Annotated in this window: 47 protein-coding genes and 1 tRNA gene (2 of these 48 running past the window's edge); 27 read left to right on the top strand and 21 right to left on the bottom strand. The window is 65.2% G+C overall.

Annotated features, from left to right (window positions below):
• On the bottom strand, positions 1-302 hold the beginning of the coding sequence (locus tag SMA01S_RS08530) for a PQQ-dependent dehydrogenase, methanol/ethanol family (RefSeq protein WP_066820351.1). The gene continues 1,879 nt to the left of window position 1, outside the view; only the first 302 of its 2,181 coding nucleotides appear in the window; it begins with the start codon at positions 300-302; its stop codon lies beyond the left edge, outside the window.
• Between the two features lie 110 nt (positions 303-412).
• Here SMA01S_RS08530 and SMA01S_RS08535 point away from each other — a divergent pair, with 110 nt between their 5' ends.
• Positions 413-1,576 (top strand): sterol desaturase family protein, encoded by a 1,164-nt coding sequence (locus SMA01S_RS08535; protein WP_066820353.1) that lies wholly within the window; start codon positions 413-415, stop codon positions 1,574-1,576.
• A 3-nt stretch (positions 1,577-1,579) separates the two neighbouring features.
• On the top strand, positions 1,580-1,927 hold the full coding sequence (locus SMA01S_RS08540; RefSeq protein WP_066820355.1) for a DUF2200 domain-containing protein: 348 nt from the start codon (positions 1,580-1,582) through the stop codon (positions 1,925-1,927).
• A gap of 16 nt (positions 1,928-1,943) precedes the next feature.
• Here SMA01S_RS08540 and map read toward each other — a convergent pair whose 3' ends face one another.
• On the bottom strand, positions 1,944-2,771 hold the full coding sequence (gene map, locus SMA01S_RS08545; protein WP_066820357.1) for a type I methionyl aminopeptidase: 828 nt from the start codon (positions 2,769-2,771) through the stop codon (positions 1,944-1,946).
• 52 nt (positions 2,772-2,823) lie between these two features.
• Between map and SMA01S_RS08550 the strand changes: the two genes are divergently transcribed.
• The 3 genes from SMA01S_RS08550 (at position 2,824) to SMA01S_RS08560 (ending at position 4,500) form a co-directional block, all read left to right on the top strand.
• Positions 2,824-3,591: a competence/damage-inducible protein A gene (locus tag SMA01S_RS08550; RefSeq protein WP_174543099.1), complete on the top strand. Its 768-nt coding sequence runs from the start codon at positions 2,824-2,826 to the stop codon at positions 3,589-3,591.
• Between the two features lie 146 nt (positions 3,592-3,737).
• Complete coding sequence (locus tag SMA01S_RS08555) at positions 3,738-4,106, top strand: CYTH domain-containing protein (RefSeq protein ID WP_245649206.1); 369 nt, start codon at positions 3,738-3,740, stop codon at positions 4,104-4,106.
• A 16-nt stretch (positions 4,107-4,122) separates the two neighbouring features.
• Positions 4,123-4,500, top strand: a complete 378-nt coding sequence (locus SMA01S_RS08560; RefSeq protein ID WP_066820361.1) for a hypothetical protein — start codon at positions 4,123-4,125, stop codon at positions 4,498-4,500.
• Between the two features lie 80 nt (positions 4,501-4,580).
• On the opposite strand, the gene SMA01S_RS08565 is transcribed toward SMA01S_RS08560, so the two are convergent.
• From SMA01S_RS08565 to SMA01S_RS08575, 3 genes are all read right to left on the bottom strand, one after another.
• Positions 4,581-5,465, bottom strand: coding sequence for a class I SAM-dependent methyltransferase (locus tag SMA01S_RS08565; protein ID WP_157093872.1), 885 nt, complete (start codon positions 5,463-5,465; stop codon positions 4,581-4,583).
• Between the two features lie 296 nt (positions 5,466-5,761).
• Complete coding sequence (locus SMA01S_RS08570; protein ID WP_066820370.1) at positions 5,762-7,156, bottom strand: HlyD family type I secretion periplasmic adaptor subunit; 1,395 nt, start codon at positions 7,154-7,156, stop codon at positions 5,762-5,764.
• Positions 7,153-9,306 (bottom strand): type I secretion system permease/ATPase, encoded by a 2,154-nt coding sequence (locus SMA01S_RS08575; RefSeq protein WP_281179173.1) that lies wholly within the window; start codon positions 9,304-9,306, stop codon positions 7,153-7,155. Before SMA01S_RS08575 ends, SMA01S_RS08570 begins: the two co-directional genes overlap by 4 nt.
• A 389-nt stretch (positions 9,307-9,695) precedes the next feature.
• Between SMA01S_RS08575 and SMA01S_RS25265 the strand changes: the two genes are divergently transcribed.
• Entirely contained in the window at positions 9,696-14,561 is a 4,866-nt protein-coding gene (locus SMA01S_RS25265) for a beta strand repeat-containing protein (protein WP_066820372.1), read from the top strand.
• Between the two features lie 98 nt (positions 14,562-14,659).
• On the opposite strand, the gene SMA01S_RS08585 is transcribed toward SMA01S_RS25265, so the two are convergent.
• Positions 14,660-16,843, bottom strand: a complete 2,184-nt coding sequence (locus SMA01S_RS08585; protein ID WP_066820374.1) for a calcium-binding protein — start codon at positions 16,841-16,843, stop codon at positions 14,660-14,662.
• 476 nt (positions 16,844-17,319) lie between these two features.
• On the opposite strand from SMA01S_RS08585, the gene SMA01S_RS08590 reads away from it, so the two are divergent.
• The 8 genes from SMA01S_RS08590 to SMA01S_RS08625 all read left to right on the top strand — a co-directional run bounded on the left by SMA01S_RS08590 (position 17,320) and on the right by SMA01S_RS08625 (position 28,669).
• Positions 17,320-18,558: a DUF3089 domain-containing protein gene (locus SMA01S_RS08590; protein ID WP_084250195.1), complete on the top strand. Its 1,239-nt coding sequence runs from the start codon at positions 17,320-17,322 to the stop codon at positions 18,556-18,558.
• A 116-nt stretch (positions 18,559-18,674) separates the two neighbouring features.
• A complete protein-coding gene (locus SMA01S_RS08595; RefSeq protein ID WP_066820378.1) occupies positions 18,675-20,246 on the top strand; it encodes an AMP-binding protein in 1,572 nt (523 codons plus the stop codon).
• A gap of 45 nt (positions 20,247-20,291) precedes the next feature.
• The gene (locus tag SMA01S_RS08600) at positions 20,292-21,920 is read left to right on the top strand and encodes a hypothetical protein (protein WP_066820380.1); all 1,629 of its coding nucleotides are present in this window, start codon (positions 20,292-20,294) and stop codon (positions 21,918-21,920) included.
• Positions 21,921-21,982: 62 nt separating this feature from the next.
• Positions 21,983-22,882, top strand: coding sequence for an SDR family NAD(P)-dependent oxidoreductase (locus tag SMA01S_RS08605; RefSeq protein WP_218016860.1), 900 nt, complete (start codon positions 21,983-21,985; stop codon positions 22,880-22,882).
• A 239-nt stretch (positions 22,883-23,121) separates the two neighbouring features.
• Complete coding sequence (locus tag SMA01S_RS08610; protein WP_066820471.1) at positions 23,122-23,772, top strand: TetR/AcrR family transcriptional regulator; 651 nt, start codon at positions 23,122-23,124, stop codon at positions 23,770-23,772.
• Positions 23,773-24,115: 343 nt separating this feature from the next.
• Positions 24,116-26,938, top strand: coding sequence for a TonB-dependent receptor domain-containing protein (locus tag SMA01S_RS08615; protein ID WP_084250196.1), 2,823 nt, complete (start codon positions 24,116-24,118; stop codon positions 26,936-26,938).
• 184 nt (positions 26,939-27,122) lie between these two features.
• Positions 27,123-28,448: a glycoside hydrolase family 1 protein gene (locus tag SMA01S_RS08620; RefSeq protein ID WP_066820390.1), complete on the top strand. Its 1,326-nt coding sequence runs from the start codon at positions 27,123-27,125 to the stop codon at positions 28,446-28,448.
• The gene (locus tag SMA01S_RS08625) at positions 28,433-28,669 is read left to right on the top strand and encodes a hypothetical protein (RefSeq protein WP_066820395.1); all 237 of its coding nucleotides are present in this window, start codon (positions 28,433-28,435) and stop codon (positions 28,667-28,669) included. The genes SMA01S_RS08620 and SMA01S_RS08625 overlap by 16 nt, the downstream gene beginning before the upstream one ends.
• An 88-nt stretch (positions 28,670-28,757) precedes the next feature.
• Here the strand turns inward: SMA01S_RS08625 and SMA01S_RS08630 are convergent, their stop codons facing one another.
• The 6 genes from SMA01S_RS08630 to SMA01S_RS08655 form a co-directional block, all read right to left on the bottom strand.
• The gene (locus tag SMA01S_RS08630) at positions 28,758-29,228 is read right to left on the bottom strand and encodes a hypothetical protein (RefSeq protein ID WP_066820397.1); all 471 of its coding nucleotides are present in this window, start codon (positions 29,226-29,228) and stop codon (positions 28,758-28,760) included.
• Positions 29,225-30,463: a molybdopterin-dependent oxidoreductase gene (locus SMA01S_RS08635; RefSeq protein WP_066820399.1), complete on the bottom strand. Its 1,239-nt coding sequence runs from the start codon at positions 30,461-30,463 to the stop codon at positions 29,225-29,227. The genes SMA01S_RS08630 and SMA01S_RS08635 overlap by 4 nt, the downstream gene beginning before the upstream one ends.
• A 92-nt stretch (positions 30,464-30,555) precedes the next feature.
• A complete protein-coding gene (locus SMA01S_RS08640) occupies positions 30,556-31,638 on the bottom strand; it encodes a YeiH family protein (protein WP_084250197.1) in 1,083 nt (360 codons plus the stop codon).
• 207 nt (positions 31,639-31,845) lie between these two features.
• Complete coding sequence (locus tag SMA01S_RS08645; RefSeq protein ID WP_066820403.1) at positions 31,846-32,736, bottom strand: LysR substrate-binding domain-containing protein; 891 nt, start codon at positions 32,734-32,736, stop codon at positions 31,846-31,848.
• 138 nt (positions 32,737-32,874) lie between these two features.
• Complete coding sequence (locus tag SMA01S_RS08650) at positions 32,875-33,648, bottom strand: anti-sigma factor family protein (RefSeq protein WP_066820404.1); 774 nt, start codon at positions 33,646-33,648, stop codon at positions 32,875-32,877.
• On the bottom strand, positions 33,645-34,157 hold the full coding sequence (locus tag SMA01S_RS08655) for a sigma-70 family RNA polymerase sigma factor (RefSeq protein ID WP_066820472.1): 513 nt from the start codon (positions 34,155-34,157) through the stop codon (positions 33,645-33,647). The genes SMA01S_RS08650 and SMA01S_RS08655 overlap by 4 nt, the downstream gene beginning before the upstream one ends.
• Positions 34,158-34,415: 258 nt before the next feature.
• Here SMA01S_RS08655 and SMA01S_RS08660 point away from each other — a divergent pair, with 258 nt between their 5' ends.
• A complete protein-coding gene (locus tag SMA01S_RS08660; RefSeq protein ID WP_245649207.1) occupies positions 34,416-34,784 on the top strand; it encodes a DUF305 domain-containing protein in 369 nt (122 codons plus the stop codon).
• A 1-nt stretch (position 34,785) separates the two neighbouring features.
• A complete protein-coding gene (locus SMA01S_RS08665; RefSeq protein WP_066820406.1) occupies positions 34,786-36,234 on the top strand; it encodes a YncE family protein in 1,449 nt (482 codons plus the stop codon).
• A gap of 188 nt (positions 36,235-36,422) precedes the next feature.
• On the opposite strand, the gene SMA01S_RS08670 is transcribed toward SMA01S_RS08665, so the two are convergent.
• From SMA01S_RS08670 to SMA01S_RS08680, 3 genes are all read right to left on the bottom strand, one after another.
• Positions 36,423-37,802: a carbohydrate porin gene (locus tag SMA01S_RS08670; RefSeq protein WP_066820408.1), complete on the bottom strand. Its 1,380-nt coding sequence runs from the start codon at positions 37,800-37,802 to the stop codon at positions 36,423-36,425.
• A gap of 420 nt (positions 37,803-38,222) precedes the next feature.
• Positions 38,223-38,296 (bottom strand) — tRNA-Gly (locus SMA01S_RS08675).
• Between the two features lie 92 nt (positions 38,297-38,388).
• Entirely contained in the window at positions 38,389-40,164 is a 1,776-nt protein-coding gene (locus SMA01S_RS08680; protein WP_066820410.1) for an ABC-F family ATP-binding cassette domain-containing protein, read from the bottom strand.
• 101 nt (positions 40,165-40,265) lie between these two features.
• On the opposite strand from SMA01S_RS08680, the gene SMA01S_RS08685 reads away from it, so the two are divergent.
• The 3 genes from SMA01S_RS08685 to SMA01S_RS08695 all read left to right on the top strand — a co-directional run bounded on the left by SMA01S_RS08685 (position 40,266) and on the right by SMA01S_RS08695 (position 42,942).
• Positions 40,266-40,562 (top strand): hypothetical protein, encoded by a 297-nt coding sequence (locus SMA01S_RS08685; protein ID WP_245649208.1) that lies wholly within the window; start codon positions 40,266-40,268, stop codon positions 40,560-40,562.
• A gap of 40 nt (positions 40,563-40,602) precedes the next feature.
• On the top strand, positions 40,603-41,283 hold the full coding sequence (locus SMA01S_RS08690; RefSeq protein WP_066590860.1) for a response regulator transcription factor: 681 nt from the start codon (positions 40,603-40,605) through the stop codon (positions 41,281-41,283).
• Positions 41,284-41,571: 288 nt separating this feature from the next.
• Positions 41,572-42,942, top strand: coding sequence for a sensor histidine kinase (locus SMA01S_RS08695; protein ID WP_245649211.1), 1,371 nt, complete (start codon positions 41,572-41,574; stop codon positions 42,940-42,942).
• Here SMA01S_RS08695 and SMA01S_RS08700 read toward each other — a convergent pair.
• Complete coding sequence (locus tag SMA01S_RS08700; RefSeq protein WP_066820414.1) at positions 42,939-43,937, bottom strand: LLM class flavin-dependent oxidoreductase; 999 nt, start codon at positions 43,935-43,937, stop codon at positions 42,939-42,941. The two genes, SMA01S_RS08695 and SMA01S_RS08700, sit on opposite strands and share 4 nt — an antisense overlap.
• A gap of 78 nt (positions 43,938-44,015) precedes the next feature.
• On the opposite strand from SMA01S_RS08700, the gene SMA01S_RS08705 reads away from it, so the two are divergent.
• The 7 genes from SMA01S_RS08705 (at position 44,016) to SMA01S_RS08735 (ending at position 50,544) form a co-directional block, all read left to right on the top strand.
• Positions 44,016-44,681, top strand: a complete 666-nt coding sequence (locus SMA01S_RS08705; RefSeq protein WP_066820478.1) for a pyrimidine 5'-nucleotidase — start codon at positions 44,016-44,018, stop codon at positions 44,679-44,681.
• Positions 44,678-45,499 (top strand): 2,3,4,5-tetrahydropyridine-2,6-dicarboxylate N-succinyltransferase, encoded by an 822-nt coding sequence (gene dapD, locus SMA01S_RS08710; RefSeq protein WP_066820416.1) that lies wholly within the window; start codon positions 44,678-44,680, stop codon positions 45,497-45,499. The genes SMA01S_RS08705 and dapD overlap by 4 nt, the downstream gene beginning before the upstream one ends.
• Positions 45,499-46,299: a glutaminyl-peptide cyclotransferase gene (locus SMA01S_RS08715; protein ID WP_084250199.1), complete on the top strand. Its 801-nt coding sequence runs from the start codon at positions 45,499-45,501 to the stop codon at positions 46,297-46,299. The genes dapD and SMA01S_RS08715 overlap by 1 nt, the downstream gene beginning before the upstream one ends.
• 59 nt (positions 46,300-46,358) lie before the next feature.
• Complete coding sequence (glpX, locus tag SMA01S_RS08720; protein ID WP_066820418.1) at positions 46,359-47,327, top strand: class II fructose-bisphosphatase; 969 nt, start codon at positions 46,359-46,361, stop codon at positions 47,325-47,327.
• Positions 47,328-47,469: 142 nt separating this feature from the next.
• Positions 47,470-48,213, top strand: a complete 744-nt coding sequence (locus SMA01S_RS08725) for a CPBP family intramembrane glutamic endopeptidase (RefSeq protein ID WP_066820420.1) — start codon at positions 47,470-47,472, stop codon at positions 48,211-48,213.
• Positions 48,210-48,626, top strand: coding sequence for a hypothetical protein (locus tag SMA01S_RS08730; RefSeq protein WP_066820423.1), 417 nt, complete (start codon positions 48,210-48,212; stop codon positions 48,624-48,626). The genes SMA01S_RS08725 and SMA01S_RS08730 overlap by 4 nt, the downstream gene beginning before the upstream one ends.
• Before the next feature lie 46 nt (positions 48,627-48,672).
• A complete protein-coding gene (locus SMA01S_RS08735; protein WP_066820482.1) occupies positions 48,673-50,544 on the top strand; it encodes a CocE/NonD family hydrolase in 1,872 nt (623 codons plus the stop codon).
• Between the two features lie 159 nt (positions 50,545-50,703).
• On the opposite strand, the gene SMA01S_RS08740 is transcribed toward SMA01S_RS08735, so the two are convergent.
• The 5 genes from SMA01S_RS08740 to SMA01S_RS08760 form a co-directional block, all read right to left on the bottom strand.
• The gene (locus tag SMA01S_RS08740; RefSeq protein WP_066591881.1) at positions 50,704-51,465 is read right to left on the bottom strand and encodes an ABC transporter permease; all 762 of its coding nucleotides are present in this window, start codon (positions 51,463-51,465) and stop codon (positions 50,704-50,706) included.
• On the bottom strand, positions 51,462-52,394 hold the full coding sequence (locus SMA01S_RS08745) for an ABC transporter ATP-binding protein (protein WP_066820425.1): 933 nt from the start codon (positions 52,392-52,394) through the stop codon (positions 51,462-51,464). The genes SMA01S_RS08740 and SMA01S_RS08745 overlap by 4 nt, the downstream gene beginning before the upstream one ends.
• Before the next feature lie 65 nt (positions 52,395-52,459).
• Positions 52,460-53,194, bottom strand: a complete 735-nt coding sequence (locus SMA01S_RS08750; RefSeq protein WP_066820427.1) for a DsbA family protein — start codon at positions 53,192-53,194, stop codon at positions 52,460-52,462.
• Positions 53,191-54,534, bottom strand: a complete 1,344-nt coding sequence (locus tag SMA01S_RS08755) for a M48 family metalloprotease (RefSeq protein ID WP_066820429.1) — start codon at positions 54,532-54,534, stop codon at positions 53,191-53,193. The genes SMA01S_RS08750 and SMA01S_RS08755 overlap by 4 nt, the downstream gene beginning before the upstream one ends.
• A 99-nt stretch (positions 54,535-54,633) precedes the next feature.
• Positions 54,634-57,354 (bottom strand): Rne/Rng family ribonuclease, encoded by a 2,721-nt coding sequence (locus SMA01S_RS08760; protein WP_245649209.1) that lies wholly within the window; start codon positions 57,352-57,354, stop codon positions 54,634-54,636.
• A gap of 112 nt (positions 57,355-57,466) precedes the next feature.
• Between SMA01S_RS08760 and SMA01S_RS08765 the strand changes: the two genes are divergently transcribed.
• Positions 57,467-57,671 carry the 5' portion of a hypothetical protein gene (locus tag SMA01S_RS08765; RefSeq protein WP_066820430.1) on the top strand. The gene runs 83 nt beyond the window's last position, so the window shows 205 of its 288 coding nt (coding positions 1-205); its start codon is at positions 57,467-57,469; the stop codon falls past the right edge of the window.

A 57,671-nucleotide genomic window follows, 5' to 3' on the forward strand; every position in this document is an offset into this window, starting at 1 on the left:
TAGATCGTCCCATCGATCACCACCGGAGTGGATTCCTGACCGCGCGCGTCGGGCAGGTCGGCATACCAGGACAGGCCGAGCGATCCGACATTGCCGGCGTTGATCTGGGTCAGCGGGCTGTAGCGCTGCTCGTTGTAATTGAATCCGGTCATCGCCCAGTCGGCGCCGTTGCCGCCGCTGGTCAGATAGGCGGAGTCGATCTTCGCGGCGCCCACCGCGCCCGACGGCGCCGGCGAATTGTCGCTCGACGATCCGCATCCGGCCAGCACGGCCGCTCCCAGCAACGCGATCCAGCTCCGCATGTCGTTACCCCTCCACCATACTCTTTCTTCGAAGAGTCGCTGGCAGTCGATAGCGCGGCGGGGGGCTGCGTGGTAGAGGGTGCTTAACCGTATCGGGATAGGGGATACCGATGGCCAATCCACTCGACCATTTGCGCGACGAGCTCGAAGCGCCCGTCGCGATCCGCAATTTCGGCAGCGGCTGGTATTCGGGCTTCTTCGCCCTCGTCCTGGCGATCGCCGGCTTCGGCCTTGTCGTTGCGTTGCGCTGGCCGGGCTGGTTCGCGACGCCTGAGCTGCAGGCGGTCGAGAAGACCCTGTGGTTCCGGCCTGTCGTCCATGCCGTGCTGATCTCCAGCTATGCGCTGGCGCTGCTCAGCCTGATGCTGCGGACGAAGAAGGCGATCGGCTTTACCGCGCTCGCGATCGGCATTGCCGCGGCGTTGCTCGGCGGCGCCAATGTCTCGCCGCGCGAGACGCACGATTGGGGCATATTCTTCGGGGTCGACTTCTTCGTCGTGAACCTGATCGCCGCAGGGCTGATGTTCGCGCCGATCGAGCGGTTCTGGCCGCACAATAGGGACCAGCGCCTGTTCCGCACCGAGTGGCGCGAGGACCTGTTCTATTATCTGCTGAGCTCGATGCTCGTGCAGGTCTTCACCTATCTCGCGCTGGCCCCGTCGAGCATCATCAACGCCAACACCGTGTCGCTCGCCGGCATCCGCGCGGCGATCGGCGGGCAGCCCTGGGTCCTGCAGTTTGTCGAAGCGATGCTGCTGACCGACTTCGTGCAATATTGGTTTCACCGCGCTTTCCACCGCGTGCCGTTCCTGTGGGGATTCCACGCGGTCCATCATTCGGCCAAGGCGATGGACTGGCTGGCCGGCGCGCGGATGCATTTCGTCGAGATCATCCTGCTGCGCAGCGTGACCTCGTTGCCCTTGCTGACCTTCGGTTTTCTGCCCTCGGTGATGCAGGCCTATGTCGCCTTGGTGTACATCTATTCGGGGCTGGTCCACGCCAATCTGAAGGGCGATTTCGACCGCTTCGGCCATTTCATGGTGACGCCGCGTTTCCACCATTGGCACCACGGCCTCGAAGCCGAAGCGGTCGACGTCAATTTCGCGATCCACTTTCCGCTCTGGGACAAATTGTTCGGGACGTTCCATCTGCCGGCGGGCCGCTGGCCGCAGGGCTATGGCATCCCGGAGAAGATGCCGCAGGGGTATCTCAAGCAGCTCGCTTACCCGTTCGTGCGCAGCCAGAGAGCAATCGACGCGGCGAAAGCGGAATAGGCAATGCCGCATCGCATTTATGCGACGAGCGTCGCGAGCGTGTACGTCCACTACATCGCCAAGGCCGAGCGGAAGGGGCGAACGCAAGCCGAAGTCGACGAGATCATATGCTGGTTGACCGGCTATACCCGCGAAGGATTGGCCAAAGAGCTGGCGCGTAATACGAGTTTCGAGGATTTCTTCGCCCGCGCGCCCGGCCTCAATCCTGCACGATCTGCGATCACCGGTACGATCTGCGGCGTGCGCATCGAGAATATCGATGAGCCGCTGATGCGCGAAATCCGCTACCTGGACAAACTGGTCGATGAGCTCGCGAACGGCCGGCCTATGGAAAAAATCCTGCGCCAGTAAAGCGCTAGATCATCCATCAGTAAGGCGGCCGGTCGTACCCCTTGGGGCTGGCGGTGAAGATCTCGCAGCCGGTCTCGGTGATACCGATCGAATGTTCGAACTGCGCCGACAGCGAGCGATCGCGGGTCACCGCGGTCCAGCCGTCGTCGAGCAATTTCACGTCGGGCTTGCCGATGTTGATCATCGGCTCGATCGTGAAGATCATGCCCGGCTTGAGCTCGGGGCCGGTACCGGGGCGACCGACATGAACGACCTCGGGCGCATCGTGGAACAGCTTGCCGACGCCGTGCCCACAGAAATCGCGCACCACGCCAAAGCGATGGCGCTCGGCATGCGTCTGGATGGCGTGCGCGACATCGCCCATCGTGTTGCCCGGTCTGGCCTGCTCGATCCCGAGCATCAGACATTCATAGGTCACGTCGACCAGCCGCTTCGCCTTGATCGGCACATTGTCGCCAACCAGGTACATCCGGCTGGTGTCGCCGTGCCATCCGTCGAGCAATGGGGTCACGTCGATATTGACGATGTCGCCGTCCTTGAGCTGGCGGTCCGACGGGATGCCGTGGCAGACGACATGGTTGATCGAGATGCAGCTCGAATGCGTATAGCCGCGATAGCCGAGCGTCGCGGGCGCGGCGCCGCCGGCGATCATGAAATTGCGGATCAAATCGTCGAGCTCGGCGGTGGTCACGCCCGGCACGACGTGCGGCACCAGCATGTCGAGCGTCTCGGCGGCAAGGCGCCCGGCACGATGCATGCCGTCGAACGCGTCGCGGCCATAGAGCTTGATCGCGCCATTGCGCGCGAGGTTCATGTCGCTGGTGACAGTCACATATTCGGTCATGGCGAACGATATAACGATGACGCGCCGATTTTGCGAGGCTATCGCTGATCCCATGACCGGCCAAGCGAATGAGAGGATCTGGACCGCGGCGCTTGTCGTGATCGGCGACGAAATCCTGTCGGGGCGCACCCAGGACAAGAATGTCGCGCAGATCGCCGCCTGGCTCAATGTCCAGGGTATCCGGCTGGCCGAGGTTCGGGTGGTCGGCGACGTCACCGCGGCGATCGTCGAGGCGGTAAACCAGCTGCGTGCGCGCAACGACTATCTCTTCACCACCGGCGGGATCGGCCCGACGCATGACGACATCACCGTCGATGCGATCGCCGAGGCACTGGGTGTGGGCGTTACCTATCACCCCAAGGCGCTCGCCACGCTCGAACGCTATTATGAAAGCCGCGGCGGCCTGACCGAAGCGCGCAAACGGATGGCGCGCGTGCCCGAGGGCGCCGAGCTGATCGAGAATCGCGTATCGGGCGCCCCCGGCATTCGTATCGGCAATGTCTTCATCATGGCGGGCGTGCCGCACATTACCGCGGGCATGCTCGACGCGCTGACCGGCACGCTCGAAGGCGGGCGTCCGGTGATCAGCCGCACGATCGGCTGCTGGGTGGCCGAAAGCGAAGTGGCCGATATCCTACGCGAGGCGGAAAAGGCGCATGAAGGCGTTGCGATCGGCAGCTATCCGTTCTTTCGCGACGGCCGCGTCGGTGCGAACTTCGTGGTGCGGAGCCCCGATCAGGCATTGGTCGACACTACCATCGCCGACTTGACGGCGCGGCTGGAGGCGGCGGGCCGAGAGGTCGTCGCGGACGGCATCTGACCGCGCGACACATCCCGAAATATAGCGTCGTCGAACGCGAGCGGCGCTTCCTCGTCGACCCCGCGCTGGCGCCCGCGCTCGATGCGGCGGCGGCGCGGCTGATCGAAGATCGCTATCTGCCCGGCACCGGCTTGCGGTTGCGCCGCGTGACGGCGCCCGATGGATCGGTGGTATGCAAGCTCGGCAAGAAATATCTCGGTACAGGCCTGTCGTCGCGCCCGATGACCAACATCTATCTCGACGCGGCTGAATATGGCGCGCTGGCGGCGCTGCCGGCGGCCGTGCTGGTCAAACGGCGGCACGACGTTGGCGGCGGGTTCGCGATCGACGTGTTCGAGGGCGCGCTGGCCGGACTGATCCTGGCGGAGATATCTGCGGACGACGATGCTGAGCTTGCCGCGATCGTCATGCCGTCCTGGTGCACCGCCGAGGTTACCGAGGACGTCGCTTATGCCGGCGGCACGCTCGCGATAGAGGGATGGCACGCGACGGCCGCCCATGTGTTGTCACGATAGCAGAAGGAGACGAGCGATGAAGGTCGGTGCGATGATGCTGGTGCCCGCGATCTTGCTTGCCGGCTGTAGCGGCGGAGGTGTCGGCGGCAACGCCGCGGCGCCGGCCGCCCCGGCAACACCCGACCCGGTCGAGGTCAAATTCCGCGCGCTCAATACGGTGCAGCAGCGCGTCGCCTTGTTCCGCGCGATCTACGACGCCGATTACACGTGCAAGAAGATCGTCTCGATCGTCGAAAAGCCACGTAACGAGGGTCGGCCGGTATGGCTGGTGACCTGCGACGACCAGGGCGAGTATGTGATCACGCTGGTCCCGGGCGGCACCTTTACCGTCAGCGGCGTGCCGCAACCCAAGGGCAGTTTCCGACGCGCGACCCCGAGTCCGTCGCCCCAATAGTGGCGACGACGCAACCGCGGCTAGGCCCGAAGACCGAGCGGGCTCTCTCACGCGCCGGAATGGGGTACCCGAGCACAGGTTTACCGGATCGCGTTTTTCGTGCTCAGCGCGGCGAATAAATGTCCCGTCGGCAATTGGCCCGTGCGGAGCGTCCGTTCTGGCGCGATCCGGGCGAGGAAATAGCGCCAGCTTTCCGGGCTCCAGAAGTTGATATGGCCCGCATAGGATTCGAATTCCGAATGATATTCCTTGGCGGGAAGGTGGTCCTCCCGCCCATCGGGCACCGTCAATATGAGCGTGCCGGTGGCTGACACGATATCGAGCAAGCGCCTGACGACCGTTTCGGGATCCACCGTGTGTTCAAGCACTTCCATCAGGAACACCGCGTCGTAGCTCGATGACTCGGGAAGGTCCGACAGCGCGCTGAAGAACAGTTCGGCATCGGGACAGGCCCGTTTGGCCATCGCCAGCTTTACGTCACTGACATCGCATCCGAAGAGCGAGGAATCCGGATATCGTGCCCGCATGAGGCGCAACAGGCACCCCGCATGGCATCCTATGTCCAACACTCGCTTGCCGGCAATGTCGACCTCTTCCGCATCGCATCGATCAAGCAGAAGGCGGGCCATCGCAAGGCGGCTTGCGTCGAAATAATGCTCGAGAAATGCCGGCGTCGGCCATTCTCCGGTCAGCGCATTGTGCTGCACCACCGGAAGGATCTTCTGGAGCAAGTCCGCGGCGTTGCGCGCATCGGCCGAGGTTGGTCGATACTGCGCGCCAGGATCGGTCCTTACGATCCTGTAGCCGCAACGCGCAAATGCGGACTGAACCAAGGTTTTACCCAGGGACATCGGAGCATGGGCCATCTGTCCTCCGTCGCGCGAACGCGCCAGTTGTCTAAGTACGAACTCGAGTGCGTCTCGTATGCCGCCGCAGGCAGCCTCTCTTCGGACTCCGATTGTCACCCATCTCAGTCTCAACACGATCGAGTCTCGGCTCGGCCGGTTGCGCCCCAAAACGGCTGATGCGCACCTACATGAGCGACAACCTGCCGCCTCTCCCGAGGGCAACCGGAAAGCGGTCGTCCGTTCACCAGCCCGGATCGATGCCGGAAAACGCTGAGGCCACCCTCGGCCATACCGCGACGGGGGATGGTACCTCGAATCGGCCGCCCCAACTGAGATTGAGGATCGGAGCGGGTGAAGGGAAGCGAACCCTCGTCGTAAGCTTGGATTTGCAACTGGCGTGTATGTAAAAGGCGTTAGCGCTCCCGCGCGGCCGTCGTGCTGATCTCGTCGATCGGGCTCAGCAGATAGGAGGCGAGCGAGCGGCGGCCGGTGCGGATGTCGGCGGTGACCGCCATGCCGGGGGTGAGGGCGACCGTTGCGCCATCCCGCTGGATCGTCGCACGGTCCAGCGTCACCCGCGCGGTGTAGATCAGTCCGCGTTTCTCGTCCTGTATCGCGTCCGAGCTGATCTGCTCGAGCCTGCCCTGCACTGCGCCATAGCGCGTGAAAGGAAAGGCCTCGATCTTGAGCGCGACCGGTTGGCCGGCAGCGACGAAGCCGACGTCCTTGTTGGCGATTGCCACTTCGGCGACCAGCGCCCCGCGCGCGGGCACGATCACCATGATCGGCTTGGCCGCCTCGACTACGCCGCCGACAGTGTGGACGGCCAGTTGCGTGACCGTGCCGTCGACCGGGCTGACCAGGCGCTGGAGGCTGCTGCGTTTGGTGGCTTTGGTGAGCTCCTCCTTGCGCAGTCTCGCGTCGCTCTCGGCCTTGGCGAGATCGGTGAGGACGCGGGCGCGCGCCTCGGCGGTGGATTGGCTCGAATTGCCGCCGGCCACCGCGATCTGCGCCTCCGCCTTGCGTGCCGTGGCGAGGGCGGCGTCGCGGTCGCGCGCGGCGGAGAGGCGCTGGCGGCGCATCTCGATCACGCGGAGCTTCGAGACATAGCCCTTTTCGAGCAGCTTCTCGTTGGCGGCGATCTGCTCGTCGAGCAGCGGGAGGGTCTCGGTGAGCTTGGCCGCCTGGATCTGCGCCTCGGCACGGGCGGCGGTGGCGACCAGGGTGTCGGCGGCGTGCGTCCGGCCGGTCGCCTGGATGTCGGCGAGCTGGGCGCGGGCGAGCGCGATCTGGGTGTCCGCGACTTCGGCTGTGGTTCCGGCGGGCGGTGTGAACCGCAGACCCTGGCCGTCGACCGCGGAAAGCACAGCGCGCAGCCGCGCGGCGTCGAGCAGGGCGGTCTCCAGCGCCTTGCTGGCTTGCGCCGTGTCGGCATCTGAAACGGTGGGGTCGAACTCGACCAGCGGCTGGCCGGCGCGGACGCCCTGGCCGTCGCGAACCAATATGGCGTGGACGATCCCAGCCGCGCCGGGCTGGATCAGCTTGACGTCGTCGGCGGGAACCAGCTTGCCCGGCGCCGAGGCGACGACGTCGACCCGGCCAAGGACCAGCCAGAGCAGCGCGACAGCGAGGAGGCCGAGCAAGAGCCAGGCCGTGACCCGCGCGGTCGGCGACACCGGGCGCTCGACCACTTCGAGCGCGGCGGGAAGGAAGTCGGCCTCCTCGGTGTGCAGAACCCGGCGCGACCGCGCGCGCTCATTGTCGAGCGCATCGCGAACGGCAGCCCAGTGACGGGCGAGAGCGTTCATGCCGCGGCCCCCGCCTGAACGCCGATCTGGCGATGGTGGAGCGCGGCATAGCGGCCGCCGAGACGGAGCAACTCGTCATGCGTGCCGCTCTCGACGATGCGCCCCTTGTCGAGCGTCAGGATTCGGTCGCACTGGCGGATCGCGGAGAGGCGATGCGCGATGATCAGCACGGTGCGGCCGGCGGCAATCGCCTTGAGATTGCGCTGGACGATCTCTTCGCTCTCGGCATCGAGCGCCGAGGTCGCCTCGTCGAGGATCAGGATGCGCGGGTTGGTGATCAGCGCGCGGGCGATGGCGAGACGCTGGCGTTGCCCGCCCGAGAAGTTGACGCCGCGCTCCTCGACGATCGTGTCATAGCCCCGCGGCAGCGCCAGGATGAAGTCGTGCGCGCCGGCGAGGCGGGCGGCGGTCATCACTCGCTCGATCGGCATGGCGGGATCGGCAAGCGCGATATTCTCGCGGATCGAGCGGTTGAACAGAATATTCTCCTGCAGCACCACGCCGATCTGGCGGCGCAGCCAGGCAGGATCGATCTGCGCGAGATCGACGCCGTCGACCAGCACGCGGCCGCTTGCCGGCAGATAGAGGCGCTGGAGCAGCTTGGTGAGCGTCGACTTGCCCGATCCCGAGGCGCCGGCGATGCCGAGCGTGGCGCCGGCAGGCAGGTCGAGGCTGATGTCGTCCAATGTCCAGGGGCCGTCGGCGGCATAGCGGAAACGGACATTCTCGAAGCGGACATGACCGGCGAGCACGGGCAAAGCGGTGCGCGATCCGGCGCCGGGCTCCGCGCCGGTATTGAGGATGTCGCCCATCCGCTGGACCGAAAGGCGGACCTGCTGGAAGTCCTGCCAGAGCTGCGCCATGCGGATGACGGGGCCGGAAACGCGCTGAGCGAACATGTTGAAGGCGACCAGCCCGCCGATGGTCAGCGCACCGGCGATCACTTGCTGCGCGCCGAAGAACAGAATCGCGGCGAGGCTTAGCTTGGAGATGAGCTGGACCGCCTGGCTGCCCGAATTGCCGAGGTTGATCACGCGCTGGTTGGCGGCGCTGTACGCGGCGAGTTGGCGTTCCCAGCGGTCCTGCCATTGCGGCTCGACCGCGGCTGCCTTGAGCGTCTGCATGCCCGAGACGCTCTCGACGAGCAGTGCGTTGTTGGCGGCGCCGCGCGCGAACTTCTCGTCGAGCCGGCGACGCAAGGGACCGGTGACGAGGAGCGAGACGATCACATAAGCGGGGAGGGTGAGCGCGACGATGACGAAGAGGAGTGGCGAGTAGAGAAACATCGCGACGAGGAAGACGATCGTGAACAACGGATCGACCAGCACGGTGAGCGAGGCGTCGGTCATGAATTCGCGCACCGTCTCCAGTTCGCGGATACGGGTAACGGTGTCGCCGACGCGGCGATTCTCGAAATAGGCTAGCGGCAGGCGGAGCAGGTGGCGGAAGAGGCGGCTGCCCAGCTCGACGTCGAGCTTCTGGCTGGTCTCCGAATAGAGCCGGGTGCGCAGCCAGCCGAACGCGACTTCCCAGAGCGAGACCAGCACGAGCCCGAGGCTGAGCACCTGCAGCGTTGCCAGGCTGTTGTGCGCCAGCACCTTATCGACGACGTTCTGGAAGAAGAGCGGCGCGGCGAGACCGAGCAGGTTGAGCGCGAGGGTGATCAGCAGGACCTCGCCGATCAGCTTTCGATATTTGACGATCTGGGGAATGAACCAGGTCATGTCGAAGGCGGACGCGGCAACCTGCGCGGAATCGCGGGTGGCGACGAGGAGCAGCGTGCCCGTCCACCGGGCCTCCAGCGTGGCGCGGTCCCAGCGCTCGATCGCGGCGCCGGGACGCTGGATCGCCACGGCATCCTCGCCGACGCGGCCGATCACGAACCAGCCCTCAGTGCCGCTAGCCATCACCGGCATGGGAAGGCGTCTCAACCGTTCGAAATCGCCGGTCGTGGCACGGGCGCGGACCCCGTCGATGCGCTTTGCCAGGCGGACCAGATCGGACGCCGTGACAGGGTTGGCATGGCCGAGGCTGTGGCGCAGCTCTGCCGAGTCTGCTGCGACGCGGTGCATGGCGAGGATCAGGACGAAGGCGTCGAGCCCGGTGTCCGCGGGCGGTCGGGACGTACCGAGGGACAGGTCCTGCTGCACGGCGGGTCTCCGATCGGGTTCCTCAGGCGTAGACAATCTTTAGTGTGCAGCAGGTTGGCCTAGAACATGCGCCTCCTACTCACAGTCGCTGCATTGCTTTCGCGGTGCAGCAATCTGACTTGTCGACCTTGGTAGCGGTCAAAGCCTGGGGAGCGAAGGCGCCAGCGGTTCCGGTCGTCGGAGCAAAGGGGCGATTCGGCTTTCGCGGACGCAGCATATGGTTGACCCGGGCGCCGTCGCGGGCTGTCTGATGCGACTAAAGGGGGCAGCTTCCCGAGGTGCACCGCGGCGCGAGCTTCGAGCCTGTGCGCGACGCCGGGGCGGCGCTGTGTCGACGATTGGGTTTCGGTGGGGCGTTACGTTTTGGGGCTTATGACGGGAGCCTTGCCATGCCTACCCTTTACATCTCGCCGACCGGTAGCGGTTCGGGCGACGGCTCGAGCGCCGCGAACGCCGCGACGCTGAAGGATCTGCCGCAGCTCATCGCGGCGGCGGGACCGGGCGGGCAGGTGCTGCTGCTCGCCGACCAGGGGGCCTATATCGCGCCGCTCGACGCGCTGGCGATCGTCGCGGGCGGGACGGCGAGCGCGCCGGTGACGATCCGTGGGGTCGATAGCGCGGGCAATGCGATGGCGGCGACGATCACCGGCACGCGGCCCGAGCCCTTCGACCCGGCGAACCCTCCGGGAGAGGAAATATTCCGGCTGCTGAGTGGTGCGGACAATCTGCGCTTCAGCGATCTGGCCTTCGAGAATGTCGGCACGGTCGTTCGCGTCGGCGCGGATGTGCACAACCTGACGATCGAGCATGTCGACGCGACGAACGTCGCCCGCTTCTTCGACGATATGGTCTCGGGGGCCAATGCCAGCGCCACGATCGCCGGATTGACGATTCGCGACGTCGCGGTGAATGGCTATTCCAAGGGCGCGATCCGCATCCAATACGACAGCAACGACGTGCTGATCGAGGATGTGCGCGGCGATAGCCAGTTCCAGGACGGCGACAATTTCGCGATCGGCGTCCACATCACCGGCACCGCGCACGACGTGACGATCGATCGTGTCGCCATGCGCAACGCGCTCGACACGGTGAACGACTATCGCAACGGCGACGGCTTCGCGACCGAGCGCGGTACCTATGACATCACGCTGCGCGACGTAATCGCCACGGGCAACAGCGATGGCGGGCTCGACTTGAAGAGCGATAACATCGTCGTCGACGGCGCGATCGTCTCGGGCAACGGTCGCAACATCCGGCTGTGGGGCACCGGCGCGCAGCTGAGCAATATCGTCAGCCTCGACGCGGGCGCGCCGCTGGCGGGCGGCAATCGAGAGCATATCTGGCTGGCCGAAGGCGCGAGTGCGACGATCGACGGGGCGCTCTTCTCCGACCCCGGGTCGCCGAAGCTGTTCAACCTGGCGGAGAGGAACGGCAGGCTGGTGGTCGAGGATTTCGGACTCGTCACCGGGCCGGGCACAATCCAGTCGCAGCGTGGCACTGGATCGGTGCTGACCCTGACCGGGCAACGCGTCGCGGCGATGGCGGGCACCGCTGGCGACGACCTGCTGGCGGGCACGGCGGCGGCCGATGCGCTGGCGGGGGGCGACGGACGCGACATGCTGAGCGGCGGGGCGGGCGATGATCGGCTCGCAGGTGGCGCGGGCGACGACATGCTGGTCGGCGATGGCGGCGACGACCATGTCGAAGGCGGCGCAGGGCGGGACATCATGGTCGGCGGCGCGGGGCAAGACCTGCTCAGCTATGCCGGCAGCGCCGCCGGGGTGCGGATCGACCTGCTGCGCCTCACCGCCAGCGGCGGGGATGCCGAGGACGACCTGTTCGACGGGTTTGAGGGAGTCGAGGGTTCGGCCTTCGCCGATGTCCTTACGGGCGATGCGGGCGCGAACCGGCTGTTCGGCGGCGTGGGGGACGATGTGCTTTCGGGCGGTGCCGGCGACGACATGCTGGATGGCGGTACGGGCGCGGATCTGCTCGACGGGGGCGCCGGGTTCGATTGGGTGGACTATGGCAGCAGCAGCGCAGCGGTGGTCGTCGATCTCGCCAATGGCGCGGCAAGCGGCGGTGAGGCGGCGGGTGATCGGCTGATCGGGATAGAGGCGGTGCTCGGCTCGGGCTTTGCCGATACGCTGTCGGGCAATGACGGCGCGGACTCGATCGGCGGTGGTGCGGGCGACGACCGGATCGACGGTCGCGGCGGCGACGATCTGCTGATTGGCGGCGCAGGTGCCGACACGCTGATCGGCGGCGCCGGGTTCGACAGCGCGGATTATTCGGGCAGTGGCGGTGCGGTGACGGTCGACCTTGTCGCCGGCACCGGGATTGGCGGCGATGCCCAGGGTGACCGGCTCCAGGGGGTCGAGCGGCTGATCGGCTCGGGCTTCGACGATGTGCTGAGCGGCGACGGTTTCGACAATGTGCTGGTCGGCGGCGCAGGTGCGGACCGGCTGACTGGCGGCGGCGGGATAGACACGGCCGATTATTCGGCGAGCGGCGCAGCGGTGAACGCGGTGCTGGGCGGCACCGGCAGCGGCGGCGATGCCCAGGGTGACGTGCTGACGGGAATCGAGAATCTGGTCGGCGGCGGTTTTGGCGATGTGCTGGTCGGCGACGGCGCGGCCAATGTGCTGTCGGGTGCTGCCGGTGACGACCGGCTGGTCGGCAATGGCGGAGCGGATCGGCTCGACGGTGGGGCGGGCGTCGATGTCGCCGACTTTTCGACCCGCGCAGGCGCCGTGACGGCGGACCTGACAACGGGCACGGCTTCGGACGGCGTGAGCCTTGTTGCGATCGAGGGCGTGATCGGGTCGGCGTTCGACGATGTGCTGAACGGCGATGCGGGCGACAACCGGCTGGTCGGCGGCAAGGGCGCGGACCTGATCGACGGGCGCGATGGCCTCGATACCGCCGACTATTCGGGCTCGGCGGCGGCGGTGCAGGTCGACCTGGCTCTGTCGGTGCAGGGCGGCACCGGCGATGCGGCGGGCGACCGGCTGACGAGCATCGAGGCGCTGGTCGGCTCGGCGTTCGACGATTCGCTGGCCGGAGTGGATGCTGCCGAGGCATTGTACGGCGGCGCGGGCGCAGACCGGCTCGACGGGCGCGGCGGCGACGATCTGCTCCAGGGCGGCGCGGGCGCCGATATGCTGATCGGCGGGGCCGGTGTCGATACGGTCGACTATAGCGCCAATGCGAGTGCCATCTCGATCAACCTCCAGACCGGCGCGAGCAGCGGCGGCGAAGCGGAGGGCGACCGGTTCGACGGGATCGAGCATTTTATCGGTACCGGCTTCGTCGATACGATCGTCGGCGACGGGGCGGACCAGATCCTGGACGGCGGCGCGGGGGGTGACCGGCTGGACGGTGCCGGCGGTTTCGACATTGCGGTCTATGCAGGCAGCGCCGCGGGCGTGAAGGTCAATTTGGCGACCAATATCCTGTCGGGCGGCGATGCGCAGGGTGACAGCCTCGCCGGGATCGAAGGCCTGGTGGGTAGCGCCTTCGCCGACACGCTGACGGGCGACGCGAACGCCAACCGGCTCGAGGGCGGCGCGGGCAACGACGCGCTGGACGGCGGCGCGGGCGCGGACGTGATGATCGGCGGCACGGGCGACGACTCCTATGTAGTCGACAATGCCGGCGACCAGGTGATCGAGGCGATCGGCGGCGGGCTCGACATCGTGCGTACGAGCCTGTCCTCGCTGACGCTCGCCGATGGTGTCGAGGATCTCAGCTATAGCGGCAGTGGTAGCTTTATCGGCACCGGCAACGCGCTCGATAACAGCCTCTACGGCAAGGCGTCGGACGACGCGCTCTACGGTCTCGATGGCGACGACAAGCTGGTTGGCGGCGCGGGCGCGGACCTGCTCGACGGCGGGGCGGGGCGCGATCAGGTCGACTATACCAAGTCCGCCGCGATCAATGTGAACCTTGCCACCAACGACAATCACGGCGGCGAGGCGGAGGGAGACCGGTTGGTCGGCATCGAGACCGTGATCGGCTCCAACTATTCCGACAGCATCACCGGTAGCGATGATCCTCTGCTCGGTGACATCCTCTATGGGCGGGGTGGCGACGATCTGCTGGTCGGCGGGGCAGGGGACGACCAGCTCGATGGCGGCGGCGGCAACGACGTGATGCGCGGCGGCACCGGCAACGACCTCTATATCGTCTATGAGGCTGGCGACCAGGTGATCGAGGCGGCGGGAGAGGGGCGCGATCGCATCCGCACCGCCGCGACCAGCTACACGCTCGGCGCCAATATCGAGGAGCTGGTCTATACCGGGACGATCGGCGCGACGATGACCGGCAATGCGCTCGACAATTTCATCGTTGGCAGCGGTGGTGAGGATCGGCTGGCCGGCGGAGACGGCGCGGATATGTTGCGTGGCGGGGCGGGCGGGGATGTGCTCGACGGCGGCACGGGATCGGACACCGTGGATTATACCGGCTCGCTCGGCGGGGTGCTGGTCAACCTGCGTGCCCAGACCGCGAGCGGTGGTGATGCCATGGGCGACAAGTTGCTCAGTATCGAGAATGCGCAGGGCTCGGCCTTTGCGGATGTGCTGTTGGGCAGCGCCGGCGCCAATGTGCTGACCGGCGGCGACGGCGACGACGCGCTCTCCGGCGACGACGGCAACGACACGCTGCGAGGAGGCGTCGGCGTCGACCGGCTCGATGGCGGCAAGAACGAGGATACGCTCTACGGCGATGACGGTGGCGACACGCTGTACGGCGGGCAGCAGACCGACCGATTATATGGTGGCGCGGGCAACGACCTTCTGATCGGAGATACCGATTGGGTCTCGTCGCTTGCCGCCAGGGACACGCTCGATGGCGGCGATGGCGACGACATATTGATCGGCGACGGAATGAACATGACGGCGAGCGGGATCGGCGGCGCGGACACGCTGATCGGCGGGCTCGGCAACGACGTGCTGTACGGCGACGCGGTGAACATGGCGGCTGGCGCGCGGGGCGGGGCGGACAAGCTGACCGGCGGCGCGGGCGCGGACCGCTTCGTCTTCGCGCCCGGCTCCGGCGCCGACGAGATCACCGATTTCACCCGCGGCGGCGCCGAGGCCGACCATATCGATCTCAGCGCCTTCGACATCGCCTATGAGGCGCTGCACTTCACCACGAGCAGCGCGGGCGTGACGATCCAGCTGGGCGGCACCGACACGATCTTCGTGCGTGGCGTCGCCGCGCTCGATCAGGCGGACTTCATCTTCGGCTGAGCCTCGCCAGCCGTGCGGGGTGCCTCCGCGCGGCGAGGCGATCGAGACGGCCGCCGAGCCCTGGCTCGGGAGTGGTTCGGCGGCCTTCCGAGGGGACGTCAGCCGAAGACGAAATCATTGGGAGAAAGCTCCTGCGCGCCGCGCACGAAGATGCTGTCGGTACCCATGGAAATGCGAACGCCGCCCGCACTCGTGGCGAAACTGAGCTGCTCATAAGCGATGTCGAAGGCGCTGAGATCGATATGGTCTGCGCCGGGCGTAAAGTCGGTGATCTCATCGGCGCCGGAGCCGGGCGCGAACACGAACCAGTCGGCGCCCGCGCCTCCCTCGAGCAGGTCGTTGCCGCCGCCTCCTACCAGGTGATCGGTGCCGTCGCCGCCATAGAGCTTGTCGGCGCCGCCAACCACCGTCGCGGTCGATGCTCGGCCGTCGCCATAGAGCCAGTCATTGCCGTCGCCGCCGTCCAGCGTGTCGGCGCCACCCTTGGCGCTATCCGTCATCACGTCACCGTCGCCGATCAGAATGTCGTCGCCCGTGCCACCGGTCAGCCGGTCGCTGCCCCCCTTGCCGCTGTCATAGATATTGGTCGCATCGCCGATCAGCAGGTCGGCATCGTCTCCGCCGTCGAGCCGGTCGTTGGCGCCCTGGCTGCTCAGCCATTCCTGGTCGCCGACCAGGCGGTCCGCACCCGTGCCGCCGTCGAGCCAATCCGACTGCCAGCCGCCGAGCAGCATGTCGGCACCGGACTGGCCCCGGAGCAGATCCTCGCCATTGCCGCCCGCGAGTGAATCGTCGCCCGAATTGCCGGCAATGTCGTCATTGGCGGCGAGCCCGCCCAGCGTGTCGCTGCCCGCGCCGCCGATCATCGTGTTGGCGAGCGCGTTGCCATTGCCGGTGAAATCGGCGGCGCCGCGACGGATCAGCTCCTCGACATTGCCGGCGAGCGTGTAGCTGTCGAGCGTCGTCTCGACCCGGTCGAACCCGGCGTCGGCGGCTTCGGTGATCCGGTCGCCGGTGTTGTCGACAAGGAAGATGTCGTCACCCGCGGTGCCGAGCAGCACGTCCGCCGTGGCCGTGGCGGGCAGCGGCAGCAGTGCGATATAGTCGGTCGCGCCAGGCGACGCGCTGCCTTGATCGACGGTCAGCGTTTCGCGGATCGTCTCCGCGCCGCTGAGGCCAGGGAGCGAATCGCTGGTGACGAGCGTCGAGAGTTCGGACCGGGTGATCTCGACGTCCTGCAAGGTGAGGTGCCCCTGCGAGGAGATCACCTTGGTGCGCGATCCGGCATCGTCAAAGCGTCCGCCGATCACGGTGACGTTGGCGGCGTCGTCAAGCCAGAGCTGGTTCTGCTCGGAGATCCCGCCGCGCAGCACCGGGTTCAGGCCGACCGAGTCGATCAGCGTCGCCTCGCCCCAGAACCGATAGTTGCGGCCATTCTCCTCGCTGAGCGCGCGGAGGAGCACGGTGTCACTCGACTTGAGGTCGTAGCCGCCGTCGCTGTTGCCGCGCGCTACGGTGTCGATGAAGCGCACGTCATAGGCTCCGCGCTCGCTCGCGAAGCCGTCGCCGTTGAAATAGGCGCCGGCGGTGCTTTGGACATTCTCCATCGCCACCTGGCTGAGCGTGACGTTGTGGACGGTGCCGTCGAGATGGACGCCTTCGGGCAGGTCGTCGCCGGTTTGCCCGGCCATGTCCGCCGTGACGTTGTCGATCACAACGTCGTTGGTATCGTATTGGAGGCGGATCGCGGCCCTGGAGAAGCCCCGCACGTCGACGTCACGGATCGTCAGTCCGGTGATTGTCGCGGTACCCGACGGCGCGCTGGAATAATCCTCGAAGAAGCGGCGGACATTGTTCGCGTCGACGCCCTCGATGTGGAGATTGCTGAGATCGGCGGTGACGCGGAAGGCCGTGCCGACATTGTCGATTCGCAGGTCGCGGAATTCAAGATTGTCGGCGCCCGTGCCGAGTTTGAACAGCTCATTGCCGGAGGCATCGCCCGCTTGCCAATCGGGCGGGCGCGAGCCGGTGAAATGCGCGGCCATGGCATTGCCGCCGGAATCGATGCCGCGCACGACTACTGGCTGGCCCTCCGCCCCCCCGCGGGTGAGCGCGAGAATGCCAGTAACGTTGTAGTCGCCCTGGTCGGCCAGCAGCAGCACCTCGCCACCCGGCCCCGCCCCTCCGATCAGCGTGTTGAGCGAACCGATCGACGCTGCATTGTTTATGTCGCTGCCGCTTTTGTCCCCGGACCCGGCAGGCGAGATATACAGGCTTGGCATGGCGAATAATCCCCTGCTTTTGCAAGGAGGTTAACCTCGATCAACTCGCAATGCTGCATGGCAATATGGCTAAACCAACATTATGCCGATCATCGGAGAGATTATTGCGACGGGCCGTCCTGGACTCCTGACGCCGCTTGGCCACTGCGACGATCCAATATGGCCTGCCCCGGTGCCGGACGAACTGCCGGCCGGAATTTCGGCTGGAGGCCGAACGCAGCCCGCCTCGACGGTTTTCATCGGATAGAAAGCCAGTTCACAGAATCTGCGCGTCTGCCTCAATCGCAATGACATTGCCGCTTGCCGGTCCAATAGAAGTATTCCTTGGCTCGCACTCGCGAGGCCGCCGGCAGGTAGGCCCTAAGCCATTCGCCCGGCTCGGTAAGATATTATCTAACAACATAGTGAATGTTGACTCTGGCGTTTTGGGAGTGCCAAATGGTCTCAATCGGCAGACGGTCGAAAGGGAGAGCAGTATGAGGCAGGCGAGGGCGACGCGACGCTCGGGATCGGGTTCGATCGGATCGACACTGTCCCGAATTGCCTGGGCGGTGGCGGCGTTCGCAGCCGCTGCGTTGCAAGCGGCCCCCGCCGTGGCCGCGCCAGTGACCGCATCCGATACGCCCGATTACGCCAGCCCGGCAGCGTGGCTGTGTCGTCCTGACCAGTCCGGCGACGCGTGCGGCCGCTCCAACCAGGACGCCGTCATCCTGCGCGCCGACGGCTCGACCACGGTGGAGCGCTTCCGCGCCGATCCCAAGGCGCCGATCGACTGCTTCTATGTGTATCCCACGGTATCGCGTGATCCCGGCGGCAATGCGTCGATGAAGGTCGAGCAGGAAGAGATCGCCGTCATCAACCAGCAATTTGCCCGATTCGGCGCGGTTTGCCGGCGTTTCGCGCCGTTGTACCGGCAAGTGACGCTGTCGGCGCTTCATGCCAATATCCGTGGCACGCCAATCCCCGCCGACCGGCAGATGGCCTATGACGACGTCAAGCGCGCCTGGGACTATTACCTCGCCCATGACAATAACGGTCGCGGCGTCGTGCTGGTCGGTCACTCGCAGGGGTCGGGCATCCTAGCCCAGCTGGTCAAGAACGAGATCGACGGGAAGCCGATCCAGCGCCAGATAGTGTCGGTGATCCTTGCCGGCTATCGGTTGCAGGTTCCGGTCGGCAAGGACGTCGGCGGCGATTTCAAGGCGATCCCGCTTTGCCGCGCGGTCGGGCAGATCGGCTGCGCGATCAACTTTTCCTCATTCCGGGCAGATAGCCCGCCGCCGCCCGACGCCAAGCTGTTCGGTGCCTCGGCAGGGCCAGGCCTCGAGGCGGCGTGCGTTAATCCGGCGGCATTGGCCGGCGGCGACGCGCCGCTGCACGCCTATCTCGGCGCCGGGGCCGAGATGGTGACCGCCAGCGGCGAGCGGCAGGGGCCCTGGACCAACCCGCCCAAAGCGATCGCCGAGCCTTTCGTCGAGGTGCCAGGCCTGCTCAGTGCCGAGTGCCGTAGCGAGGGCAATCACAATTTCCTGGCGATCACCATCCATCCCACGCCGTCGGGCAAGCGCACCAACGTGATCGTCGGTGACGTCATCATCGACGGAAAAAAGCTACCCGACTGGGGGCTGCACCGGATCGATATGAACCTGGCGATGGGCAATCTGGTCGACGTGGTCAGGGCCCAGGCGAAGACGTACCTTGCCAAGAAGCGCTAGCCGGTCCGGCATCGACGAAGGTTTCTGAGACTCCCCACTGGGCGGGCGCACCGGCGTCCGCCCGTTTCCCCGGGCATCCGTTTTCTGCCCGTGCCGTGCTCTAACCAAAAGATCCCATGCAATCCTACGATCTGACCGTCGATAAATTCCTCGACCACGCCGCACGATGGGCTGGCGCGCGTGAGGTGGTGACTGCCCGGGCGGGCGCGGCATCGCTGCGGATCGGCTATGCGGATCTTCGCGACCGCGCCAATCGTGCGTCGGGAGCACTACTTGCCCTGGGCATGCGCCCCGGCGACCGCATCGCGACGCTGGCGTGGAACACGCAGCATCATTTCGAACTCTATTACGCGGCGATGGGCATCGGCCTGGTGTGCCACACGCTCAACCCGCGGCTGACCGCCGAACAACTGGCCGCGATGATCAATGAGGCTGCCGACCGCATCCTCGCGGTACCCGCCAATCTCGCCCCGTTGGTCGAGCAATTGTTGCCGCATTGTCCGACGCTCGAGCATCTGCTGTGGATCGATGGCGATCCGCCGGCGCCGAAAATGGCCAACGTTCGGGAGTGGGAATTCGAACGTCTCCTGGCGACGATGGGGCAGGAGACGGTTTGGGGCGCGTTCCCGGAAACCACGTCGGCGGGCTTGTGCTACACCTCGGGCACGACCGGGCGGCCGAAGGGCGTATTGTACACGCACCGGTCGAATTATCTCCACACGTTGCGCGCGCTTCAGGCGGACGCCTTTGCGATCACGGCGCGGGATTCGCTGCTGATCGCGGTGCCGATGTTCCACGCCAATGGCTGGGGCCTGCCGTTCGCCGCCCCGGCGGCGGGCGCCAAGGTCGTCTTGCCCGGTCGCCATGCCGATGGGGCCAGCCTGTTCCAGTTGATGCGCGACGAGCGGGTGACCATCGCGGTCGGCGTCCAGACAGTATGGCTGGGGGTCGTCGAGCATCTCGAGCGTACCGGGGCGACTCTTCCCGATCTCGAGCGGGTCATCGTCGGCGGATCGGATTGCCCCGAGGGACTCGTGCGGCGGCTGGAGACGGGGTTGGGCGCGAAGGTCCAGACCAGTTGGGGGATGACCGAATTGTCGCCGCTGGGTGTGACCGCGCCGCCAGGGGGCGAATCCGGCCCAAGTGCCGGCCGGCTGCTGATGGGGCTCGACGTGAAGCTGACCGATGCGGACGGCATCGCCTTGCCCCGGCAGTACGACGCGGTCGGCCATCTGAAGGTCAAAGGCCCGAGCGTGCTCGATCGCTATTTCGGCATGACCGAAGATGTGCTGGACGAGGAGGGGTTCTTCGATACCGGCGACCTCGCGTCGATCGACATGGCCGGCAACCTGACGATCCGCGGGCGGTCCAAGGACCTCATCAAATCCGGTGGCGAATGGATCAATCCAGCGGAGATCGAAGCGATCATCGGCCGCGAGCCGCTGATCGGCCAGGTGGCGGTGATCGCGCGCGCCGACGGCAAATGGGGCGAGCGTCCGGTGCTGGTGGTCGAGCCTCGCCCCGGTGCGACCTTGCGCGACGAGGAGCTGATCGCGGCGTTGCGCGGTAAAATCGCCGATTGGTGGCTGCCCGACGACATCGTGCGAGTGGACGCCATGCCACTCGCCGCCACCGGGAAGATCGACAAGCTCGGTCTTAGCGCCGCCTATGCCGCCGGGACACTCTGACGCTCGGCAATACTCATCTCGCGCGCGAACGATAAGACCAGCCCGATGGCCGGACATGCGCAAGGAGAGGGATCGATGGTGATGAAGCGGCGTGACGTGCTGCAAGGCCTCGGGGCCGGCGCGGCGATCGGTCTGGTCGGTCTGCCGGCGCGGGGTGCGACCGCTTCCTCGCCGTTGCTCGGGCCGCCCAACCGGCAATGGGTAGTCTCGGAAGCCGAGGCGATGGCATGGCACCGCTACAAAGACAGCAAGGGACCGGCGCTCACCGGGAACGAGTCCTGGCACTCGTTCCTCGAGTTCCTCGAAGCCAAGCTCAAGGCGTTCGGCTGCGCCGACGTCCATCGCTCGCCCTGGATCTTCAAGCGCATGGTATCGAGCGTTTGGCCGGACGCGTCCAAATGGGGGCTCGTGTCGAACGGGCACCCCGTCCACGTCGCCAATTTCGGCGCGAATTGCGGGATCACCGGACCGGATGGCGTCACCGCCCAATTGGTCCTCTGGGATCCCGAGACCAAGCCCGACGTGACCGGCAAGATCGTCGTCTATCGGCCGGTGCCGCGCGCCGACGTGCGCGCGGCGTTCAGCGGCAGCGATTACGAATACAGCACGCCGTTCGACAGCTGGCCGGTCGAGGGCAGGCCGGTGCCGCAAAACCAGGACGGCACCCATTCCATATCCGACACGGTCTGGGACGACATGACCGCATCGGCGACGTTCGTCGCCACGATGCGCGACCGAAAGCCCGCCGGCATCGTCTTCGCGATGAACCTAAACCGCGCGGCGACGGAGGGGCTCTATACCTTCCCCGTACCGGCGCTGTACGATTTCCCGTCGGTCTATGTCGATCGGCTGGTGGGCGACACCGTCATCGCGGATGCCCGCAATCGCGCGACCGCCACGATCCGGGTCGAGGGCGCGCTGGTCGACAGCCAGGCCTATCAGCTGATCGCCTATCTTCCCGGTCGCGACTACGGCACCGATCGCGACCAGCAGGTGCAATTACGGACCCATACCGACGGTCCGTCGATCAGCCAGGACGACGGCGCGCTCGGGCTGCTTGGTGTCGTCAAATACATGAGCAGGATCCCCAAACCGGATCGCCCGCGTACCCTGATGATCGAACTCGACTGCCGTCATTTCATGCCGGGCGCCGAACGCGCCTGGGCCAGGCAGGATTATTTCGAGAAGAATCCGCACGCACGCGACAGGATCGTCGCGATGGTGGCGATGGAGCATCTCGGCCAGATCGAATACGTGTTCGACGGCGACGCGATCAGGCCGAGCGGCCGATCGCTACCGACCTGGGTCTACGCGACGACCAATCAGGCCATGATCGATGAAGCGCTGAAGGCGGCCAGGGACAATCAGGTCCGGTCGTGCGTGATCCGGTCGCCAGGGCGGCCGGGCGTCCATGGAACGTCGCAGGGCCCCTGGTATGGGATGGGCAGCGGTGCCCGCTATCTCGGCATTCCCGGCTATGGCGTTCAGGGCGACCTCGGCGCCTATTGGGCGCATTCGGGGCGGATCAACCGGTTCGATCCGCGATCCTACCGGCGTCAGGTCGCGATGTTCTGCCAGCTCACCGGTTTCCTGATGGCATCCGACCTCAGCGGATTGCAGGCACCAAAGGTCGACCGGGCGACCGAAGCGGTGCCGCCGGCTCTGAAAAGCTGAGGACGAAAAGCGCTTTGTGTTTCGTCCGAAATTAATTAGCTAACATGATAGTGAATCAGGAGCTGAGTATGAAGTTGCGGGATCGTGTCGCTATCGTCACCGGTGCGGGAGGCGGACTGGGTAAGTCCCATGCGCTGCTGTTGGCCAGTCTCGGTGCCAAGGTGGTCGTAAACGACATGAATGCGGCGAACGCGGATCAGGTCGTCGCCGAGATCGTCGCCGGCGGCGGCGACGCAATCGGGTTCGGTGCTTCGGTGACGGATGAACAGTCCGTCGCGCAGATGGTGGCAGCGGTGCTGGCGCGTTGGGGCAGGATCGACATTCTGGTCAACAATGCGGGTATCCTGCGCGACAAATCGTTCGCCAAGATGGACCTCGCCGATTTTCGTCTGGTTGTCGACGTCCACCTCATGGGGGCAGCGATCTGCACCAAGGCGGTTTGGGACGTCATGCGCGATCAGCAATATGGGCGTATCGTGATGACGACCTCGTCCTCGGGCCTGTACGGCAATTTCGGCCAGGCGAATTACGGCGCCGCCAAGATGGCGCTCGTGGGCCTGATGCAGACGCTCGCCCTCGAGGGCGAGAAATATGGCATCCGCGTCAACTGCCTCGCGCCAACGGCCGCCACGCAAATGACCCAGGGCGTATTGTCGCCGGACGCGCTCACGCAATTGTCCCCCGATCTGGTCAGCCCCGGCCTGTTTGCGCTGGTGCGGGACGAGGCACCCACGCGCGCCATCCTGTGCGCAGGTGCCGGACATTTCGCTCGGGCCAATGTCACCCTGACGCAGGGCGCATATATCGGCGGCGGCGCCGACGCGGGCGAACGGGTTGCCGCCGCCTGGGACGACATCAGTGATCGCGCTGGAGAGGTCGTGCCCGATTACGGATTTGCCCAGGCCGAACGCGAACTTGCCAGTGCCGGTCACGATCTGCCGACCATGGCGGTGCAACACTGATCGTCGATCAACGGCTGGGAAGGGGGGATGCTTTCCTTGGACTGGCGGCATCACCATCGCCGCGCTCGGAGCTTGACGTCTCTCTGGCTAAACTGAAAGGAGTCTATTCGGGCTGAAGGAAGCTAGAGGTGACCAAGGTAAAATCATCGTCCCCAGCCAGCGGGCGCAGCCGGCCCGTTTCAAATACCGGTCGGGCGAAGCGCAAACCAAGCACCAAGGCCGAGCAGCGCGCCGAAACGATCGAGCAGATTCTCGATACGGCGGAGTACCTTTTTTCGCGTCACGGTCTTTATGGCGTAACGCTGAAGGACGTCGCCAAGCAGGTCGGCGTCCATCACACGCTGCTCCATTATTATTTCGTGGACAAGCGCGCGCTGTTCGATGCGGTCTTCGCCCGCCGCGCCGAGGTTACCAGCGAGCGGCGAATGAAGGTACTGGACGATTACGAGAAGGAGACCGGCGGACGGCCGACGGTCGAGGGTGCGCTGCACGCCTTTCTCGATACCGACCTCGACCTTTACATCGAAGGCGGGGAGGGGTGGAAAAACTACGCCGCGCTGGGGGCCCAGGTCGCCAATACGCCCGAATGGGGGGCGGAATTGATGGACCAGCATTTCGACCCCGTCGTGCTGCGCCTGATCGACCTGTTGAAGCGCGCGTTGCCCGATTGCGAAGAGGACGACATCTTCTGGGGCTATCACTTCGTGACCGGAGCGTTGATGCTGACGCTGGCGCGGACCGGACGTATCGACAAACTGTCACATGGCTTGTGCCGATCGGACGACTTCGTGGCGGTTAAGAAGCGCATGGCGACGTTCATGGCCGGCGGATTCCGCTCGGTTTGTGCCGAACGCAAGGCCGAGCGACGCGAGGTCGGTAGCGTTTCCTAAAATGCCTTCGGACGACGGCTCGCATCCGCCGCGAATGAGCGAGACGCGCTCAATCCGAGTCGGCGTGGGTAAACCATCGGCCGTTTAGAACCATCGTGCCATATGGCAGCAACATTGGCGGGCGACGCTCAACATTGCTGCCGGAACGCCAACGAAATCGTGGATCCGCTAGCGTCGCCCGCAGTCGCCTACGGTCTGAATGGCCACGCAAAAACGCGGCTCGTATCGGTAATCAAAAGATGTTCACTCACGCGTTAAATAAATTATTGCAATTCGTTTGATCGGGCATAATGATCCCACCTCATCGCGCCGAAGAGCGCGGTTGCTTGGAGGAGGGTGTTCGATGCTAAGGGCAGTTCTGTTGTGCGGTGTCGCGTTCGTCGTTCTGCCGTCAGTGGCGCAGGCTCAATCGGCGTCGGCAGCGCCTTCATCCCCTCAGAATTCGGCCGATGCCGGCCAGCCGATGGCGAGGCAGGATCAGGCCGCTACGCCCGCCGTGCCCGAGAGCGACATCGTCGTGACGGGTTCGCGCATTACCGCGAACGGATTTCAGCAGCCGACTCCGGTAACGGTCGTCGGACAGGCGGAAATCAATCGGCAAGCTCCACCAACGATCGCGAGCTATCTGAACCAACTGCCGTCGTTCGGTAACGCCACGTCGGCGAAGAATCCGGCGATCAACGTTGCGGGCGGCGGGGCCGAATTCGTCAACCTGCGCAATCTCGGTGCGACGCGGACGCTCGTCCTGCTCGACAATCGGCGCGTCGTCGAATCGACCACTGCCGGCGGCGTCGATACCGTCACGCTGCCGTTCGGCCTCATCAAGCGGGTCGAGGTCGTCACCGGCGGCGCCTCGGCGGCTTGGGGGTCTGACGCGGTAGCCGGCGTCGTGAATTTCGTCCTCGATCGCGATTATCAGGGCCTCGGCCTGAATGTCGAAAGCGGCGTTTCGGAGCGGGGAGATGCGGGCTACGTCAAGGCGAACGTGACGGCGGGTCACAGCTTCGCCGGCGGCAAGGGCCATATCGTCGCCGAGTTCGACTATCTCAACCAGCCCGAAGGCGTCGACCTGGCCGACCGCAGCTTCTTCAAGAGCAGGGCGGTGGTCAACAATCCGGCCTATGTCAAAGGCAACGGTCAGCCCCGCCAGATCACCGTCAGCAACGTCGCGCCGGCGAACGTGTCGCCTGGCGGCGTCATCACCTCCGGCCCGTTACGCGGCATCCAGTTTGTGGGTCCGAACGGAACCCCGGCGCCCTATAATTTCGGCAATCAATCCGGGCTGGTCCAATATGGGGGCGATGTCGATAAAACGGTTGGTCTCGCCCGCTCGATTTCAACGCCGCTCAATTATGCCAATTTCTTCGGGCACGTCGATTATGACGTGCTGCCGGGGGTCACGGCCTATGTCGAAGGTTTTTACGGGAAGACGAACTACAACGAGAATGGCTATCTATATTATCTGCGGCAAGGCAATATCACGATCAACGCCGATAATGCGTATCTGAATCCGACCATTCGCAATCAGTTGCTCGCCGCGGGACAGACGTCATTCAGTCTCGGCAAGGACACGGTCGATTTCGGTCCGCCGACGTCCCATAACAGCCGCGACGTGTGGCGCGCGGTGGCCGGCCTGGACGGCAAGATTGGCGATAGCTGGAAGTGGCACGCTTATTACACGCACGGTGAATCGATCACCAACCTCTATGCCTATAACGACACCATCATCGCCAATTTCAACAATGCGGTTGATGCCGTTCGCGATCCGGGCACGGGGAATATCGTTTGCCGGTCGACGCTGACGAACCCCAATAATGGCTGCGTGCCGCTCAACCTCTTCGGCGTCGGCGTGGCGTCGCCGGCGGCGATCGCCTACACACATGGCACGGCGTTCCAGCGCTCGATCGTCAAGCTCGACGTCGTGTCCGCAGACGCGTCGGGAACGCTTTTCCGCTTGCCGGCGGGTGACGTCTCGGTTGCCTTTGGCGGCGACTATATCAGGAACGAAGCGTCGTCGACGCAGGACGCCCTGGCACTTGCACGCGCTTATGCCGTGCAGAATTTCCAGCCCTTCTACGGCAAGCGCCATGTCAAGGAAGCGTTCGTCGAAACAGTGATTCCGATCCTGAAAGACGTGCCCCTGGCGCAGAAGCTGGAATTGAACGCCGCCGGGCGCATCACCGACTATAGCACCAGTGGCAGCGTCAAGACCTGGAAGGTGGGCATCTCGGACCAGGTCTTCAGGGACCTGCGGGTTCGCGGCACCTTGTCCCGCGACATCCGCGCGCCGACGCTGACCGATCTGTTCTCCGGAGGCGTACTCACCCAGCAGCCGGTATTCGACACGCTGACCAATAAGACCTATCCGCAATATACCAATGCCAAGGGCAACCCGGCACTCAGACCCGAACTCGCGGATACGGCCACGGCCGGCGTCATCTACAGCCCCAGCTTCCTCCCCGGGCTGCAGCTCTCCGTCGATTATTATCGCATCAGCTTGAAAGGCGCGATTTCCTCGGTCAGCGCCGCACAGGAGCTGGCGTTCTGCAACGGCGGCCAGGCGCAATATTGCCAATACGTCCACCGCGACGCCAACCAGGCGATCCTTTCGATCGACACGGTTCCCGTGAACGTCGCGAGCCTCAAGACACAGGGCTGGGATTTCGAACTCGATTATCGGCACCGGGTTGGTCCGGGCCAAATCAGCTTCCGTGGACTGGCGTCTTATGTTCCGGTGTTCACGCAGGTCGACGCGGTGGGCAACGTAACCAACCTGGCTGGCCAGATAGGTGACCTCAACCCGGGTGAGCCGAAGTGGAAGGCGAATGCCTACCTCACGTACGAGCAGGGACCCTTCTCGCTCACGCTGAACGCACGCTATGTCGGGCCGGGGAAATTGCAGAGCAATTGGGTCAGCGGCGTCGATGTCGATAACAATTCGGTCAAGAGTTTCCTGACCTTCGGTCTAACCGGTATCGTTAAGCTTGATGGCAAAGGCGCTTACACCTTGACCTTCGGCATCGACAATCTGTTCGACCGGGATCCGGTCGACCTGCCGGTCATTCCAAACACCGTCCAATATTCCGCGCCGGGCCTGGGCGGACGGTTCGACCTGTATGATCCGCTCGGGCGTAGCTTCCGCATGGGCGTCCGGGCGAAGTTCTAAAACCGGCGCGGGGCACAAGGGGGCGGGAGGGGGCATACCGGCCGGTGGTGCCCTCTCCCGTAAATACGCCGCGACCAAGCGAAAGGGTAGTGATGAAGCATTTTCTGCTCTTCTCGACCGTCTTGGTATTCTCTGTTGTATCGGTCTCCACCTCGGGAACGACAGGCGCGCTTCAGAGGTAAACATGGCTGAATTCGATGCTACGCGCCGGACTGTCATCGCGGGATTGGCGGCGTCCGCCGTCATCGACGCGCTTCCCGCCCATTCCGCGCCGCGCCGTGCGATGCCCAAGGGGTTCCTGTGGGGCGCGGCGATCTCGGCGCATCAGAGCGAGGGCAGCGACGTCCATTCGGACAGCTGGCTGCTCGAGAACCTGCCCGAGACTGTCTACAAGGATCCATCGGGCGACGCCTGCGACAGCTATCATCTCTACGAGCGCGATTTTGCGATTGCGCGGGCGATCGGATTGAATTGCTATCGCTTCGGCATCGAATGGGCGCGGATCGAGCCCGAACCCGGGCACTTCTCGCAGGCCGAACTTGACCATTATGTCCGCGTCCTCGCGTCGTGTCGCGCGCATGGCTTGCTGCCGATCGTCACTTACAATCATTTCACTGTGCCGTTGTGGTTCGCGGAGCGCGGCGGCTGGGAATTGCCCGACAGCGCGGACCTGTTCGCCCGTTTCTGTGAGCGGGCGACGCGCGCACTGGGCGACCAGATCGGCATGGCGTCGCCGTTCAACGAGGCCAATATTCATCGGCTTGCCGCGATGCTGCGCACGGCCGCGACGCCGGAGCATATAGCGAAACGCCGCACGATGCTCGCCGCCGCGGCGCGCGCGACGAATGCGCCCGCGTTCTCCTCGATCCTCTTCTCCGAAGCCAACAGTATCGACGTGCATCTGCTCGATGCGCAAATGAAGGGATATCAGGCGATCAAGGCGGGGCCTGGTAATTTCCCGGTGGGCGTCACGCTGACGACGCAGGCGATCGAAGGGGTCGGCGAGAACAGCTTGGCCGCCGAAATGGAACGCGCACTCTACGGCGACTGGTGGGACGCGGTGAACGCGAGCGACTTCGTGGGCGTGCAAGTTTATACCCGGTTCCGCTTCGACGCGAAGGGAATGCTGCCAATTCCGGCCGGCGCGACGATCACGGCGGCGGGGTATGAGTATTACCCGCAGGCGCTCGGTCAGGTGATCCGTCTCGCCGCCAAAAAGACGAGTAAGCCGATCTTCGTAACCGAGAGCGGGATCGCCACCGACGATGATGCTCGCCGCGTCGCCTGGCTGGATGCCAGCGTCGCCGAGATCGAAAGCTGCCAGCGCGACGGCATCGACGTCAAAAGCTACATCTACTGGTCGCTGCTCGACAATTTCGAATGGACGCAGGGCTACAGCCAGCATTTTGGGCTGGTCGCGGTCGATCGCCGGAGCTTCGTGCGAACCGCCAAACCGAGCGCCCGCCATTTCGCGCGGCTGATCGCGGAGCGGCGATGGCCGGCACGCTAAATGGATTGTTCGATCTGACCGGCCGCGTGGCGGCCGTCACTGACGGGCCGCGCGGAATGGGTTCCTGGATCGCGGGCGACGAATTCGGCGCGTCGCTTGGGCTCATTGCACGCGAACAAGTCGCAACGCCCCCCAATGCCGGTCGTTTGGCCTACCTTCCGGTCATCCGGAAAGCAGTCGCCACGGCGCTGATGGGGCCTCCAGAGGGGTCTGATCGCTGAAGCAGCCTTTGCAGTAACCAGGTAGAGGTTGTCGGGACGCGACGACGCCACTGGCGCGCGGGCTGTCGCATTCGGCGATCTCGCCTGACTATCCGGTACCCCCCGACCGATCGGAGGGCGTTGGCGACGAACCGCTCACCGGCAGCTTGCCACTCATTGCATTCAGGTAATCGAGAATGTCCGGCACGGCGGAGGCCGGCACCGGCGCCTTGTACGTGGCGCGCATCTTCTCAACGATGGCCTTCCATTGATCACGGCTCAAGCGGGGCTGTGACAGTGCCATCGTTGCGGAATGGCAAGACGTGCAGTTGGCGTTGATCACGGCGGCGTGCGGTCCATCGGGAAAGGGAACGATGTCGTCCGGGAGATCGACGCTGACCGAAACCAGGGCGCTGCCCGGCCCGGCGACTTGTGAAGGCGCCGACGCCGGGCTGGCGGTTGCGATCGCCGGGGGCTTGCGTGCGGTTGGCGGGCCGATCGCGACCAGAACTATGCTCGTGAACACCAGCACCCCGAAGGCGAGAGCGCCAGGCGACGGATTGAGGAAGGACCCTTTCATGTAAGCCTCACTCGCGATGCCTCGACGCAGCCGCGCATGAAGCCGCCCGGATTCCAGTTTGGCGTCATGGGTTGAGTAAGCCCGTTGGTGTTGGTGCAGCGGCTCAGCAGGGTGTAGCGCCCGGCATGTGGCACCCGTAAGGTCATGTCGAACCGGCGAAAGCTATACCTGCCCTCGTCCGAACCGAGCGAAGCCTCGTGCCACGTCCTGCCCAGATCGCCCGAAATCTCGACCCTGGCGACACCCGCGTCGCCGCCCATGGCGATTCCGCCGACCGGCAGCTCGGGGGCGTAGCTAAACGTCTGTTCGTCGGACCAGCCCGTGATCCAGGATCGCGGCACCATGCGGTTGATCGGAACTGACGGAAAATCCTTGGTTCCAGGCGCGACATTCGCGTGGGGCGTATCCGGGATCTTATAGGCCTTTGCCATCCAATAGCCGTCGTCCGGCCTGTCCAGCACTTCGATATCGTTGAGCATCTTGACCCAGTAGGTGGAGTACCAGCCAGGCACGATCAGGCGGACCGGAAAGCCGTTCAAAAGGGGCATCTGTTCGCCGTTCATCTCGAACGCGATCATCACTTCTCCGTCGCGCGCATGGTCCAGCGATATCGACTTCGTGAAGTCAGGGCCGGTCGGGACAACGGGCTGATCGAGCGCGCCGAAGCGAACCGCGATCGCGCCAGGTTTGACCCCGGCGAGGTCGAGCACATGGCGGAGACGGACGCCCACCCATTTCGCGTTTCCCATCGCTCCGTGCCGCCATTGGGCGCCCGCGACGCACGGCTGAAACAGACCGCGCGAGTTTCCGGAGCACTGGTTGACCGCGGCCAGCTCGACTCGCGGCATCCGCAGAAGCTCGGCGAGGGGGATGGCGAGCGGCCGATTGACATGACCGCGCACGGCGATGCGATAGCCTTGAACGTCGATCGAGGTCGGGATGTCAGCCCAGTGCCAGCGAACGAAGAAGCGGTCGTTGGGCGTGAATACGCCCTGATCGAACACCTCCATCGGCGTCTCGAGCAGCGGTGGGCGCGCTCTTTGGAGGATCATCTCGCCCTTTTCGGGGAAAGACGAGGTCGTGGGGCGAGACGACGGCCCGCCCGGAAGAGCCAAATCGACAAGGCCCTGTCCCAAAGCCGGTGCCGCGAGCAATGCGCCGCTGCCCATTCCAAGCTCCGCCAGGAATCGCCGTCGCGATCGAAGCTTCGCGAGTTCGACGTCGAAATCATCCATAAGGCGACCTTTCAATCCGGGGTGTCGTCGGCTGGTCCTGGTCGATCGAGGGAGCTCGAAGAGCGCCTCGATCGCCGGCTTGCATGCCTGGGTCAGGCAATGTGAAGGGCATGGATCAGCGCGAGGCTGATCCCTCCAAGGGTCACGAGCGAGAGGATCACCGCCGCCGTTACCCGGCCGCCGGCGCCAGCGACGGAGCGGATGTCGACGCCAAGACCCAAAGCGGCCATCGATATTACGGTCAGGTTCGTCGCTACCTCACCGATGGGAGACAGGGCAGCGTGAGGCACAAGGTCGAGCGAACGCAGACCGACCAGAGCGAGGAAGCCAAGGATGAACCATGGCACAAGGCGGTGCAGTGGCAGCCGGCCTGGCGCCGGCCGGTCACCCGCGGTGACATGGGGCGGCAGTTCGTCGGCTTCATCACGCAGGCTCGGCGCCACCAGCGAGAGGAGCAGGCAAACCGGTCCGAGCATGAGCACCCGGACGAGCTTGACCAGCGTGCCCATCTGGACCGCGACGGGCCCGATCGGCGCGGCAGCGGCAATTACCTGCGGGACGGCATAGACGGTGAGACCGGCGAGCGCCCCATATTGAAGAGCATCCAGGTGCAGCGCCATCCCGAGCAGCGGTAGTCCGAGCACCACCAGAACGCCCAGGACCGCGGTAAAGCCGATCGAGGCCGCGACATCGTCGCCATCGGCTCCGATGACGGGCGCCACGGCGGCGATCGCCGAATTGCCGCAGATCGAATTGCCGCACGCGACGAGCAGCGCCAGCCTGGTGTTGAGGCCGAAAAGGCGTCCGATACCGAAGCTGGAGGCGATCGCGACGGCAACCGTTCCAGCGATCCCGAGCAGCAGCCAGGGGCCCGCCGCGACGATTGTGGCGGCGCTCACCGACGCGCCGAGAAGCATGACGGCAAGCTCGAGAAGGACCTTCGCCGCGAAGCTGATGCCGGGGAGCCAGCCCTCGTGCGGCGTCCAGAGGCTGCGGACGATCGTGCCGACCAGGATCGCCAGAACCAGCGCCTCCAGCCAGACCCGTCCCAACAAAAACTGCTCGCCGCTCTGAAGGGCGTAAGCCGCGCCCGTCACTGCGACGCATAGGCCCAGTCCAGGCAGGATGCGGCTCGCCAGGTGCGTGCGGCCGAGCATTTCAGAAGCGCGAATCATCGGGCCAACTCCGTGTTGGCGCCGATGTGGCCCTTACGATCATTCGATTCTAACGATTGATTTATATCATTATAATCTGATTATCAGATGGATTTTGGCGGGAGGCCAACGCAGAATCAATCAGTTGCGCGGACGGGTCCGAGTGGAGGGGCTTCGCGGGCCGAACAAAGGCACCGCAGCGCAGATCATTTTAAATCGGCGGGACGATCAAATGACCCAGTCCAATCCCGCATCGAAGGTCTTGATCGCCTCGAGCAGCGCATCAGCCGCCTTGCTTCGATATCGCTCCTTTTGCCGAAGACCGAAAAAAGGGCGCGCCGACAGAGCAAAAGGCAGAACGTGAAGCGTACGTGCGTCGATGGCCGGCGCGACAACGAGGTGTGATAGCACCGCGTGGCCGACGCCCGCCCGTACCGCTGCCAAGACCGATTCATTCGAAGGCAATGTCAGGACCACGTTCAGGCGTTTTGGATCGATTCCCCGCGCCCGCACCGCCTTCTCGAATGTGGATCGGGTTCCCGAACCCTGCTCGCGCATGACCCAAGGGGCGTCCAGGATCCAGTCGTTGGTGATCTCGTCCGCCGGGCTCTGTCCGACGAGGAGCATGCGGTCAGTGGCGACCTGCCAGTGCGCCAGTGCCGGTTCTTCGATATTCCCCTCGACGAAGCCAAGCTCGGCGCGTCCTTCCAGCACGCCGCGGGCGGCACCTTCCGTGTTGTCGATGGCCACGGAGAGTTCGATTTGCGGATAGCGCCTGTGGAAGAGGGCAAGCCGTTCGGGAAGCCAGTAGCCAGCGATCGTCTGGCTGGCGATCAGGCGCAGATTGCCCCGCATCAGGCCGCCATATTCGGACAGCGCCACCTCCGCGCTTTCGACCCGAGCAAGGATCGCGCGGGCCTCGTCGAGGAACAAGAGACCGGCGTCCGTCAATTCGATCCGGCGGCCAACCCGGCTGAACAGCTTGATATTGTGTCGGGCCTCCAGCGCCGCGATCGCGCCGCTTGCGGCGGATTGGGTGACGTTCAGAGCCTGGGCCGCACGGGTCACGTGCTCTCGCTCGGCAACCGCAACAAAGACCCTCAATTGCTCAAGCGTCATGCAGACAGTCCTCATGGTCTTTGCGCGCGCGGTCGATGGCGTCCGTCGCACGATACGCATTCGCCATCAAATCGGGAAAAGGGCCATGAATGCGCCTATCGTACGCTGGGAGGTGGCTGAAAGCGGTGTCCGATCGGCTCAAGCCTTTCGAAATTGCGCGCGCACGAGATTGGCGGTGTCATGCAAATAGGCATCTGGCGCCGACCCGAACACGCCGAAGCCGAGACCGTCATCCGCCCAGGTCCAGCCTCTGACGCCCTTCTCTCCGCGAGACGTCATGCGGTCGGTCTTTTCGACTTCCATCGGCCTGACATAGAGCGCCACGCTCTCGCCCGCCGCGTTCCGGTACAGGTACAGGCCAGCGGGCCCGTGTTCGCTAGCGACCAGCCGCCCACCGATGAGGTGGAGACCTGCCGCTTCGAGGTTCGGGGCGGAGACAGGGCGGGAAAGGCGTTCCGAAAACCAGCCGTCCAGCGCGCGCTGATGATCTGCGGCGAGCTCGACGGGGCGTGTGCTGTCGCTTGCGTAGACGGCGAAGCTCGAGATCGCCTCGCGGGCCAGCCCGGCAGTTCCGACACTGGGCGGCGCAGACCAATCGCGCAGGGTCCAGCCGCCCGCTCCTCCCAATAGAAGCAGCCCGGCCGCAGACGCGGCGACCAACGGTCGGCCGCCGGTCCAACGTCGACGCGCGGCTTCGCCTATCCGGAGATCGAGGGCAAGCGGCACCGGCTCGTCCAGCACCGGGTCGAGCGCGGCCCGCAGTGCGTCGCGCTGGGACCGGTAGGATGAGAGTCGTCGCGCTTCGTCAAGGTGGTCGGCGAGCCAGGCCTCCACCTCGGCGGACCGCTCGGGCGGTAGGCGCCCGTCGACATGAGCCTGGAGCTCCGCTTCGGTGACCGGTGTTTCGCTCATGATACAATCCTCAGGGAAGGCCGCAGGCTCGCGCCGCCCGTCTCTTCCGCCATCCTCCGCAACCGCTCGCGGGCCCGCGACAGGCGGGACATGATGGTGCCTTGGGCGACGCCCAGCACCGTGGCGGCCTCGGCATAGCTGAGTTCCTCCACGCCAATGAGGAGAAGAACGCTGCGATGCTCTTCCGGCAGACGGGAAATGAGCGTCAGGATATCGGCTTGCTCGACACTCGCCTCCTGCGAAGCGGGCGCGGCGAGCCGCTCCTCCGGAACGGCATCGAGTTGGAGTGGAACGCCGCGTCGACCCCGTTGGCGCAAACGATCGATCGCGAGGTTGTGGAGGATGGCGAAGAGCCACGGCCGCGGGCTGGCGCCTTGGCGAAGGTGCCAGCGGGCCACGGCGCGCTCCAGCACGTCCTGGACCAGGTCGTCAGCATCGTCACGATCGCGAAGCAGCGCACGGGCGTAGCGACGCAGCGCCGGTACCAAGGGCTGGACCAGCTCTATCATGTCCGTCGGCGTTCGCATGGTGGCTCTCATAGCCCGTTAGACGTTCGGCATTGCGGTTTATTCCGTCGCAGACGGACTCCCTTTGCGATCCCGCCCGCCCGGAAGCGAAAGAAAAAAGATCGGGAATAAACGGGGAGGCAAGTCGTCTCACGTTCGAACCAACGGATGGAGCATTAAGTGCGCCCGCTTACACCCCTATGCCGATCCATTAGCCTTGCCGTGCTCCCGTTTGTGGCTGGGACCGCGTTCGCTCAAACGGTGAGCGAGAAGCCTTATCTCGCGGAAATCCAGGCCGCGATGGACAAGATGATGGCCGGGATGATGGCTCCGCCGACCGGCGACGTCGACAGAGACTTCGTAACGATGATGCGCCCGCACCATCAGGGTGCGATCGACATGGCTGTTGCCGAACTGAAGTTCGGCAAGAACGAACAATTGCGGCGGATCGCGCAGGAAATCATCGTCGACCAGCAGCAGGAAATCGCCGCCATGAACCTGGCGGTCGGCGATCCGCTTCCGCCCTCGACGCCGGCGCCCACTCAAGGGACCGCAGCGCCCCAGCCATCGATGCCGACCATGTCGATGCCGAACGTGTCGAGCAACCACGCCCATCTCAAGGAGCACTGAAATGAAGCATCTTTACTCGAAAGTCATGTTGCTGGGCCTGACGGCACTCGCCGGTCCCGCCTACGCACACCAGGCTCCGTGGGCCGCGCCGAACACGCCTGTCAGCCACCGCGACCGCGTCTATGCGGCCGAACAATTCTCCAACACCCTCTCAGTCACGGATCCCGCGGACAACCGGCTGATCGGGGTCATCAAGCTGGGGGACCCGCAGCCGGCGAACTTCTCGCCACTTTATAAGGGGCAGGTGCTCGTGCACGGCCTCGGCTTCTCGCCCGACGGCAAGACCCTCGCAGTCGTCTCGATCGGCTCGAATTCGGTGACCTTCATCGACACCGCGACCAACACCGTGAAGCATACGACTTATATTGGCCGTTCGCCGCACGAGGCCTTCTTTACGCCCGATGGTAAGGAGGTCTGGGTGACGGTGCGCGGCGAGGACTATATCTCGGTCATCGACCCGACCACATTCGAGGAAAAGGCGCGGCTCAAGACGCCGGGCGGACCCGGCATGACGATGTTCTCACCGGACGGGAAATACGGCTACGTCTGCTCGTCGTTCAATCCCGACCTGGTCGTGTTCGATGTGGCGAGCCACAGCATCGTCGGCCACGTCCAGCAGCCGAGCCCCTTCTGTCCTAACATCGCCGTCAACGCGGACGGAACCCAAGTATGGTTCACCCTGAAGGATGTCGGCAAGACTGTCGCTTTCAACGCCAAGCCCCCGTTCAATATCCTGAAGGTTATCGATACCGGCCCGATCACGAACCACGTCAATTTCGCCCATACGGCCAAAGGAAGCTTCGCCTATGTGACGGTCGGAGGGCTGAATGAGGTCAAGGTGTTCCGCACCATCGATTTCGCTCAGGTCGCAACGATACCGGTCGGTAAATTGCCGCACGGCGTCTGGCCGTCCGGGGACGGCAGCCGAATCTATGTGGGACTGGAGAATGACGACCAGCTCGCCGCGATCGACACGACGACCAACAAGGTGATCGGTACGGTTCCGATCGGCCAGGCGCCGCAAGCTATTGCCTACGTGCCCAACGCCGTGCCGCAGGGTGACGGAACGGCCAACCTCCAGCCGCTCGGCACCGCAGGCAAAGCCGTGCACCTGCTGTTGTCGGCGCCAGGAGCGGGCAACGCGCCCACCAGCGTAACCTTGTTCGATCAGGGTCTCATCCAGGTTCTTCAAGGCTCCGTCACTGGCCTCCAGCCCAAGCACCCGTACGTTTTGGCGCTTGCGAACGCGGCGGACGGCTCTGGCGCGCTCGAGCCCTTAGCAACCTTCATGACCAACCCGGCAGGCTCCGCAATCGTGAACGCGTCGGGCCCCATCCGTCAGATCGTCGAAGGCGAGGGGGCCAGCACCCGGCGTTGGCTTGTCGTGGCGGAAAACCAGGGTGGCGCGCCGGGCATGGTGGTTCAGATCCAGCAGTATCCGGCGCGCTGATATCGCGCCGTGCCAACCCTCGCGACATCATACATCGGCAGATCGACCACGCCGCTGAAGCGGTACCCGATGCGCGTACAGCCATCGAGGCTGGCATCGCAGCGGAAGAACCCGACGTCATGCTCCGCACTCGCGAAGTGGCCGCGCGGATCAGCGAGTGAATTGCCCGCCGGTCCGCGAGTGCGCGATCAGAAGCGAAACGACGTACGCATACCGATCACGGTCGCAGTGGCGGCGGCGCGCGGAGCGTTGCCAGCCAGGAAGGCGGCAGCCGGGTGGAAAATCAGCTGCATGTTGGGCTGAAGCGACAGGCGCGTACCGACCCTGATTTGCCAGTCCGCTTCCAACACACCCTCGTAGCGCGGCGTTTCGGACGGGGCCGTGCCGTTGCGCTCGATCAACAACGATCGCAACGCCGGAGAAATATGGGCGAAGCCAAAGGCGATACCGACTGTGTCACCGGATCGACCGCGCAGCGGCGCGGAAAGGGTGAAGCCGGTGTCGAGGTAGCGATCGATGATGTTTCTATCGGTCGGGCTGGCGCTGAACCGGATGAAGCCCCGCAGCGTTCTGCCGCCCGCTCGCCACAGCCGCGCGTCGGCGATGGCATAGATGGCCGCGTTGCCGCGATGGCGAAGCGGTATCCCGGATGACGCCGACGACGCGAGCGAATTGCCGGCAGCGTCACGGCTCAGGTCGTCGAATCGATCGGTATTGACCCAGCCGCCCACGGTAAGGGTCCAGGCGGGGTCGTCGCCCGGCGCGCTCGTCGCCACTTCGCCGATGACGAAGGGGCCGCCCTTGAACCTGAAGCCGTTGAACCCGTGAAGGTCGCGGCGTTGCGGATCGGCGGTGCCCGGTCCAGCGGGATCGCCTGCGAACAGCGCAGCCCGCAAGGTGACGCGTTTCGCGGGCGTAGCGGCGAGCCGGAGACCGGGCGCCGCGAGGGGATAAGCCGGTCCGCCGCTCGGCAAATCGACGGCAAAACTGGCCGGCCAGCCAAAGGTCGAGTTGACGAACAGGGCAGCCGTCGGCGAGATCGCAAATTCCTGGCCGGCAGTGAACTGCCCGACCCGCAGCGACGCGCCGGATCCCAGTTTCTGCTCGATCCAGAGATTGAACAATCGTACGGCCGGCTCGGCCTCCAGGCCGCTGACGCTCAGGATCGTACCAACCCGGTCGGTCGACAGGCCGGTACCGTTGATCACGTGCACGCTGACATGCGCTGTCGCCCCTCGCCAGCCGAAAAGGCGGCCGAGATCGGCATCGCCGATCAGGCCGACACGCTGGAGATAGGCGCTTCCCCGAGCGGTGCCGCCGCCAATATCCGCGTTGAGATCGCTATTATAGGTCAGCGTCCCGACAACCGGTCCCGGCATGTGCTGCGACATCTCGCCATTCTCGCCCTGCAACTGGCTATTGGGCGGCGGAGCGGCGGCAGCCGACTGTCCCTTCGCGGTTCCGGGCTCCGACATCAGCGCCAGGTTCGCGGCGGCCAGCGCGACAGCGAGGCGATGTCGCTGGTCCGCGCGCCACTGCCGAACATTGCGCTTACCTTCAGCGGACATGGAACCATCCCGTCAATTTCGAAAGACCAATAGCCTCAGAACACATTGCGAACATCTTCTGATAGTCAAAATAGCGCCCCAGGCGCAGTCATTCGAAGTTGTCGGACGGAACCGAAGTCCGCGACGCGCACCACAACAAGGAGCGGCCAGCTTCCGTCGATCCGAAGGACTCGATTGCCGTGCTGGTCCTGGAGCCGCTCGAGCGGCGCCAGGTAAGGCGCTTCGCCGTAAGTGGTCCAAGTTAAGTCATTGAAATTGTGTGCGATATATATACGCGATCGACTCCACGACCCACTCTGTCCCATGGTCAACTTCATGAGTGGGCACACGCGGTTACCGCCGAGTTGCCCGCGCTCAACCTTCACTGGCCGAATCGGCAGCGCCAGCCTCTGAAAGCTAAGGGTTTCTGCGGTTCCAAGGTGGAGCGGGTGAAGGGAATCGAACCCTCGTCGTAAGCTTGGGAAGCTTCTGCTCTACCATTGAGCTACACCCGCGCGAGGAGGGGCGGATACAGATAGCCGCGCTTTCGCGCAAGCGCGATCAAGTGGGCCGAGCACCGCGGGAGCCAGGCGCGCCCGCCTGGTCGTCAGCCCAACGCCTCGACCTGCTCTGCAAGCTCGAGCCAGCGCTCCTCGGCGGCATCCTTCTCGGCGCGGGCGGCCTCGATCGCTTTGGTCAGCGCGGCGAACCTTGCCGGATCGCTGACGTAGAGCGCGGGGTCGGCCAGCGCCGCCTCGTCGCGGGCGATCGCTGCTTCGATCTCCTCGATCCGCTTGGGCAGCAAATCGTAGTCGCGCTGATCCTTGTAGCTGAGTTTCGCCGCCTTGGGCTTCTCGGCCACCGGCGTGGGCTTCGCCGCCGCTTTCTTCGCTTCCGGCCGCTTCTTGCGCCGGGCATCCCAATCGGCATAGCCGCCCGCGACGACATCGACGGTGCCCGACCCGTCGAGCCCGAGCGTCAGCGTCACCGTGCGGTCGAGAAAATCGCGATCGTGGCTGACGATCAGCACCGTGCCTTCATAATCCGCGATCACTTCCTGGAGCAGGTCGAGCGTCTCGAGATCGAGGTCGTTGGTCGGTTCGTCGAGCACCAGCAGGTTCGATCGCCGCGCGAATTCGCGCGCCAGCAACAGTCGCGAGCGCTCGCCGCCCGACAGGGTGGCGATCCGTGCCTCGACCATGTTGGGGTCGAATAGGAAGTCCTTGAGGTAGCCGTGGATGTGCTTCTTGACGCCGAGCACCTCGATCCAGTCGCCGCCATCGGCGAGCACGTCGCGCACGCGCTTCTCCGGCGCCATCAGCTTGCGCTGCTGATCGATCACCACGCCGTCGAGCGTCTTGGCGAGCTTTACGACGCCGCTGTCCGGTTGGAGTTCGCCGGTGAGCATTCTGAGCAACGTCGTTTTTCCCGCGCCATTGGGCCCGACGATGCCGATCCGGTCGCCGCGGGTGATGCGCAGGTTGAGGTCGCGGATGATGACGCGGCCCTCGAACGCCTTGGTCGCATGCTTGGCGTCGATCACCACCTTGGTCTTGACGTCGTCGCTGCCGGTGACGAGCGCGGCGGCGCCTTGCGGCCCCAGCATCGCGGCGCGTTCGGCGCGCATGTCCTTGAGCTTGGCGAGCCGGCCCATGTTGCGGCGGCGGCGCCCGGTGACGCCGCGCTGCAGCCAATGTTCCTCGAGCTTCAATTTGGCGTCGAGCTTCTCGGCGGCGCGCTGCTCCTCGGCATAGACCTGCTCGGTCCAGGCCTCGAATCCGCCATAGCCGATCTCGCTGCGGCGGATCGTCCCGCGGTCGAGCCACAGAGTCTGGCGCGTGAGGCGAGTCAGGAACGTGCGGTCGTGGCTGATCACGACGAACGCGCCGGTGAAGCGCGTCAGCCATTGTTCGAGCCACTCGATCGCGGCGATGTCGAGATGGTTGGTCGGCTCGTCGAGCAACAGCACGTCGGGATTCTGCGCCAGCGCGCGGACGATCGCGGCACGGCGGCGCTCGCCGCCCGAGGCCGAGGCCGCTTCGCGCGACAAATCGATGCCGAGCTGATCGGCGATCGCATCGGCTTCGTGACGCGCGGGCGCGTTGGGCTCGGCCATCACGAAATCGGCGAGCGTCGCGCAACCATCGACCTTCGGATCCTGCTCGAGCAAGACGACATTGGTGCCCGGTACGATCGTGCGGCGGCCCTCGTCCGACTCGATCTTGCCGGCGATCAGCTTGAGCAAGGTCGTCTTGCCCGCGCCGTTGCGCCCGATCAGCGCGAGCCGGTCGCGCTCGCCGATATGCAGGTCGAGGTGACGGAACAGCCAACCGGCGCCCTGAACGAGGCCGAGGTCTTCATAGGATAGGATAGGGGCGGCCATGAGGGCGGCTACTTAGGGGCTGGCGTGGCCCGCGCAAGCTTGTCGATTGCTGACGGATGCATTCACAGGGTGTTCAAGCCCGCTTCCCTATGCAACCAGCCATGTTGATGTTCGCGTCGCTTGCCTTGACCTTCGCCCAGCCGGCATTTCCGCCGGCCATCGAACCGCATTTCCAGCGCGATCAGCAGCGCGCATGGGAAGCGCGGCGCGAAGGCCGCGTGCTGCCGCTGCCCGAAATCGAGCGCCGTGTGGTGCCTTCGATGCGCGGTGCGCAATATCTCGGACCCGAGCTCGACCCGGATAGCGGCATTTACACGCTCAAGTTCCTGCGCAATGGAACCGTCATCTGGGTGAAGGTCGACGGCCGTTCGGGCCAGGTCATCGGCCGCACCGGCTAATTCGAGCTCCCTTGAAGGGGCTCGCGCGAAGGGGATCACAATGCGCGTTCTGATCGTCGAGGACGAACCCAATCTCCGCCAGCAGCTGCAGAACACGCTCGAAGGGGCGGGTTATGCGGTCGATACGGCGGGCGACGGCGAGGAGGGCCTCTTTCTCGGAGAGACCGAGAATTACGACGCGATCGTGCTCGATCTCGGCCTGCCGGAAATCGACGGGCTGACCGTCCTGGACCGCTGGCGCAAACAGGGCAAAACCACGCCTGTACTGGTGCTGACAGCGCGCGACAGCTGGTCGGACAAGGTGGCGGGGCTCGATGCCGGCGCCGACGATTATGTCGCCAAGCCGTTCCAGACCGAGGAATTGATCGCCCGCCTGCGCGCGCTGATCCGCCGCGCTTCGGGCAATGCCTCGTCCGAACTGATTGCGGGCGATGTCCGGCTGGACACGCGATCGGGCAAGGTGACGCTCGCCGGCGATCCGGTGAAGCTGACCGCGCAGGAATATAAGCTCCTGTCCTATCTGCTCCACCACAAGGGCAAGATCGTCAGCCGCACCGAGCTGATCGAACATATTTACGACCAGGATTTCGACCGCGATTCGAACACGATCGAGGTGTTCGTGACGCGCATCCGCAAGAAATTGGGGCAGGACGTCATCACCACGATCCGCGGCCTGGGCTATAGCCTGGACGATCCCGACGGCCCGCCGCGCGCGGAATAGACGTAGATTGTGGCCGAGGGACGCGATCTGATCGCCGTACCGTCGGCGGACGAGCCGGGAGACGCGCAGTCTCGACTGGCCGATCCCGGCGTCGACGCGCCGGCCGAACGGGTCATTCCCCGCTGGCGTGTGATCGTCCGCAAATATCGCCGGTCGGGCGAGATCGCGGCGCTGATCGCGCTTGGAGCCGGTTCGCTCGCGACTATTTTGCTGCTCGATCCCGATCAGGTGTGGACCGCGCGCGGCCTGCTCGCTCTGTCGGTGCTGTCGTTACTCCGATTAGCATGGGTGTTGTGGCGGCGATCGCCCACCACAGCAGGCGCCGTCGTGACGGGGTCGCTCGGGCGGCGCATGATCATCATCGCGGCGATCTGGATTTGCCTGTTGCTTGCCGGGGGCGGGTACGCGCTCGACCGGGTGTTGACCGGCGCGGTGACTCGCAATTTCGACGATCAGCTCAATTATGTCCTGACGTCGCTATTCACGTCAGCCGAAATCGGGCCGGACGGTGAAGTCGTGTTTAACCGCGCCGCCGCTGACCAACGCTTCCTGGAGCCCTATTCCGGGTTGTACTGGCAGGTCGCCGCGCGCCATCGCGAGCCATTTTCCTCGCAGTCTCTGTGGGATCGTCGGCTCGCTTATGGCAGCGACCATAACGATCTTGAAGTCCACACATATGATAGCGACCAATTTGCCGGCGAGCGGCTGAGGATCGTCGAGCGCGACATCAAGCTCCCGGGCTCGCCGGTGCGCTGGCGGTTCCAGGTCGCGCAGAGCCGCGACGGGCTCGACGCGCAAATCAACGCGCTCAGGCGGACATTGGTCAGAAGCTTCCTGCTGCTGGCGCTCGGCCTCATCGTCCTGGCGGGGCTGCAGACCTGGTACGGCCTTCGTCCGTTGCGCCGATTGCGCGGCGAGATTGCGCGGCTGCGCGGCGGCCGTGCCCGCCGGATCGAAGGCGCCATGCCCGCCGAGGTCGCGCCAATGGTCGAGGAACTCAACGCGCTGATCGAGCATAACGACAAACAGGCCGAGGAAGCGCGGCGCCATGCAGGCAATCTGGCGCACGCGCTCAAGACGCCGCTGACGGTGATCATGAACGCCGCGACCGCCAAGGCCGACGATCTCGGTGATACCGTGGTGCGCGAGGCGCGGACGATGCGGCGTCAGGTCGACCACCATCTCGCCCGCGCTCGCGCGGTTGGCCGGCGCGGATCGGCGCACAGCCGCGCCGAAGTGTGGCCCAGCCTCGATTCGGTCGAGCGCGCGGTGTCGCGGCTCTATCCGCACGTCCGCATCGACGCCGACGGGCCCCACGATTTGCAGGTCCATGTCGAACGCCAGGATCTCGACGAGATGCTCGGCAATCTGATCGAGAACGCGGCCAAATATGGCGGCGGCAGCGTGTTCGTGACGGTGAGTGCGCAAGCCGGCTTCGTCGAGATCCTGGTTGAGGATGACGGTGTCGGCATTCCGGAGGAGGAGCGGGTCCGCATCTTCGACCGCGGCGTCCGGCTCGATACCGGCAAGCCCGGCACGGGCCTGGGCCTAGCGATCGTCCGCGATGTCGCGGAAATCTACGAGGGCACGGTCAGCCTGGAGGAAAGCGAAGACCTGGGCGGATTGCTGGTGCGACTGAGGCTGCCGGCGGCGAGTTAGCCGGCGATCGTCGCGCCCCGCATCACCTCGGCGGCGATCGCCACGCTCTTCTTGCGTGCCTCGACATCGTAGATCGAGCTGACGATCATCAACTCGTCGACCCCGGTCCGCTCGACGAATGCGGCGATGCCGCGCTCGACCGTCGCCGGGCTCCCGACCGCCGAACATTGCAGCACATGGTCGAGGATCGCGGCGTGCGGCGGCGGTAGGCTGTCGCGATACCCTGCAATCGGCGGCGGCAGCTGGCGCGGATTGCCGGTGCGCAGCGCGACGAACGCCTGCTGCTGGGAGCTCGCCAGGAACTCCGCTTCCTCGTCGGCATCGGCGGCGAAGACGTTGAACCCGGCCATCGCATAGGGCCGGTCGAGCTGGGTCGAGGGGCGAAAGTCGCGGCGGTAGACCTCCAGCGCCTGGTCGAGCGCGTCGGGTGTGAAATGCGAGGCGAAAGCGTAGGGCAGGCCGAGCATCGCGGCGAGTTGCGCGCCGAACAGGCTCGATCCCAGGATCCACAATTCCGGCTTGGCGCCAGCCCCCGGAGTCGCGCGGATGCCGGTCTGGCCGTCATCGGCGAAATAGCTCTGCAGTTCGAGCACGTCGCGCGGGAACGCCTGGGGATCGCTTTCCAGCGTCCGGCGGATCGCTCGCGCCACTCGCTGATCGCTGCCTGGTGCGCGACCCAGTCCGAGGTCGATCCGGCCGGGAAACAGTGCGTCGAGCGTGCCGAATTGTTCGGCGATCATCAGTGGCGCATGATTGGGAAGCATGATGCCGCCTGCGCCTATGCGAATTGTGGATGTGGCCGCGCCGACATGCGCGATCACCACCGCGGTCGCCGAACTGGCGATGCCGTCCATGCCGTGATGTTCCGCCACCCAGTACCGATGATAGCCGCTGGCTTCGGCGTGGCGCGCCATGTCGGCGGCGTTGGCCAGCGCCTGGCGTACCGAGCCGCCTTCGACGACAGGGACCAGATCGAGCAGCGAATAGGGGATCATCGCGACGAGATAGTGTGTCGTCGCGATTGCTCAAGGCGCGGCTTGCCGCTGTTCGGCGCGCGCCGTAGAGCGCCCGACATGCACGCGCGGCTCGATCATGTCCGGAACTGGATCTTCGATCTCGATAATACGCTCTATCCGCACGGAGCCCGGTTGTTCGAGCAAGTCGATCGGCGGATCACCGATTACATCGCACGCTTCTTCAAGGTCGATCGCGACGAGGCATACAAAATCCAGAAGGGCTATTTCCACACGCGTGGGACGACCTTGTCGGGGTTGATGGCCGAGCATGGCGTCGATCCGTACGAATATCTCGCGGACGTCCACGATATCGAGATGGACGTGCTCGATGAGAATGCGCCGCTCGCCGCAGCGATCGCGCGCCTGCCCGGGCGCAAGATCATCTTCACCAATGCCGACGCGCCTTATGCCGACAAAATCCTGTCGAAGCTGGGTTTGGGCGAGAGTTTCGAGGCGATCCACGACGTGCACGCCGCGCAATATCGCCCCAAGCCTGCACCGGAGGCGTACCAACACCTGTGCGACGCGTACGCCCTCGATCCCGCGCAAAGCCTGTTCGCCGACGACATGGCGCGCAACCTGAAGCCCGCCAAGCAGATCGGCATGACCACCTTGTGGGTCGACAACGGCTCCGAACAAGGCGAGGAGGGCGACCGCGATTTCGTCGACTTCGCCACGCGCGACATCACCCATTGGCTGCACGATATTTTGGAGGAAGCATGACCGACCTGCCCGCGACGATCGACGCCGCATGGGAAGACCGGGCCAGTATCAGCACCGGCACGACGGGCGCGGTCCGCGACGCGGTCGAAGCCGCGCTCGAGCTGCTCGACAGCGGCCAGGCGCGCGTCGCCGAACCGGGTGCCGACGGATGGACGGTCAATCAATGGCTCAAGAAGGCGGTGCTGCTATCCTTCCGCCTCAACGACAATGCCGTGATCGACGGCGGTGCCGCCGGCGCCCCCGCTTATGACAAGGTGCCGTCCAAATTCGCCGGCTGGGGCGAGAACCGCTTCCGCGATGCGGGCTTCCGCGTCGTCCCCGGGGCGGTGGTGCGGCGCGGCTCGTTCGTCGGCAAGAATGCTGTCCTGATGCCCAGCTTCGTCAATATCGGCGCCTATGTCGGCGAGGGCACGATGGTCGACACCTGGGCGACGGTCGGCAGCTGTGCGCAGATCGGCAAGAATGTGCACATTTCCGGTGGTGCGGGAATCGGTGGCGTCCTCGAGCCGCTCCAGGCCGATCCGGTCATCATCGGTGACGGCTGCTTCATCGGCGCACGCTCCGAAGTCGCCGAAGGCGTGCGCGTCGGCGACGGCGCGGTCCTGTCGATGGGTGTGTATCTAGGCAAGTCGACCAAGGTCATCGACCGCGCGACCGGCGAGGTGTTGATGGGCGAAGTGCCGCCCTATGCCGTGGTCGTGCCCGGCTCGATCGGCGGCGGGGACGGCAAGCCCGGTCTCTATTGCGCGGTCATCGTCAAGCGCGTCGACGAACAGACGCGGTCGAAGACCAGCATCAACGAATTGCTGCGCGACTGATGCCGATTACCGGCCTCCTGCTCGGGCTGCTGGGCCTGTTGCCGCAGGTCGGTTCGACGCCGCAATCGGTGCCGGTGCAGTCGGCGCAGATCGTTGCGACCTATCCGCACGACAATCGCGCCTTCACCGAAGGCCTGTTCTGGCAGGACGGCTATCTCTACGAGAGCACCGGCGAGCTCAATCGCTCGGGCATTCGCAAGGTGCGGCTGAGCGACGGCAAGGTGATGGCGCGCGTTGCGGTCGATCCTCCGTTCTACGGTGAGGGGATCGCACCGTGGAACGGCACGATCCTCAGCCTGACCTGGAAGAACCAGATCGGCTTCCGCTGGTCGAAGGATTTCAAAAGGCTCGGCAGCTTCAAATATCAGGGCGAGGGCTGGGCGCTCGCCGCCGATGACAAAGGCGGGCTGATCATGTCCGACGGATCGCCGGTGCTGCGCTTCGTCGACCCCGCTAATTTCACCGTCAAGCGCCGCCTGACCGTCACCGATGGCGGGCGGCCGGTGAAGATGCTCAACGAACTCGAATATGTCGATGGCGAGATCCTCGCCAATATCTGGCTGACCGACCTGATCGCGCGGATCGATCCGCGGGACGGGCATGTCATCGGCTGGATCGACGTCAGCGAGCTTCACCGCCAGTCGGGCGCGACCGAAGTGAATGACGTTCCCAACGGCATCGCCTGGGACGCGAAGAAGCGGCGGCTGTTCGTCACCGGCAAGGACTGGCCCTACGTGTTCGAGATCAAGGCGCCCAAGGATGCGGCGTCCTCCGCTGACGCCGCCGTCTCGACTCCGTAACGCGCCGCGCCTATCCGCGCGCACAAACCAAACGAAATCAAAAGAGGATTGCCCCGACAATGACGACTGCCAGCGATGTTCTCGACCGCGTGCTTGTGCTCGAAATGGTGCGCGTGACCGAGGCCGCGGCGATTGCCGCCTCCACGCTCGTCGGCCGCGGCGATGAAAAGGCCGCCGACGCCGCCGCGGTCGAGGCGATGCGCGCCGCGCTCAACAGCCTGTACATGGACGGCACGGTCGTGATCGGCGAGGGCGAGCGCGACGAGGCGCCGATGCTCTTCATTGGTGAGAAGGTCGGCTCGGCGCCGGGCAAGGGGCCCAAGATCGACATCGCGCTCGATCCGCTCGAGGGCACGACGATCACTGCCAAGGCGGGGCCCAACGCGCTCGCGGTATTGGCGATTTCCGAAGAGGGCAATCTCCTCAACGCTCCCGACGTCTATATGGACAAGATCGCGGTCGGCCCGGGCTATCCCGAGGGCGTCATCGACCTCGACAAGTCGCCGACCGAGAATGTCGAGGCGATCGCCGCGGCGAAGGGCGTCAAGCCCAGCGAGATCATCGCCTGCGTGCTCGACCGTCCGCGGCACGAGGCGCTGATCGCCGAGCTGCGCGCGATCGGTTGCGGCGTGATGCTGATCGGTGACGGCGACGTCGCGGGCGTGATCGCGACGACCAATCCCGAGACCACGATCGACGTCTATATGGGCTCGGGCGGCGCGCCGGAGGGCGTGCTGGCCTGCGCCGCGCTGCGTTGCGTCGGTGGGCAGTTCAAGGGTCGCTTGCTGTTCCGCAACGACGACGAGCGCGGCCGCGCGCGCAAATGGGGCATCACCGACCTCGACAAGCAATATGACCTGTCGGAACTGGTCAAGGGCGACGCGATCTTCGCCGCTACCGGCGTGACCGACGGCTCGCTGCTCGCCGGCGTCAAGCGCCGCGGCGATCGCATGACGACCAATTCGGTGGTGATGCGCGCAAGCTCGGGCACGGTACGCTGGGTCAAGGGCGAGCATCGCATCGGGTGATCGCAGTTTCGCGCCCGCCATGTTCCCCTCCCTGCAAGGGAGAGGTTAGGGGTGGGTGCGACCGAAGGGAGCTCGCTGCGCTCGCCACCCACCCCCGGCCCCTCCCTGGAAGGGAGGGGAGGTTTCGGTTGAGTCATACGCGATGACCAACGCGGTCCTGCTCGCGGTCATGCTGGCGATCATCTTGCTCAACATCGTCGCGGGCCCGCGCGGTTATCGTTTGCTGGCGGAAGCCGGCGGCGTCGGCCGCAAGACCTTCTATCGCCGCATGCTGGCGGCACAGCTGCTCCAGTTCACCCTGCCGCCGATCGTCGGCCTGCTGGTGCTGGGCCGGATCGGCGCGATAACCGAATTGCCGCGGGAATTGTGGTCGGCGTCGGCCATGCTCCGTGGCGACGCGCCGGCGATCGCGGTTGATCCGTTTCTGATATCGATCTTCGCGTTCGCTGTGCTGGCCGCGATCCCGCTTGGTTCCTTCCTGACATGGCGGCGCTGGCGCAAAGGCAAGGGCGCGCCCGCCTATCTCGCGCGTCTGTCCGCGCTGCTGCCGCGCGACCGCGACGAAGTCCTGCTTGGCGCGGCGATCTCGGTGGCGGCGGGGATTGGCGAAGAGCTGTTCTTCCGCTTGTTCCTGCCAATGCTGCTCGCGGCATTCGTCGGCGGTATTCCAGCGGTCGTTGTCGCCATCCTGTTGTTCGGGCTGGCGCACGCTTATCAGGGGTGGAAGGGGATCACCGTCACGACATTGATCGGCATCTTGTTCGCCGTGATGTACCTGATGAGCGGGTCGCTCGCGATCACGATGCTGTTCCATACCACGATCGACCTGATGACGCTGGCGATCCGTCCAGCGATACGCGGCGCGTGGCGACAGGAGGCGGTATGAATCACTGGCTGATCGCGGCGGGGGTGCTGGACGGCGCCGCGGCGCTGCTTCACCTCGGTTGCATTGTCGGCGGCCCAGCCTGGTATCGCTTCTTCGGAGCAGGCGACGCGATGGTGGGGATGGCCGAGCGCGGGATGGTGCGACCCACCTTGATCACCTTGGCGATCGCCGCGGTCCTGACGATCTGGGCGGTTTTCGCCTTTTCCGGGGCGGGCCTGTTGCCGCGCCTGCCGCTGCTTCGCCCAGCCTTGATCGCGATCGCAGCGATTCTCCTGGCGCGTGCAGCCGCCTTGCCGCTCCTGTTCCGTGTCATGCCCGATCGCAGCCCCAATTTTCTGTGGACCAGCTCGGCAATCGTCCTGGCGATCGGCATCGTGCATGCCGTCGGCCTGGCAAGGCTCGCGACCGATTGACCCTTTCCGCGCGGCCCGACAGGGTATGCGCCAAAGGGAGAATCACATGCGCGCCAAGGGGCTGATCGCCGCCATATTGTTGCTGAGCGCGAGCGGGATCGCGCTCGCCCGACCGCAGGCCGCACCGCCACCCGCTGCCAGCGCGCTCGCCGACCAATTCACCTATACCAAGGTGATGGTCCCGGTGCGTGACGGCGCCAAGCTGGAAACGGTGATCATCGCGCCAAAGAACGCGAGCGGCAAGCTGCCGATCCTGTTCCAGCGCACGCCCTATGGCGTGCCCCAGGCTTTGCCCCCCGCGATCCCAGCAAGCTGGAAGCCGCTCGTCGCCGACGGCTATATCTTCGTCTTCCAGTCGATGCGTGGCCGCTTCGGATCGGACGGCGTGTTCACGCTGTCGACCGCCGTCCATCCCAACGATCCCAAGAAGACCGACGAGGCGACCGACGCCTATGACGCGATCGACTGGCTGGTGAAGAACGTGCCCAACAATTCCGGCAAGGTCGGGATGTGGGGCGTGTCCTATCCGGGCTTCGCCGCCGCCGTCGCACTCGCCAGGCCGCATCCGGCGTTGAAAGCGGTCAGCCCGCAGGCGGCGTGGATCGATTATTGGCTCTCGGACGACCTCCACCGCAACGGCGCGCTGCGGCTGAGCTACGCAACCGAATGGGTGTCGAGTCTGCAGGTCGACAAGACCCAGAACAAGGAACTCAGCCTCGACGGGCTGACCGATGCCTATGACTGGTATCTGCGGATCGGGCCGGTCGAGAATATCGACAAGCAAGTGTTCAAGGGCAGCGTGCCGATGTTCACGGCGCTGCTCGATCATCCCAATCACGACAATTTCTACACCGATCAGAACTGGCAGAAGGCGCTCGGCAAGACGACCGTGCCGACGCTGAACGTTGCCGGCTTCTGGGACCAGGAAGACCCCTGGGGCTCCTGGCAGATCTATGCCAAGCAAAAGCAGAACGACCCCGACAATCTGGCGCAGATCGTGTCGGGTCCGTGGCGCCATGGCGGCTGGCAGGCCAAGGCCGATTTCCTCGGCCCGATCCCGCTGGGGACCGAAAGCGGCACCCAGTTCCAGACCCAGATCCAGGCGCCATTCTTCGCCTATTGGCTGCACAATAAGGGCGCACGCCCGAACTTCACCGCGAAGATGTTCGAATCCGGGTCGAACGTGTGGAAGACCTATGATTCCTGGCCGCCCAAGGGCGCCAAGCCGACCGAACTCTATCTCCACGACGACGGCTCGTTGTCGTTCGATGCCCCGCGCGCGGGGGAGGCTTGCCGCGACTATGTCAGCGACCCCGCCAACCCGGTGCCGTTCCGCAAGCGCCCGATGAGCCGGACCTATGCGACGCCCGACTGGGCCTGGTGGGAAAGCGACGACCAGCGCTTCGTCGACCATCGTCCCGATGTGCTGAGCTATGTCTCCGAGCCGCTGAAGCAGGACCTGACCGTCACCGGAAAGATCGCCGCGATGCTGATGGCCTCGACCAGCGGCACCGACAGTGATTTCGTGGTCAAATTGATCGACGTCCTGCCGAGCGATTTCGAGAACACCGAGAACAAGCAATGGGCGGTCGGCGATTATGCCAAGACCTTGAACGGCTATCAGTGGCCGATCGCGATGGACGTCCGCCGAGGGCGCTTCCTGGCGAGCGACACCAAACCGCAGCCTTTGGTGCCAGGCAAGGTCGTCGCCTGGGACGTGCCGCTGCGCGATCATGATCATGTGTTCAAGGCCGGGCACCGGATCATGGTGCAAATTCAGTCGACCTGGTTCCCGGTCATCGACCGCAACCCGCAGACCTTCGTCGCCAACCCCTATCGGGCCAAGGCGAGCGACTTCGTCAAGGCGACGCAGAAGGTGTGTTCGGGGTCGAAGGTGACGTTGCCGGTGATGGGGTGATCTAAAATCCTCCCCGGAACGGGGAGGGGGACCGCCGCCGAAGGCGGTGGTGGAGGGGCCCGCGATCGCTCGCCTCATCGCTTGCGGCTGGTGGGTCGTGGGCCCCCTCCACCATCGCTTCGCGATGGTCCCCCTCCCCGTGCCGGGGAGGATTTTCGTTCAGTTCTTCAGCCGGTACCCGGTCCGGAAAATCCACGCGATCACCGCGAGGCACAGCAGCATGAACCCGCCGGTCGCGGCCAGGCTGATGCCGACCGGCACGTCGCCCTTGTCGAAGAAACTCCAGCGGAACCCGCTGACCAGATAGACGACCGGGTTGAACAGGCTGAACGTGCGCCACGGATCTGGCAGCTTGCTGATCGAGTAGAAGGCGCCGCCAAGGAAGGTGAGCGGCGTGATCAGCAAGGCGGGCACGAAATTCAGTTGCTCGAACCCTTTCGCCCATACGCCGATGATGAAGCCGAACAGGCTGAAGGTGATGCTGGTCAGCAGCAGGAAGGCGACCATCGCGAACGGGTGGTGGATCGGGATCGGCACGAACAGAGCCGCCGTCGCCAGGATGATGAGGCCCAGCACCACCGACTTGGTCGCCGCCGCGCCGACATAGCCGATCACCATCTCCATCGAGTTGATCGGCGCCGAGAGCAGCTCGAAGATCGTCCCGGTGAATTTGGGGAAGTAGATGCCGATCGACGCGTTGCTGATGCTCTGCGTGAGCAGCGACATCATGATCAGCCCGGGCACGATGAAGCTGCCATAGGCGATGCCATCGACTTCCTTGATCTGCGATCCGAGCGCGCCACCGAACACGACGAAATAGAGGCTGGTGGTGATCACCGGGGTGACCAGGCTCTGCCACAAGGTGCGCAGCGCGCGTGCCATCTCGAACTTGTAGATGGCCAGGATACCGTGGACGTTCATTTGCCGCCCTCCTTCACGAGGTCGACGAAGATGTCCTCGAGACTCGATTTCGAGGTCTCGAGATCCTTGAAGCCGATGTTGAGGTCGGCGAGCTTGCGCAGCAGCGAGGGAATGCCGGTGCGCTCGGCCTGGGCGTCGAACACGTAGCGCAAGGTCTTGCCCTCGTTCTGCAGGCTGAGGTCCCAATCGCCGAGGTCGGCGGGGATCGTTGCCATCGTCTCGTTGAGCGCGATGTCCAGCTCGCGCTTGCCGAGCTTCTTCATCAGCGCAGCTTTTTCGTCGACCACCAGAAGTCTGCCGCCTGAGATCACGCCGACGCGGTCGGCCATTTCCTCGGCCTCTTCGATATAATGCGTGGTCAGGATGATCGTCGTACCCTTGTCGCGCAGGCGATGGACCAGCTTCCACATGTCGCGGCGCAATTCGACATCCACACCGGCGGTGGGCTCGTCGAGGAACAGGATATCGGGTTCGTGGGCGAGCGCCTTCGCGATCAGCACGCGGCGCTTCATCCCGCCGGACAGCTCCATGATCTTGGACTTGCGCTTGTCGTAGAGCGACAGGTCCCTGAGCACCTCTTCGATATGATCCGATTTCTGCGGGTAGCCGAACAGGCCGCGGCTGAAGCGACAGGTCGATTCGACTGTCTCGAACATGTCGGTGGCGAGTTCCTGCGGCACCAGCCCGATCTGCCGCCGTGCGCGCTTGGGCTGGCCGATGGCGTCGAACCCGCCGACCGTGATGGTACCCGTCGAGGGTGTGACGATGCCGCAGATGATGCTGATCAGCGTGGTCTTGCCGGCGCCGTTCGGCCCGAGCAACGCGAAGATCTCACCCTTGTTGATGTCGAGGTCGACGGCGTGGAGTGCGTGGACGCCCGAGGCATAAGTCTTTGATACGCCGCGGACGCTCAGGATCGGTTCGGACATGCAATTCCCCTAGAGCCGGGGGAGATGGGGCGGGGCGGTCGCGGGTGCAACCGCTCCCGCGCGGCTTATTTCTTGCGCGCCGCGGCGACCGCCGCCTGCATCGTCTCGAGCGGCTGCAAGCCCGACAGCACGCGGTCGCCGATCACCCAGGTGGGTGTCCCAGACATGCCGAGCGGCCCGGCCATCGCCAGATTATTCTCGATCGTGCGGGCGACGTCGGGCGCTTTCGCCGCTTCCTTGACCGCCGCCGGGTCGAGCCCCGCGGTACGCAAGGCGGCGTCCATGCTCGCGTCGCTCAACGGGCCGCCGGCATAAAGCGCGTCGTGGAGCGGGCGATATTTGCCTTGCTTGGCGGCGACCACGGCATAGCGCGCCGCGACCTTGCTTTCCTCGCTCAGCACGGGAAGCTCGCGGAACACGACTTTCACCTTGGGGTCGCTCGCGACCAATTTGTCGAGGATCGGTAGGCTCGCGCGGCAATAGCCGCAATTATAGTCGAGATATTCGACTACCGTGACGTCGCCATTGGGATTGCCTGCCCAGGCACTGCCCAAGGCCGGAAAGATGCGATCGCGATTGGCGGCGATGAAGCTGCCGGTCTGCTTCGACTGCTCGGCCGCCTCGCGCTCCTGCAGCTTCTGCATCGCTTCCGGCAGCACTTCGGGGTGGGTGAGCAAATAGTCACGGATTTCCGCGCCGTTGGTCGGACGCTGTACCAGCCAGGTGGCGCCGGCGCCGAGCAATGCGGCGGCGACCGCGACCAGCGGCAACGCGAAACGCGATGACAGGAAATCGCTCATCGTCTGCGCTTCTTCTGATCGAGTTCGTTCTGTCCGGTCATCGCGATGTCCTGGGCGCGGATCCAGTCCGAGCTGTTGGGCGGGAGGTTGGCCATCGCCGTCCGCGCACTCATCACCGCGCGCGCGGTTTGGCCGGTCAGGCTTGCTTGTTCGGCCGCGGCCAGCGAGGCACGCGCGCTATCGCCCGACAATTCATAGGCGGTGCCGAGTTGATACCAACCGAACGGATTATCGTCGTCCTTGTTGGTCGCGATCTTGAGCACGCGGATCGCTTCTGGATAGTTAGCCTTGTTCTCGGTCGCGATCAGCGCGTGGCCATAGGTCGTGGCGATCAGCGGGCTGTATCGGGTCAACTCGGTGGCTTCCTTCAACGGCGCGATCGCGTCGGCGGGCTGGCCCGCCTCGAGCAGGATCTGGCCGCGGATCTCGAGGAAATAGGGATCGTCCGGCTTCAGCTTGATCAGCGCGCGCGTCTCGGCATCGGCTTTGTCGGGATAGCCGGCTTTGTGCCAGGCATAAGCCCGGGCGTAATGCGCATAGATCGACTGGTCGCTCTCGGGATATTTGTTGAGCGTCGACGCATAGGGGGCGACATAGCCATAGAGCTTCGCCTTGATCCGTTTGAACCGCTCATCGAGCGCGACGTCGGGCGGGTTGTTCCAGGCGGGGGACGCCTTCACGTCGGCGTACAGCGTGTTGATGCGTTCGTTCGACAGCGGATGGGTCTGCGCATAGGGGTCGATATTCTGCAGACCGTAGCGATATTCCTCATTGGCCAGCTTCTTGAAGAAGCTGATCATGCCCTTGCCGCTGACATTGCCCTCGCGCAGGAACTTGGCGCCGGTCGCGTCCGCGGTGGCTTCCTGGACGCGGGTGAAGGCTAGATATTTGCCCATCGCGGCCTGCTGACCCGCCGCCAGGATGCCCGCACCGGCATCGCCCGCGCCCGCCGCCATGGCGGCGATGCCGAGCACCAGGCTGAGCAGCGAAATGCCCATGGCAGGCTTGGCGCCGGCATCGGCCAGCACGACATGGCCATCGGCGATATGGCCGAGCTCGTGCGCGATGACGCCCTGGACTTCGTTGGCGTTGTCCGCCGCCTGGATCAGGCCCGAATGGATATAGACGATCTGTCCGCCCGCGACGAAGGCGTTGATCGAATCGTCCTGGATCAACACGACCTGGACATTGGCGGGGGACAGGCCGGCGGCGACGATCATCGGCCGCGACATGTCCTTGAACAGCGCTTCGGTCTCGGCGTCGCGCAGGATCGACTGCGCATAGGCCGGTTGCGCCCAGAGAAGGATCGCCGTCGCGAACATCGCGATCAATCGCTTCATCGTCCGGTCATCCGTTCGGGTCCCGTGAGGCGCATGCGGCCGGCCCCTGCGCCCGGACGGGTGAACCCGTCCTGAAGCGCGAGGGGCCGACCTGTACGATCATGCGCCGAAGGTGCGCTGCCACCAACCGCGTCGTGGCGAGCCGTCACCATCGGTATCGCCCGCGGCATCGTCGGCCGGCGCGGCACCGTCGGCATCGGCCGCCACCGGCGTCTCGTCGGCGTCGTTGGCTGCTGCCGGCGAGGGGCTCGGCATATCCGACTCTGTCGCGGTGTCGGCAGGCGCGGCCTTCTTGCGGCTGCGTTTCGGCTTGGCCGCGGGCTCTGCTGCCTCGGTCGGCGGAGAGGCTTGCGCCACTTCCGCTACCACGGGCACGTCGGCCGGCAGGGGTTCCGCATTGGCCGCTTCCGCTTCAACCGGCGCGGCCTTTTTGCGGCTGCGCTTGGGCTTGGCCGCCGGCTCTACAGCTTCGGGCTCGGGTTCCGGCGCGGGGGCCGCTTCGACCACCGGGGCCGTTGCGGTTTCCTCCGCGATCCGCGCCTTGGGGCGACGGCGCGTGCGCTTGGGCGCGGCCTCCGCTTCGGGCGTGGCATCGGGCTCGACCGCCACCGGCACGTCGGGATTGGCGTGCGTCGCGATCACCGCACCGGCGTCGCCGGCATCGGCTTCCCCGGCATCGACGGCGGCGTCAGTCGCTCCTTCGGTACGACGTCCGCCGCGACGGCCACGACGACGGCGACGGCCACGCGTTTCGCCTTCGCCTTCGGTTTCGCCCGTAGCGGCGTGCTCGACGGTTTCGACCTCTTCGCCGTTGCCATCGCGCTCGGCGTCACCCTCTTCGCGCGGCTGCTGCGCGACGACATCATCACCGGCTTCGTCACGGCCACGACCGCGACGACCACGGCGGCGGCGGCGGCGCTTGCGACCGGCATCGCTGTCGTCGTCCGAGCGTTCGCGCTGTTCGCCACGCTCACCGCGCTCGGCCCGCTCTTCCTCGGCTTCCTCTTCCTCGTCGAGATCCTCCTCGACGAAATCGTCTTCTTCCTCTTCCTCGATCAGCGCTTCGAAGCGCGGCGCGTGGACCGGCGGCGGACCCGACGCCTCGACCGTCATCCGCGCGCCCTCGGTCTCGCCATCGGACAGGATGACGACCTGGACACCGTAGCGATCCTCGATCTCGGCGATGTCGGCGCGCTTCTTGTTGAGCACGTAGAATGCCGCTTCCTGCGAGGCGCGCAATGTGATCTGCGAACCGCGGCCGCGGGCGGCCTCGTCCTCGATCATGCGCAGCGCCGACAGGCCGGCCGACGAGGCGGTGCGGACCAGGCCGGTGCCTTCGCAATGCGGGCATTGCCGGGTCGATGCTTCGAGCACGCCGGTGCGCAGGCGCTGGCGGCTCATTTCCATCAGGCCGAAGCTCGAGATGCGGCCGACCTGGATGCGGGCGCGATCGTTCTTCAGCGCCTCCTTCATCGCCTTCTCGACCTTTCGGACGTTGGACCCATTGTCCATGTCGATGAAGTCGATGACGACCAGCCCGGCCATGTCGCGCAGGCGGAGCTGGCGCGCGATTTCCTGCGCGGCTTCGAGGTTGGTCGCGGTCGCGGTCTGCTCGATATTATGCTCGCGCGTCGAGCGCCCCGAGTTGATGTCGATCGAGACGAGCGCTTCGGTCGGGTTGATGACCAGGTAGCCGCCCGATTTGAGCTGCACCACCGGGTGGTACATCGCCGACAATTGATCCTCGACGCCGGCGCGCTGGAACAGCGGCACCGGGTCCGAATAATGTTTCACGCGGCGCGCATGGCTCGGCATCAGGAGCTTCATGAACTCCTTGGCCTGGCGATAGCCGTCATCGCCCTCGACGATCACCTCGTCGATGTCCTTGTTGTAGATGTCGCGGATCGCCCGCTTCATCAGGTCGCTGTCGCCATAGACCAAAGCAGGCGCCGCGGACGCGAGCGTGGTCTCGCGAATGCCGTCCCACAGGCGGGCGAGGTAATCGAAGTCGCGCTTGATCTCGACTTTGGTGCGCTGAAGCCCCGCGGTGCGGACGATGCAGCCCATCGACGGCGGCAGCTTGAGCTCCGCCATGATCGTCTTCAGCCGCTTGCGGTCCGACGCGTTGGAGATCTTCCGCGAGATGCCGCCGCCATGCGACGTATTGGGCATCAGCACGCAATAACGGCCGGCGAGCGACAGATAGGTGGTCAGCGCCGCGCCCTTGTTGCCGCGCTCTTCCTTGACGACCTGGACCAGCAGCACTTGGCGGCGGCGGATCACGTCCTGGATCTTGTAGCGGCGGCGCAGGTTCATGCGGCGCTGACGCAGCGCCTCGACCTGATCCTCGGACCCATTGTCCTTGCGGCCACGACGGCGACCGCCACCGCTGCTCTCATGCTCGGCGGCGACGTCCTCATCGGGCGCGCCGTCATCGTCGAGCCGCTCGATCTCTTCCTCGGACGGCTCGTGATCGTCGTGCTCGTCCTCTTCGGCGTCGAGCTCGGCGCGCAAAGCGGCCTCCTCGGCGGCGTGCTCGGCTTCCTCGCGGAGGAGCGCGTCACGATCCTCCTTAGGGATCTGATAGTAATCGGGGTGGATTTCGGAAAAGGCCAGGAAGCCGTGGCGGTTGCCGCCGTAATCGACGAACGCCGCCTGGAGCGACGGTTCGACCCGGGTAACCTTGGCTAGATAGATATTGCCTTTGAGCTGCTTGCGCTCGGCACTTTCGAAATCAAACTCCTCGATGCGGTTTCCCTTGACGACCGCCACCCGGGTTTCTTCCCGGTGGCGTGCGTCGATCAACATACGCATGGTCATTATTTTCTCTCCGGGCGCGCCGGACCTTCGATGAGGGTAGGGGCGCGCCAATAAGTCGCGCGGCGTCGGTGGACGGATTGTCGTTCCGTGACCGGCCGGTGCGGGATGGTGGATGTGCGTCTGTTCGCCGCGCACGCCCGGGCATCACGGCCGGGGCACCCGCGCCAACGCGCCCGCCGGCAATGGCCGGATCGAGCACAAGGCGAGGGAAATGCATCATGCGAACGTCAACCTGATGGACCGCCTGCCGATGAACGCCGGGGCGGCCGTGGGGCCGGCAAACTCCGTACAAATGACTGTCACGGTGCCGGTTATCG

Origin of the sequence: Sphingomonas mali NBRC 15500 (genome assembly GCF_001598415.1) — a bacterium.
In the GTDB taxonomy this organism is placed as follows: domain Bacteria; phylum Pseudomonadota; class Alphaproteobacteria; order Sphingomonadales; family Sphingomonadaceae; genus Sphingomonas; species Sphingomonas mali.

Bases quoted from the DNA above. Each gene is read 5' to 3' on its own strand.
- SMA01S_RS08535 (WP_066820353.1), top strand. From the start codon at position 413: ATGGCCAATCCACTCGACCATTTGCGCGACGAGCTCGAAGCGCCCGTC.
- SMA01S_RS08540 (WP_066820355.1), top strand. From the start codon at position 1,580: ATGCCGCATCGCATTTATGCGACGAGCGTCGCGAGCGTGTACGTCCAC.
- map (WP_066820357.1), bottom strand. From the start codon at position 2,771: ATGACCGAATATGTGACTGTCACCAGCGACATGAACCTCGCGCGCAAT.
- SMA01S_RS08550 (WP_174543099.1), top strand. From the start codon at position 2,824: ATGACCGGCCAAGCGAATGAGAGGATCTGGACCGCGGCGCTTGTCGTG.
- SMA01S_RS08560 (WP_066820361.1), top strand. From the start codon at position 4,123: ATGAAGGTCGGTGCGATGATGCTGGTGCCCGCGATCTTGCTTGCCGGC.
- SMA01S_RS08570 (WP_066820370.1), bottom strand. From the start codon at position 7,156: ATGAACGCTCTCGCCCGTCACTGGGCTGCCGTTCGCGATGCGCTCGAC.
- SMA01S_RS25265 (WP_066820372.1), top strand. From the start codon at position 9,696: ATGCCTACCCTTTACATCTCGCCGACCGGTAGCGGTTCGGGCGACGGC.
- SMA01S_RS08585 (WP_066820374.1), bottom strand. From the start codon at position 16,843: ATGCCAAGCCTGTATATCTCGCCTGCCGGGTCCGGGGACAAAAGCGGC.
- SMA01S_RS08590 (WP_084250195.1), top strand. From the start codon at position 17,320: ATGAGGCAGGCGAGGGCGACGCGACGCTCGGGATCGGGTTCGATCGGA.
- SMA01S_RS08595 (WP_066820378.1), top strand. From the start codon at position 18,675: ATGCAATCCTACGATCTGACCGTCGATAAATTCCTCGACCACGCCGCA.
- SMA01S_RS08600 (WP_066820380.1), top strand. From the start codon at position 20,292: ATGGCCGGACATGCGCAAGGAGAGGGATCGATGGTGATGAAGCGGCGT.
- SMA01S_RS08615 (WP_084250196.1), top strand. From the start codon at position 24,116: ATGCTAAGGGCAGTTCTGTTGTGCGGTGTCGCGTTCGTCGTTCTGCCG.
- SMA01S_RS08620 (WP_066820390.1), top strand. From the start codon at position 27,123: ATGGCTGAATTCGATGCTACGCGCCGGACTGTCATCGCGGGATTGGCG.
- SMA01S_RS08625 (WP_066820395.1), top strand. From the start codon at position 28,433: ATGGCCGGCACGCTAAATGGATTGTTCGATCTGACCGGCCGCGTGGCG.
- SMA01S_RS08630 (WP_066820397.1), bottom strand. From the start codon at position 29,228: ATGAAAGGGTCCTTCCTCAATCCGTCGCCTGGCGCTCTCGCCTTCGGG.
- SMA01S_RS08635 (WP_066820399.1), bottom strand. From the start codon at position 30,463: ATGGATGATTTCGACGTCGAACTCGCGAAGCTTCGATCGCGACGGCGA.
- SMA01S_RS08640 (WP_084250197.1), bottom strand. From the start codon at position 31,638: ATGATTCGCGCTTCTGAAATGCTCGGCCGCACGCACCTGGCGAGCCGC.
- SMA01S_RS08645 (WP_066820403.1), bottom strand. From the start codon at position 32,736: ATGACGCTTGAGCAATTGAGGGTCTTTGTTGCGGTTGCCGAGCGAGAG.
- SMA01S_RS08650 (WP_066820404.1), bottom strand. From the start codon at position 33,648: ATGAGCGAAACACCGGTCACCGAAGCGGAGCTCCAGGCTCATGTCGAC.
- SMA01S_RS08655 (WP_066820472.1), bottom strand. From the start codon at position 34,157: ATGATAGAGCTGGTCCAGCCCTTGGTACCGGCGCTGCGTCGCTACGCC.
- SMA01S_RS08665 (WP_066820406.1), top strand. From the start codon at position 34,786: ATGAAGCATCTTTACTCGAAAGTCATGTTGCTGGGCCTGACGGCACTC.
- SMA01S_RS08670 (WP_066820408.1), bottom strand. From the start codon at position 37,802: ATGTCCGCTGAAGGTAAGCGCAATGTTCGGCAGTGGCGCGCGGACCAG.
- SMA01S_RS08680 (WP_066820410.1), bottom strand. From the start codon at position 40,164: ATGGCCGCCCCTATCCTATCCTATGAAGACCTCGGCCTCGTTCAGGGC.
- SMA01S_RS08685 (WP_245649208.1), top strand. From the start codon at position 40,266: ATGTTGATGTTCGCGTCGCTTGCCTTGACCTTCGCCCAGCCGGCATTT.
- SMA01S_RS08690 (WP_066590860.1), top strand. From the start codon at position 40,603: ATGCGCGTTCTGATCGTCGAGGACGAACCCAATCTCCGCCAGCAGCTG.
- SMA01S_RS08700 (WP_066820414.1), bottom strand. From the start codon at position 43,937: ATGATCCCCTATTCGCTGCTCGATCTGGTCCCTGTCGTCGAAGGCGGC.
- SMA01S_RS08705 (WP_066820478.1), top strand. From the start codon at position 44,016: ATGCACGCGCGGCTCGATCATGTCCGGAACTGGATCTTCGATCTCGAT.
- dapD (WP_066820416.1), top strand. From the start codon at position 44,678: ATGACCGACCTGCCCGCGACGATCGACGCCGCATGGGAAGACCGGGCC.
- SMA01S_RS08715 (WP_084250199.1), top strand. From the start codon at position 45,499: ATGCCGATTACCGGCCTCCTGCTCGGGCTGCTGGGCCTGTTGCCGCAG.
- glpX (WP_066820418.1), top strand. From the start codon at position 46,359: ATGACGACTGCCAGCGATGTTCTCGACCGCGTGCTTGTGCTCGAAATG.
- SMA01S_RS08725 (WP_066820420.1), top strand. From the start codon at position 47,470: ATGACCAACGCGGTCCTGCTCGCGGTCATGCTGGCGATCATCTTGCTC.
- SMA01S_RS08730 (WP_066820423.1), top strand. From the start codon at position 48,210: ATGAATCACTGGCTGATCGCGGCGGGGGTGCTGGACGGCGCCGCGGCG.
- SMA01S_RS08735 (WP_066820482.1), top strand. From the start codon at position 48,673: ATGCGCGCCAAGGGGCTGATCGCCGCCATATTGTTGCTGAGCGCGAGC.
- SMA01S_RS08740 (WP_066591881.1), bottom strand. From the start codon at position 51,465: ATGAACGTCCACGGTATCCTGGCCATCTACAAGTTCGAGATGGCACGC.
- SMA01S_RS08745 (WP_066820425.1), bottom strand. From the start codon at position 52,394: ATGTCCGAACCGATCCTGAGCGTCCGCGGCGTATCAAAGACTTATGCC.
- SMA01S_RS08750 (WP_066820427.1), bottom strand. From the start codon at position 53,194: ATGAGCGATTTCCTGTCATCGCGTTTCGCGTTGCCGCTGGTCGCGGTC.
- SMA01S_RS08755 (WP_066820429.1), bottom strand. From the start codon at position 54,534: ATGAAGCGATTGATCGCGATGTTCGCGACGGCGATCCTTCTCTGGGCG.
- SMA01S_RS08760 (WP_245649209.1), bottom strand. From the start codon at position 57,354: ATGACCATGCGTATGTTGATCGACGCACGCCACCGGGAAGAAACCCGG.